Here is a 56,890-nt window from a genome sequence, read left to right as displayed (position 1 = left end):
TCGGCGTGCCCGCGGGTGCGACCAGGCGCAGCGGCGAGGGGTGGTCGGAGATCACGGAAGTTATTCGTCCGTGGCCCCACTGCAGACCGGTGCGGCGCCACAAGCTGTTGGGAAGCGGCTGCACGATCGCCACCGGCGACAGCGCCGCGAGCCGTTCCAGCTGCGCCGCCGCGCTCCCCCACCCCCAGGAATCGCCCAGGCAGGCGGTGAACACCATCACGACGCGGCACCCCGACGGATCGGCCAGCGCCGAGAGCGGACGGTCGGCGGAGCGGCGGGCGCCGGTGGCCAAACGCAGTGTCCCCGCGTTGTCCTCGTCGAGATACCACACGGTGACCTGGCGGAACCCGACCGAATCCACCAGTCGTCGCACCGCGGCGGCCAATCCGCTCCACGCCGCCATCGACGCGTGGCGGTCGAAGACCAGCGCCGCGTCCCGCCGACGCACCAGCTTCGGCGTCGTGACGGGCCACGCGACTCCGGTCCGGGCGGTGCGGTCCACGGACGCGTCCTCGTCGAAGACGCTCTCACGCGGGTCGGGCAACCGCTGCGCCAGCGGTCGCAGATCGCCGAGCAGGCTCGGGCCCGATTCCAGCGGCGAGGGTGCCGGCACCTCTATCTCGGTGCGGGCGGGCCAGGCGCCAGGACTTCCGGGCAGTGTCACCGCGCCGGAATCGCGCGGCAGCAGCGCATGGGCCGTCCCCGCGTCCGGGAGCGGGGGCGGCATCGCCTCGGGTTCGATCTCGGGCGGCGAATACTGCCGCGCGACAGCCGAATCCGGCTGATCGGTGATATGTTTCGCCAAATACAGCGCCTCGGCCACGGTGTCACCGTCGACATCCAGCCCGCGCAGCGCCTCGAGGAGTTCGGATAGGCTCTCCACCTCAGCCTCCGGTGTCCGTGGGCTGCATGAGCCGCTCGGCCAGTCGCTGCCGGTCCACCTGCGTGCCGTCGGCCCGCGTGGCCTGGGTCAACACGTGCAGGGCGATCAGCAGTCGGTCGGTCGGCAGCGTCCCCAGCTCGCTGCGTCGTCTGATAAAAGTGTCGATGATATCGCCGTATTCGTCTACCACCGATCCGCCGAGATGCGCGGCGACCACCCGTTCCAGCTGCGCGCGCTCGGGCCGCTCCAGCCGCAGCTGCAGGCAGCGCCGCAGGAACGCCGGGGGGAATTCCCGTTCGCCGTTACTGGTCATGACGATCACCGGAAAGGCGTTGCACTGCACGAAACCCTCACGCACGCCCACTCTTTCGCGGCCCTCGTGGGTGAAGACCTCGACCTCCGGCCGGTGCGCGCGGATCCGGCGCAACTCATCGATCTGATATTCGCCGTTCTCGAATACGTGCAGCAGATCGTTGGGGAGATCGACATCCGCCTTATCGATCTCATCGATCAGCAGCACCCGCGGTTTCGCATACGGCAGCAGCGCGGTTCCCAGCGGACCGAGCGTGATGTAGTCCGCCAATCCCGCCTCGTCGTCCACCTCTCGGACCCGGCGGATCTGCGCCTCCTCGAAGCGGCGCAGGGCATCGTAGGTGTAGAGGCCGTCGCGCAGGGCGCTGCGACTGGTGATGGGCCAGTGCAGGATCGGGCCCAGCTCCAGCTCGCGCGCGATCAGATACGCCAGCGAGGACTTGCCCAGCCCGGGCGCGCCGCTCACCAGCAGCGGCCTGCGGCACAGCAGCGCGGCGTTGATCACGTCGAGATCGGCCGATCGCAGCTGATGCGCGCCGATTCCGTCGCGCCCGAGCTTGCGGCTGATCTGGGTGGGCTGATCGGGCTGCTCCCGCGGGAACGGCAGCAGCGGATGCCCGGTGAACGTCCGCGCGATCATCGGTGGCGGCACGGCATCCCACGCGTCCGGGCGCGGCTCGCTCGTACCGCGGAATACATGCCAACTCGGTGCCGTCATGGCCACTCCCCTCCCGTCACGCCGGACCGGCCAGCGGAGGCGGACGCCGCCTGCTCTGGCCTGGTATGTCGACTATGTATACAACCTTGCGCCAGAACCGATCTCGTTCCTCGGATTCCTCCCGTGCCCGCTGCGCGCGCCAGATCTGGTCGTGCCAGTCGACCGGCGAGCGCCCGCCCAGGCGCCTGGTCAGCCGGGCACGGAAGGCGCTGCCCGCGCACTCCGCGCCGCAGCCCGGGTGCGCGGGGCAGCGCTCGTTGCGCCACAGCGTCACCGGCAGCGCGTTGGTCGCCGACGCGGTGAGCACGTGCGTCGTCGGCGGCTCGGTGACCCCGAGCGCATCGTGCGGGCCGTCCGCGGCGTCGTCGGGCGCGAACAGCTCCTGCAGGGTGGCCAGGCGCTCCGCGCGCGGGTCGTCGCACCGCAGCCACAGCAGGCCGTCGGATGCCCGCTGCCGCAGCCGATTCCACCGCTCCTCGAGTTCGACGAGCTGCTCGTCGCTCTTCTCCCAGGTACAGCTGCGCCGCAAGCGCATCGCGAATTTGCTGCCGAACGGCCGCTCGTCGGGCCGCAACCACTCGTACAGCGGTTCCTCGGTCAGATGCTCGTCCGGCAGCGCCACAACGATCTCCACCGCGTCGCGTGGGGCGTTGATATTGCTCAAATGCCGGTGCAGCGCGGACTTCAGGGCGTCCTTGGCATGCCCGTAGCCGGGGTATCGGCCCTCCTGCCCGAGCGGGATGATCTCCTGATCGCCGAACTTCCGCGCCACCTCGAACCGGTACGGCACCGGGGTGCGCTCGTCGGCGCGCGGGCCCTCCTCCGCCAGGATCACGCCGAACAGCCTGGTGACCGCCACCGAGGCCGGGCGCGGCGCCAGAAACAGCCGCTCGAACTCCGGGTAGTCGCGCGGCGGGATGATCTTCTTCGGGATCCGCCGCAGCCCCTCGGCGACCGCCGAATCGGACGGCAGGTGGTTCGGCGCCAGCGCGCAGAATCGGGCCAGGTCGAACTCCCTGTTCTGGCTCTCGGTGCCGACGTACTCGGCCACGTCACGCAGGGTGAGCAGGCGGGCGGGGGCGGGCGGGAAGGTATCTCGGAACAGTTCCCCGACCAGGCCGCTGGAGACCCCGCGCTCCGCCGCGATCGCGATCCGCGACAGCCAGCCGTGCACCTCGACCAGCCAGCGCCGCACCATCGCCTCCGGCCCGACCAGACGATCCGCCCAGGCCTGCTCGTCGCGATGATAGGCGTCGTGCGCGAGGACGATCTCCTCGTACAGTCCCGGCACGCGCAGTCGCCGCAGCCCCTCCAGGAGATAGGCGATCGCACCGCCCTGCGCGGCCCCGATGTTCTCGCTCGCCTTGACGAAACCGACCACCCCGCCGTGCCGGGACGACCACACCGGCCCGCCCGACATGCCCCGGATGACACCCCGGTCCCCGTCGATGGTGAAGAAGCGCGACGGCAGATGGGTGTCGCGGACGCGGTAGCCGTGATAGATCTCCACGACCCGCTCGACATAGCTCGGATTCAGTGCGCTGATGAGCAATTCGTCGCGCGGGGCCAGCGCGGGCTCGGCCATCAGCACACAGGGCGCGGTCACCAGGTCCGGGCGCTCGAGGCGGAGCACCGCGTGGTCGTCGAAATCCCACCGGCCGCCCTCGAGCGGCGGCGGGGAGGCGGCGACGACCTCGGCGGCGCACTCGCTGCCCTCGCCGAACGACAACCGGACGCGGCCGTTCGGTACACCGTCCGTGACATGCGCCGCCGTCACCGCGTAGCCCGGGGCCACGCGAAAGGCGGTACCGACCCGCTCGGCACCGTCGCGATCCGGCGCCACCGCCGCCGTGGCCCCTTTCAGCAATTCCTCGATATCCGCGTGCACCGGCACGGCATTATCACCCCTTCGCCCGCTCCCCGGCAGGCGGAGGGGCGCCCAGATCCCAGTCGAGCTTGACCTTCAGTGTGGCCTTGAGTCCGCCCGACGCCAGCACCGCCACGACGCGACCCGCGTCCACCGACAGCTCCAGCCCGAATTCCACCGATACCCGGTCCGCCCTCAGGCCCTCGACGCTCTGATGGACCGATGTCGCAACGCTTCTGATCGTGGGGGTCAGGTTCTCCAGCTTGAACCGGTCACGCAAGCCGACGTCCACGCCGCCCTGCTCGGGACCGTCCTCCTCGAGCCGGACGTACACGACCGTGCCGTCGGGCATCTCCACACGATCGACGTGTGCCATGCCTACCCCCCGTCCCGTCAGTGAACTGTGCGCCAACAGTACCGGCCAGGACACCGCGCGACACCGGAAACGCCCGGATCACCTAAACACCTTGAGCGGCAATATTTTTCGAGCAACTCCTGAGCTATTCCGAGGCGGCGGAAAGTAGCTCTCCGATAGCGCATTTCCCCCGGCGGCGACGGTGAACGAACCGGGCGAACCCGCGGAATATGCGTGCATTACCCATAGCCATCGGCAATGATCGAGATATGACCAGCGACGCCGCCTCGACCCCAGGCCCGGATCCGCACGCCGACAACTCCGCCGAGCCCCAGACCCCGCAGACTCCGACGACCCCATCGGCCACGCGCCCCACCACCACTCCCGCCCCGCGCAGGCGATCGCTCAAGACCCGCACCGGCTATACCTGGGTCGCCCTCGTCGCCGCGGCGGTGCTGGGTATCGTGCTGCTGATCTTCATCATCCAGAACCAGGACCAGGCGCAGGTCAACCTGTTCTTCTGGGAGTTCTCGCTGCCGCTCGGCATCACCATCCTGCTTTCGGTGATCGCCGGGGCGCTGGTGATGGGCCTGGTCGGCGGCTGGCGCATCCTGCAGCTGCGCCGGGCGGCGAAACGAAACTAGAGCAGTGCCGTGAACACCAGCCACGACACGAACGCCGACGGGAGCATGGAGTCCAGCCGGTCCATGATGCCGCCGTGGCCGGGCAACAGCGTGCCCATATCCTTGATGCCCAGCTCGCGCTTGATCTGTGATTCGACCAGATCGCCGCCGGTGGCCACCAGCACCACCGCGATGCCCGCGAGCACGCCGATCATCGAATTCGCCTGCAGCAGCAGCGTCACGGTGAGCAGGCCGCCGATGATGCAGAACACCATCGACCCCGCGAACCCCTCCCACGACTTCTTCGGGCTGATCGCGGGGACCATCGGATGCCTGCCGAACAGCACCCCCGCCACATAGCCGCCGACATCCGAGCAGACCACCAGAATCATGAAGGTCAGCACCCGCAGATTGCCGTCGTGCTGCAGCAGCTGCAGCACCGCGAACGCGGCCAGCAGCGGCACCCACGCCAGCACGAACACGGTGATCGCGGTGTCGCGCAGGAAGTTTCGCGGCGTCGCCGACAGGCCGTGATCGAACAGCCGCCAGCCCATGCACACCAGCGCCGTCCCCGCGAACGCCCCAGTCACGCCGTCGGCCCCGAACGGCCAGGCCAGCCACAGGATCGCCTGCCCGCCCAGGATCAGCGGGATGCGCGGCACCAGCACATCGGCCTCGCGCAGCCGCTTGGCCACCTCCCAGGTCGCGACCGCGATGGCCGCGGCGGCCACGCCGATGAGCACCTTCGGGACGAACAGCAGGATCGCGATGAGCGACAGCCCCAAGGCGAAGCCGACACCCAGCGCGGCCGGTAAGTTCCGACCGGCACGCGAAGACTTACCTTCCGGCTGTGCCGGTGTCACACCGGTCGCGTCGCTCGCCGGCGTCGCATCGCCGGCGGCGGCTTCTTCGGCCACCATTGTCCCGTCGCTCACTTGTCGTCCGCTCCGTCCGGCCCGGCGGGGAAACGCCCGAGGGCCTAGACCTCGAGCAGTTCCGATTCCTTGTGCTTGACCAGTTCGTCGATCTGGCCCACATACCTGTGGGTCACTTTGTCCAGTTCCTTCTCCGCGCGACCGACCTCGTCCTCGCCTGCCTCGCCGTCCTTCTGGATGCGCCCCAGCTCGTCCATCGCCTTGCGGCGCACGTTGCGAATGGCGATCTTGGCGTCCTCGCCCTTGCCCTTGGCCTGCTTGACCAGCTCGCGGCGCCGCTCCTCGGTGAGCTGCGGGACCACGACGCGGATGATGTGGCCGTCGTTGGTGGGGTTCACGCCCAGGTCCGAATTGCGGATCGCGGTCTCGATCGCCTGTAGCTGGGCCTGCTCGTAGGGCTTGATGACGACCATGCGCGGTTCGGGCACCGTGATGCCCGACATCTGGGTGATCGGCGTCGGCGCCCCGTAGTAGTCGACCACGACCCGGTTGAACATGCTCGGATTCGCGCGTCCGGTCCGGATGGCGCCGAGATCGTCCTTCGCCACCGAGACGGCCTTTTCCATCTTCTCCTCGGCGTCGAAGAGCGCTTCTTCAATCACGACCGTTTCCTCCACAGCGTTTCGTCGTATGTCGGTTCCGGTTCAGGACCGCACCAGGGTGCCGACCTTCTCCCCTGCCACCGCGCGGGCGATATTGCCCTTCACCAGTAGATTGAACACCAGAATCGGCATCTGGTTGTCCATACACAGGCTGAACGAGGTGGCGTCGGCGACCTTCAGCCCGCGTTCGAGCACTTCCTTGTGCGTGATTTCGGAGAACAGGGTGGCGTCGGGGTCCACGCGCGGATCGTCGGTGTACACCCCGTCCACCGCCTTCGCCATCAGGACCACCTCGGCGCCGATCTCCAGGGCGCGCTGGGCGGCGGTGGTGTCGGTGGAGAAGTACGGCATGCCCATACCGGCGCCGAAGATCACCACGCGGCCCTTCTCCAGATGCCGCTTGGCGCGCAGCGGCAGGTAGGGCTCGGCGACCTGGCCCATCGTGATCGCCGTCTGCACCCGGGTGTCCACGCCCTGCTTCTGCAGGAAGTCCTGCAGCGCAAGGCTGTTCATCACGGTGCCGAGCATGCCCATGTAGTCCGAACGGGCGCGCTCCATGCCGCGCTCCTCCAGTTCGGCGCCGCGGAAGAAGTTCCCGCCGCCGATGACCACCGCCACCTGCACGCCGGAGCCCACCAACTCGGCGATCTGCTCGGCGACCGTCTGCACCACATCGGGGTCCAGTCCGACGTTGCCACCGCCGAACATCTCCCCGCCCAGCTTGAGGAGCACTCGGCGATAACCCTTGCGGGCCGGTTCCGGGTCCGACATCGGTCTCCTTCAGCTCGGCAGACTGGTACACACGCGCGAAAAGACCATCCGGTGTCGAGAGGAACACAGGACGGTGACAAAAGCTCTGTCTATCCTGCCCTACTACCCCATCCGAACGTGAATCGACCCACGAATTCGCGACGGGTCGACGCATTTCGGACATCGGCACCGCCACGGCAAGAGCCCCCGCACGGTCGAACCTGTTGTGCGGGGGCTCTTTTCGCTGATCGGTCAGGCCTGGCCGACCTCGAACCGGGCGAAGCGGCTGACGGTCACGCCCGCGTCGTCCAGCAACTGCTTGACCGTCTTCTTGGAGTCGGTGACCGACGGCTGCTCCAGCAGCACGACGTCCTTGTAGAAGCCGTTGAGCCGACCCTCGACGATCTTCGGCAGGGCGCCCTCCGGCTTGCCCTCCTCGCGAGCGGTCGCCTCGGCGATGCCGCGCTCCTTCTCGACCAGATCGGCCGGGACCTCGTCGCGGGTGACGTAGCGCGCCTTCAGCGCGGCCACCTGCATCGCGGCGGCACGCGCGGCCTCGGCGGCGGCGTCGCCCTCGCCCTGGTACTCGACCAGCACGCCGACGGCGGGCGGCAGGTCCGAGGAGCGCTTGTGCAGATAGGTCGCGACCGGGCCCTCGAAGGACACGACGCGGCGCAGCTCCAGCTTCTCGCCGATCTTGGCGGCCAGCTCCTGCACGACCTGGTCGGCGGTCTTGCCGTTGACGTCGAGGGCCTTCAGCGCGTCCAGGTCGGCCGGGCGGGCCTTGGCGGCGGCCTCGGCGATATCCCCGGCGACGTTCTGGAACTCGTCGTTCTTGGCGACGAAGTCGGTCTCGGAGTTGATCTCGAACATGACGCCGTTCGACGCGGCGACCAGGCCCTCGGCCGTGGCGCGCTCGGCGCGCTTGCCGACGTCCTTGGCGCCCTTGATACGCAGCACCTCGACGGCCTTGTCGAAGTCGCCGTCGGTCTCCTCGAGCGCCTTCTTGCAGTCCATCATGCCGGAGCCGGTGAGCTCGCGGAGCCGCTTGACGTCAGCGGCGGTGTAGTTCGCCATCCTGGCGAGCCTCCTTGGAGTTAGGTGTGAGTCCGCTTAGCAACACCATGCCGACCGCTCCCGAACAGGAAGGGCCGGCACAGTGAACAACAACTGGCAACGCGGTAGAAGCGTCAAAGCACCGCTCAGAAGTCGGCCGGGGTCTTGGTGGCCGGGTCTTCCTTCAGCTCGGCCTCGGCCGCGGTCTCGACCGGAGCCTCGGCGGCGGGCGCCTCTTCGGTGGCAGGGTTGGCCTGGGCCAGCAGCTCCTGCTCCCACTCGGCGAGCGGCTCGCCGGCGCCGGCCTCCGGCTTGGCGTCGCCACCGGCGCGCGCGGCGCGGGCCTGCACGCCCTCGGCCACGGCGGAGGCCACGACCTTGGTCAGCAGCGCGGCCGAGCGGATGGCGTCGTCGTTGCCCGGGATCGGGTAGTCGACCAGGTCGGGGTCACAGTTGGTGTCCAGGATCGCGATGACCGGGATGTTCAGCTTGCGGGCCTCGCCGACGGCGATGTGCTCCTTGTTGGTGTCGACGACCCAGATGGCCGACGGCACCTTGGCCATGTCCCGGATGCCGCCGAGGGTGCGCTCCAGCTTGTTCTTCTCACGCGTCAGCATGAGGATTTCCTTCTTGGTGCGACCCTCGAAGCCACCGGTCTGCTCCATGGCCTCGAGCTCCTTCAGGCGCTGCAGGCGCTTGTGGACGGTCGAGAAGTTGGTGAGCATGCCGCCCAACCAGCGCTGGTTCACGTACGGCATGCCGACGCGGGTGGCCTCGGAGGCGATCGACTCCTGCGCCTGCTTCTTGGTGCCGACGAAGAGGACGGTGCCACCGTGGGCGACGGTCTCCTTGACGAACTCGTAGGCCTTGTCGATGTAGGTCAGCGTCTGCTGCAGGTCGATGATGTAGATGCCGTTGCGGTCGGTGAAGATGAACCGCTTCATCTTCGGGTTCCAACGGCGGGTCTGATGCCCGAAGTGCGCGCCGCTGTCCAGCAGCTGCTTCATGGTTACGACAGCCATAGCTCTCGTATCTCTCTTTCGTTTGCCGGTTGATGCAGGGATCGGCGATCCCCGCCCTGACGCCCGAGGCCGTCGGACCCGGGGTTTCGAGAACACTCGGGACCAGCCGACGACCGTGCAATGCGGGCGCGCGAAGTCGGCCCACACATGGTGAACCGCCCGGCCAGTCTACGCCGCCGCCCGGTCCGAACCTAATCGGCGATCAGGCGCCCACCTCTGTGCGCAGTACAAACGCGGCCGCAGACAGTTTCCCGGTGCCCCGACGAACGGCAGGACTATGCACCCGTTCCCGACTTCCCACCCGGAAATGCCAAGTGCCCAGTCCCGCCTCCCGATACCCGGCAAGACCAAGAGCCCGATCCCGACAGCCCGACACCCAGCCCAAGTCCCGTCTTTCCGACCCCGGCAGACCACGACCCAGCGCCGTCTCCCCGACGCCCGGTAAGACCGAGGGCCCAGTCCCGACTGCCCCATACCCGGCAAAACCATGGCACTGGCCATGACTGTCCAGCGGAGGCACGACACGAGGGCCGGTCACGACTACCGGTGCGCCGCAAGGAGATGCGGGTAGGCGCAGAACACGGCATTCGGCCAGCGGCGGGGTCGTGGGTCCGCAGCGGCCGGTTCGTGCGGTCCGACCCGCGCGGCAGCGTCTGCTTCGGACAGCTTGTACCGCGTGCCGGGTGGACGCGCTCTGTTCACAATCGCGTTGGTTGTCCACACTCGCCGACGACCGGCTTTCGATACGTTGCGCTGCGCGACAAGCTTTTCGGATGTGCCGGGTAATCGTGTTCGCAATCGCGTGGCTGCTGCTGCCGGTCGTGCTGCCTGCGCCCGATGCCGGTGCGGCACCTGCCGGGCGATTCGATTGGCCGCTGCAGCCACGGCCTCCCGTGCTGCGCCGGTTCGACAAACCGCCGCAGGACTGGCTGCCCGGGCATCGCGGGGTGGACCTGGGCGGCGCGGCCGGGCAAGTGGTGCTCGCGGCCGGTGACGGCGTGGTCGTCTTCGCGGGTGAAGTGGCGGACAAGCCGGTCGTCTCACTCGACCACGCGGGCGGGCTGCGCACCACCTACGAACCGGTGCTCGCCTCGGTCCCGTTGGGGCGCAAGGTAATTCGTGGCGACCCGATCGGCACACTGGAGTTCGGCCACGCGGGCTGCACCACCCCGTGCCTGCACTGGGGAGCCCGCCGCGCCCGCGACTACATAGACCCCCTCGGCCTGATCCGCACCACCCCGCTGCGCCTGAAACCCGTAGTACCGAGCCACTGACCAACCCTGCCCGACAACCGTTCTCGAACGCAGTCGGCTTCGGCGCAGCGCGGCGCAAAGCCCAAGGAGACGACGCCGGGCGACCAGCCATCTCAACACCCGGCGAAGCCAGCGCCTACCGTTCGGCCAGTTCACGCTTCCATTCCCGGGCCGCCACCTCGGTGCGACCCACGGCGCCGGTACCCGGAGACCGCGGCGCAAGCCTGCGGGGACGACGCCGGGCGACCTGGCAGCCGGTCTCAGCGTCCGGCGGGGACGGCGCCCTCACGTTCGGCCAGTTCACGCTTCCATTCGCGGAAGGTCTCCTCGGTGCGGCCGCGGCGCCAGTAGCCGGAGATCGAGGCTCGCTCCGCGGGCACGGCGCGCTCCTTGCGGATGTAGGGGCGCAGGGTGTGCATGACCGCCTGAGCCTCGCCGTGGATGAATACGTGCACCCGGCCGTCGCGCCAAGGTTCGGCGAGCACAGCCGCCACCAGGGCTTCGCCCGGTTCGGTACCGCCGCGGTGGACCCAGGTCAGGGTGACCCCGGTCGGCCGGTCGAAGTCGAGTTCGTCTGCGGGGCCTACGATTTCGACGAAGGCGCAGCCGACCGCATCGGCCGGGAGCGCGGCGCAGGCGGTCGCGATGGCGGGCAATGCGGCCTCGTCACCGGCCAGCAGATGCCAATCGGCGTCGGGGCTCGGCGAGTACCCGCCGCCGGGACCGAACAGGTCGATCGCGTCACCCGGCTGAGCGGCAGCCGCCCAGGGTCCGGCGACGCCCTCGTCACCGTGGTAGACGAAGTCGATGGCGATCTCCTCGGCCTCGGGGTCGACCGACCGCACCGTATAGGTGCGCATGGTGTCGCCGTCCGGGCCGGGGAACAGCAGTTTGACGTAGGAGTCGGTGTAGTCGCTGGGTTCGAAGCTCGAGAAGCCCGGGCCACCGAGATGGACGCGGATCAGGTGGTCGTTCAGGCGCTCGGTGCGGCGGACCACGAAGCTGTGACGGGTGCGGGCCAAAGGAAACACCTCCGTAATTAGGGTTACCTAACAGACGGTAGCACGAACTATCGGTGATAGCTCGCGATACATCCGCGCGTGCGCGTCACCTCGTGCGCCTTCCGCGCGGCCGCCCTGTCGAGCAGGATGACCCCATGTCCACCCCGTCCGGCACTCCCGCCTTCACCTATGCCGAAACCGGCGCGACGAACGGTGAATTCCCGCCCGGTTACCACCATTTTCGCCTGCGCCGCCGCATCGGGTCCGGCCGGGCGATATTCGACTCGGCGGGAACGCAGATCCTGGCGTACCGCATGCAGCACGGCACCGGCATCTTCCACTCGGCCAGCACACCGACGGCCGAGCCGGGCACGGCGCTGACCGTCCGCCTCGGCCCCGGCCCGTTCGCCATCACGGCCCCGTGCCGCGTCGTCTACGTGCTCGACGAGCCGAACCGCCGCGGCTTCGCCTACGGCACCCTCCCCGGCCATCCGGAGATCGGCGAGGAACTCTTCGCCGCCGAATACGACCCCGCCGACGACTCCGTCTACGGCGTGGTGGCATCCTTCTCCCGCCCCGCCACCTGGTACACGCGCCTCGGCGGCCCGGCCGTCCGCGCAATCCAGCGCTACATCGCCGGAAAATACATCGACGCCATCCGCCCGCGCTGACGCCCACCATCGCCCCCGCACAGTCTCTCCGGCGCGCTCTCGGTCGGGACCGCCGAGTGCTTCGTGCGGCCGGGGACTCATCGGTCAGGCGCGCGGGTGGGCCTGGTCGTGGACCTTCTTCAACCGTTCGATGGAGACGTGGGTGTAGAGCTGGGTGGTGGCCATGCTGGCGTGGCCGAGCAGTTCCTGCACTATGCGCAGGTCGGCGCCGCCCTCCAGCAGATGCGTGGCGGCGGTATGACGCAGGCCGTGCGGACCCATGTCCGGGGCACCGGGGGCGGCCGAAATCACTTCGTGCACAACCGTTCTGGCCTGGCGCTGGTCGAGGCGGCGGCCGCGGCGGCCGAGCAGCAGCGCGCGGCCGGAGTCGCCGGTCGCGAAGGTCGGACGGCCGGAGCACAACCAGTCTTCCAGCGCCCGGTCGGCGGGGACCCCGAACGGAACCGAACGCTCCTTGTTGCCCTTGCCGAGCACCCGCACCAGCCGCCGCTCCCGATCGACGTCGTCGATGTCCAGCCCGCACAGCTCGCTGACGCGAATCCCGGTGGCGTACAGCATCTCGACGATCAACCGGTCCCGCAACGCCATCGGATCCTGCTGCGCCGCACCGGATTCCGCCGCTTGCATCGCGGTGTTGGCCTGCTCCAGGCCCAGCACCGCGGGCAGCACCCGATGCGCCCTGGGCGATCCCAGCCGAGGCCCGGGGTCCACGGCCAGCCTGCCGGTATGAGTCAGCCACGCGGTGAACGTGCGCGCGGCCGATGCCCGCCTGGACATGGTGGTCCGCGCCGCGCCACCGCTCGCCTGCGCGGCCAGCCACGACCGCAGCAGCGGCAGATCCACCTCCGCCACACCGGAATCCGAGGACCGATCCAGCAGATGCCGCAGCAGGGACCGCGCATCCCCGAGGTAGGCCCGCACCGTATGCGCCGACCTGTTGCGCCCGAGCCGCAGATGCCGCCCGTACTCCACGAGCAGCGCATCCAAATCCTCGGGCAGATCGTCCACCCCACTACAGTCGCCCGACAGCGAGGCCGACGGCAAGCCGCCGCGCCGAACCCGCTCCGCGGTCACAAATCAGGAACACCTCGGTTCCTACCCTGAAACTTTCGGTACCAGCCGCTCTCGTCGAGACCGACCAGCCCGGCGAGTTCCAGCGCGGGCAGGCCCGCGCGCACGGCGGGGAGTGGCAGACCGGATTGGCGGGCGAGTTCGTGTGGGGTGCGCGAGCCGACCGCGGGCAAGGCCGCATAGATCGCCGCCAGGTCCTCGTCCAGGGCGTCGGCCGGGTCGGGGGCGGTGCCGCCGGGTAGTGACAGGCGCAGCGGTCCGATCTCGTCGACGACCTCCTCCGCCCGGCCGACCAGCAGCGCCTCGCCGTCCCGGATCATGCGATGGCAGCCCGCGGAGGACGCGGCGGTGATCGGACCGGGCACGGCCAACGCCGGACGGCCCAGGCGGCGCGCCCACTTCACGGTGTTGCGGGCTCCACTGCGCAGACCCGCTTCCACCACGAGCACGCCGTCGGCCAATGCCGCGATCAGCCGGTTCCGGGCCAGGAAGTGATGTTTGTGAGCCGTTGTGCCGGGCGGATATTCGCTGATCACCGCACCGACGTCGGCGATCTCGGCGAGTAGTCGCTCGTGCTGGGCGGGATAGGGCCGGTCGACCCCGCAGGCCAGCACGGCAATCGTGGCGCCGCCCGCCACCAGCGCCGCGCGGTGCGCCGCCCCGTCGATGCCGAAGGCGGCTCCCGAGACTATCGTCCAGCCGCGACCGGCGAGTTCCCCGGCGATATCGGCGGTCGCGTGCTCGCCGTAGCCGCTGCTGCAGCGCGCTCCGACCACGGCCACCGCCTGATCCGTGGCGTCCAGCAGCGACAGCGGCCCTCGCGCCCAGAGCACCAGCGGCACCGCGGCGCCCGCGTCCCGCGCCGGGTCGAGCTGGCTCAGCCCGAGCATCCGCCAGGCGGGCCACTCCGGGTCGTCCGGGGTCACCACCCGCCCGCCCAGCCGCGCGACCGACTCCAGATCTCGCGCGGCACGGTCGATCCCCCGCCGCGCCTCGGTGGGCCCGCGCAGCGATTCCGGCAGATCGCACTCCCATACGGCCCGCGCCGCCTCCACGACGCCCACCTGCTCGATCAGCGCCGACAACGCCGCGCAGGGACCTCCCACCACCCGCGACAGATACACCCAGGCCAGCCGCCGCTCATCGGCATCGACCACGGATTCGCTCGCGCCACCACAGCAGACATCCGGCGCTGCGTCCCTGTCGAGATCGACCTCACCCGCAGTCATCCGTCTCCCCCTCCGACAACCGGCGATGCACTCCCTCGAACGCCGCCGCCCCTGATGCCCACCGAATCGACAGCGCCCGGCGGGCCAACCGCATTCGACGAGCGCCGGACGCGGGAGCACGCTCGCCGCGCAAGTCCGACACTCGGTCTCGCCGTAGCGCCCTCGAAATCTGTACGTGCACACTCGAATAGGCGCTGGTCGCAGTGGCCGGGACTATCCGCTCCGCGCGACGGAAACTCGCGGTATCGCCGCGACCCCGTCTTGCCGATCCCGCTCACGATGCACCTCGCTGCCGGAAGTTCAGCGCCTGCAACACATCCTGTGTGGACGGCACATCCCCACCTCGCAGGTCGCATACCGTCCAGGCCACACGAATCGCCCGGTCGGCGCCGCGTGCCGACATCCGCCCCTGTCGCAGGGCGTTCTCCACCGGGGCCAGCGACTCGCGGGGCAACCGGAATCGTTGACGCAGCACGTGTCCGGGGACCTCGGCGTTGGCGGCCCAGCCGTGACCGGACCAGCGCCGCGCGGCCGCCTGGCGGGCCACCTCGACGCGGCCCCGCACCACCTCACTGCTCTCGGCCTCCGACGAGGCGAAGGCGCCCGCCGCCTGGCCGTGCATCTGAACCCAGATGTCGATCCGATCCATCAGTGGCCCCGATAATTTGCCGAGGTAGCGCCGCCGCGCCAGGGGCGCGCAGATGCAGTCCACGTCCCGGGCGGGCGCACACGGGCACGGATTGGCGGCCAGGATGAGTTGGAAGCGCGCCGGGAAGCGGGCGACGCCGTCGCGGCGGGCGATGCGCACCTCGCCTTCCTCCAACGGGGTGCGCAGCGCCTCCAGCACCTTGGTGCCGACCTCGGCGCACTCGTCGAGAAACAGCACACCGCGATGGGCCCGGCTGACCGCGCCCGGCCGGGCGGAACCGGATCCGCCGCCCACCATCGAACTCACCGACGACGAATGGTGCGGCGCGACGAACGGCGGGGCGGTGATCAGGGGATGGCCGCCGGACAGCGTGCCCGCCACCGAGTGGATCGCCGTCACCTCGAGCGCCTCGGTCTCGCTCAGCGGCGGCAGCAGGGTCGGAAGGCGCTGTGCGAGCATGGTTTTCCCGATTCCGGGCGGCCCGGTGAGCAGCAGGTGATGGCCGCCCGCCGCGGCCACCTCCAGCGCCCAGCGCGCCTCGTCCTGCCCCACCACCTCGTTGAGGTCGCCACCGGCGCGGCCCGGCGGCGGCAGTATTCCGTCCGGTTCGCGCAGGGCGCCGTCGCCGCGCAGCCAATCGATGAGTTGCCGCAGCGTCGCCGCGCCGAGCACCGTGATCCCGTCCACGAGACCTGCCTCGGCCAACGTGCATTCCGGCACCACCACGGTCGACCGGCCCGCACCCCGCGCCGCCAGCACCGCGGGCAGGATGCCGCGCACCCGCCGCACGCGCCCGTCCAGCGCCAGCTCGCCCAGCAGCACGGCCCCGGCGAGCCGCGTCGACGGTATCGCGTCTCCCGCATCCAGCACCGCCACCGCCAGCGCGAGGTCGTAGACGCTGCCTATCTTCGGGAGGGTCGCGGGCGAGAGCGCCAGAATCACCCGGCCGTCGGGCCACTTCTCGCCGGAATTGGTCACCGCCGCCCGCACGCGGTCCCGGGACTCCTGCAGCGTGGTGTCCGGCCGCCCGACCAGGTGAACCGACGGCAGCCCTTGCCCGATATCGGCCTCGATCTCCACCAGTTGCCCGTCCACGCCGGTCACGGCGACCGAATGGGCCCGACCCAACGCCATCAGAACACCGCCCGCAGATGTTCGATAACCGGCTCACGATCGCGGACCAGCAGCACCGACACCACGTCGAAGCGCACCCGCAGCCACGGCCCCGCCTGTTCGTTGAGCCACAGCAGCGCCAACCGCCGGATGCGCTGCTGTTTGCGGAAGGTCACCGCCTCCGCGGGAACGCCGAACCCCAGACCCGAGCGGGTCTTCACCTCGACGAACGCGGTGACCTCCGCATCGCGGGCGATCAGGTCCAACTCGCCGTAGCGGCAGCGCCAGTTCCGTTCGACGATCTCCATCCCGACCTCGCGCAGGAACCGCGCGGCCAGCTCTTCCCCTTGCGCCCCGAGCGCCAGATTATGTGCCACCCGTCCAGCGTCACCGAAACCCCCACCCGCTCAACGACTCCGACCAGGGCGAACAAGAAGTCTGTTGATAACCGCCGCCCTGTGCAGAACCTACTCGGGCAGCCGCAGGTCCGGCTTCTCCAACTCTTCGATGTTCACATCCTTGAACGTGATCACCCGCACGTGTTTGACGAAGCGGGCCGGGCGGTACATATCCCACACCCACGCGTCCGACATGCGCACTTCGAAATACACCTCACCGTCGGCATTCTGCGGCCGCAGTTCGACGGAATTGGCGAGATAGAAGCGGCGCTCGGTCTCCACCACGTACGAGAACTGACCGACGATGTCCTTGTACTCGCGGTACAGCGAGAGCTCCATCTCGGTTTCGTATTTCTCGAGGTCCTCTGCACTCATCTGGTGGAATGTCCTCCTTCTCGCCACAATGCGTGTGCCGACATCATCTCGCATGGGCGGTGCCGGTAGCCACTCGCCTCGATTCGGGCATGTCCGGGTCGGCGATCACGCCCTCCGGATCGATCAGCGCCTCGGGTTCGATCAGTGCCTCCGGATCTATCGCCGATTCCGCACCCAGCACCGCGGCGTCGACCGTCTCGTCCCCCTCGACGTAGCCGTTGAGCCGCACGTTCCGCCAAGACCGGCGGTGTTCGCTGCTCGGCCCGAGCTCGCGCAGGGCCGCCAGGTGCTCGGGGGTGTTGTAGCCCTTGTGCGCGGCGAAGCCGTAGCCGGGCATCCGCTTGTCCAGATCCACCATCATGCGGTCGCGGGTCACCTTGGCCAGGATGCTGGCCGCCGCGATGCAGGCCGCGGACGCGTCGCCCCCGATCACCGGCAGCGACGGCACCGGTATGCCGGGCACCCGGAAACCGTCGGTAAGCACGTAGCCGGGATCCGCGCCCAGCCCCGCCACCGCCCGGCGCATCCCCTCGATATTCGCGACGTGAATGCCGATGGCGTCGATCTCCCACGCCGGGATCACCACCACCTGCCAGGCCAGCGCGCGGCGCTTGATGATCGGGAACAGCCGCTCCCGCGCCGCCTCGGTGAGCTTCTTCGAATCGTCCAGGTCGGCCAGCGAATCGTAGGCCTTGGGCGCGAGCAGGCAGGCCGCGACGACCAGCGGGCCCGCGCAGCACCCGCGCCCGGCCTCGTCGACCCCCGCCACGGGCCCCAGCCCGCTGCGGATCAGCGCCGCCTCCAGGGTGCGCAGGCCGCTCGCCTTGCGCATCACCACCCGGGGCGGCCAATCGCCGCTGCGCACAGCGATGGGTCGAATCCCTTTGCCGCCCTTACCCTTGCGGACGGCGCGCTGCTGGTTCCGCGCCACTGCTCCCACCATTCGATTATCCGCGCGTTCGATTCCCGGCTGCCACTCGGGTCAGTTCGTCTGGGGATCCTGCGACCGGATCGGCCCGATCCGGTTGGGCGGCCAGATCTTGAACACCGCCTTGCCGCGGATATCGTCGACGGGCACGGTGCCGGAGTATTCGTCGTCGACGTGCGCGCGGGAATCGGCGGATTCGTTGCGGTTGTCGCCCATCACCCACACGTTGCCGTCGGGCACCTTGACCGGCCCGAACTCCCGCCCCACCGGGTTGATCCGCAGCGTGCCCTGCACGTTCGTCGCGTAGGGCAGGCCGGGCTGATACGGGAAGTTGTAGTGCGCGTACGGCTCGTCGAGGGGCTTGCCGTCGACCAGCACCCGGCCCTGGGCATCGCAGCACTGCACGGTCTGACCGCCGGTCGCGACCACCCGCTTCACCAGATCGTTCTCGTCCGGGGGCACCAGGCCGAAGAACGAGAAGAAGTTCTGGACGCCGCGGACGACGACGTTGCTGGAGCGGTTGGAGCGGTAGGCCTTGTTCCAGGAATTACTGGGGCCTACGAACACCACCACATCGCCCGGCGAGGGGTCGCCGAAGTAGTAGCTGAGCTTCTCGACGTAGATGCGGTCGCCGGTGCACCCGGCACAACCGTGCAGCGTCGGCTCCATCGACTGGGACGGGATCACGTACGGACGGCCGATGAACGTCACCACCAGCGCGGCGATCACCGCGGCGATGACGATCAGGATCGGCAACTCCTGCCAGAAGGGGCGCTGCTTCTTCTGATTCTTGGCCCGCCGCCGCCTCGGCGTGGTTCCCCCCGCGCGTTCGTCATCCGCTCCGGATACCCGCACCGAGTCGATTTCGTCTGCCACGCCGAACAGCGTAGCCCGGCATGCCGAGTGCCCGCGCGCGGCCGCCCCGGCGCGGGAAAGGAAAAACCCCCGGCCGACCGGCCGGGGGTTCTACGAGCAGAGCGGCTGCCTCAGCGCTTTTCCTTGATCTTGGCGGCCTTGCCGCGCAGATCGCGCAGGTAGTACAGCTTCGCCCGGCGGACATCGCCGCGTGTCACGACATCGATGTGGTCGATGGTGGGGCTGTGCACCGGGAAGGTGCGCTCGACGCCGACACCGAAGGACACCTTGCGGACCGTGAAGGTCTCGCGGATGCCGCCACCCTGGCGCCGGATCACGGCGCCCTTGAAGACCTGGATGCGCTCCTTGTTTCCTTCGATGACCTTCACGTGCACGTTGATCGTGTCGCCCGGTCGGAAGTCGGGGACATCGGTGCGCAGCGACTTTTCATCGACGAAGTCGAGGGTGTTCATTTCCGTCCTTTTGGAAGTTCGCGTGAACAGAGGAACCTGGCGGCCTGCCGCTCGACCGGTTCGTGCTCCGGATATTGGGCGGTGCGCCGGGCTGAGGCGCCCAGGGCAACCCGGCTATTGTGCCAGACCACGCACCCGGACGGTTAATCGGGTTGCGCGCGGCTCAGTCGGCAACCTTCCGGCCCACCCACACCGGATGCGGCGGCGCGGGGGCAGCCACCACGGTACGCGCCAATTCCTCTTCGGTCGCGCGCCGCACATGCGCGACGTCCGGGCTCCCGGCGATCAAATCCTGCACGAAGATCTTGGCCCGGATCACCGGACGCCGATAGCGGCGTTCACGCCGGATGGCTCGCTGCATGAGCTTCGACCGGCCCGCGTACCGCCAGCGCGCCCAGGGTGCGCCGGGGCGGCTCAGCCGCAGCGCTCCGACCACCAGCAGCGGCAGGAAGAACATCCCGAACAGGCCCGTCCAGATCTTGCCCTTGGCGATGACGATCGCCGCCAGAGCCAGATTCACGACCGCGAACAGCGCGCCCAGAAGCTGCCCCGGCCGACTGCCGTCGTAGCGGATGTCGTTGACCTCCAGCAGCCACAGCGGATGAAAGCCGAGCAACAGCAGCCCCGTCACCGCCAGCGCGACGAACACCGCGTCGACCGAGGTGCGGCCCTGCTCCTCCCAGTACACGTCGCGCAGGTAGTAGATGAGCGCGAACTCGTCGAGCACCAGGGCCGCGCCGACACCGAACGCGGAGGCCAGCACGCTCACCGTGCCGACGCCGCTGCCGTACGACGCGACCAGCCCGATCCCGGACAGCAGCACCAGCACCACGCCGAACACCATGTGATGGATGTGCACGTCACCGGCGCGCAGGTTGCCCGGCCACCACCGCACCTGCTTGCGGATCAGTCGGACGCTCAGGCGGATCAGCAGGAAGCCGACGATGAAACCGAGCAGGAAGCACAGCAGCGGCAGACGCCCCTGCCCGATGACCGAGTCATCGAGCCACCGTCTGATACCTGCCATGTCCCAGTCGTCTCCGGAGTCGCTGCGGGATCGGTCCCGTCCCTGGATCCGGACGCCGAGACGTGCCGAACCCGCTGCCACATTGTGCCGGAACTACGTGACGACCTGCCGAACCGGACGCGACACGATCGGACGGGCGGCCACCCGGCGCGGGTGACTACCGATCGGAAGCGCCCCTTCTACTTGCCGAACCCGGCGCGGCGCAGCGCGTCCGCCATCGCGCCCGTGGGCTCGGGAGCGTTGCGGCGCTGCTGGTTTCGGCCCTGGTTACCGCGGCCTTGGTTACCGCGATTCTGGCCACCGCTCTGATTCCCGCGGTTCTGGCCACCACCCTGGTTACCGCTCTTCTGGCCGCCACCCTGGTTGCCGCGGTTCTGGCCGCCGCGGCCCTGCTGCCCCTGTGGGCGCTGGCCGCCCTTCTCCGGCTTGCCGGGCTCGTCGTCCAGCCGCAGGCTCAGGCCGATGCGCTGACGCGCCACGTCGACCTCGAGCACCTTGACCTTCACCACGTCGCCCGACTTCACTACCTCGCGCGGATCGCGGACGAAGGTATGCGACATCGCCGAGACGTGCACCAAGCCGTCCTGATGAACGCCGACGTCGACGAACGCGCCGAACGCGGCCACATTGGTGACCACGCCCTCGAGCACCATGCCGGGCTGCAGGTCGGCGACCTTCTCGACACCCGCGGCGAACTCCGCCGTCTTGAACTCGGGGCGCGGGTCGCGGCCGGGTTTCTCCAACTCGGCGATGATATCGGTGACGGTCGGAAGGCCGAAGGTGTCGTCGGTGAAATCGGCCGGGCGCAACGACTTCAGCACGCCGCTGTTGCCGATCACCTCCAGCACTCCGCGACCTGTGCTGTCGACGATGCGGCGCACCACCGGATAGGCCTCCGGGTGCACGGCGGAATTGTCCAGCGGGTCTTCTCCGTCGCGGATGCGCAGGAAGCCCGCGCACTGCTCGAAGGCCTTGGGCCCCAGCCGCGGGACCTCACGCAGCCCGCTGCGGTTGCGGAACGGGCCGTTCTGATCACGGTGCGCCACAATGGATTCCGCGACCGAGGCGGTGATGCCCGACACCCGCGACAGCAGCGGCACCGAGGCGGTGTTGACGTCGACACCGACCGCGTTCACCGCGTCCTCGACCACCGCGCCCAGCGAGCGGGCCAGCAGGGTCTCCGACACGTCGTGCTGGTACTGGCCGACGCCGATCGACTTGGGGTCGATCTTCACCAGTTCGGCCAGCGGATCCTGCAGGCGGCGGGCGATGGAGACCGCGCCGCGCAGCGACACGTCCAGCTCGGGCAGTTCCTGGGAGGCGTAGGCCGACGCCGAATACACCGAGGCGCCCGCCTCCGACACCACGATCTTGGTGGGCTTGTTCTCCGGGATCCGCGAGATCAGTTCGGCGGCAAGGGCATCGGTCTCGCGCGAGGCCGTGCCGTTGCCGATCGCGATCAGGTCGACGCCGAAGCGGGCGACGAGCGCACCGAGCACGGCGAGGGACTTCTCGGTCTGGCCCTGCGGCTTGTGCGGGTAGATGGTCTCGGTGGCCACGACCTTGCCGGTGCCGTCGACGACGGCCACCTTGACGCCTGTGCGGTAGCCCGGATCCAGCCCCATCGTGGTCCGAGTGCCCGCCGGCGCGGCCAGCAGCAGGTCGCGCAGGTTGGCGGCGAAGACGTCGACGGCATCCTTCTCCGCGGACTGCCGCAGCCGCATCCGGACATCGATGCCCAGGCTCACCAGCAGCTTGGTGCGCCAGGCCCAGCGCACCGTGTCCAGCAGCCAGGAGTCGGCCGGGCGGCCCTGCTCGGCGATGCCGAACTGCCGCGCGATGCGGCCCTCGTAGATCGTGCGCTCGCCCTCGGCGGGCTCCTCGGTATCGGGCTCGAGGTGCAGGGACAGCACCTCCTCCTTCTCCCCGCGCAGCAGCGCCAGGATCCGGTGCGAGGGCAGCTTCGTGAACGGCTCGCTGAAATCGAAGTAGTCGGAGAACTTGGCGCCCGCCTCCTCCTTACCGGCACGAACCCGGGAGGTGACCTGCCCGCGGGACCACATCAGCTCGCGCAGCTCGCCCACCAGGTCGGCGTCCTCGGCGAAGCGTTCCACCAGGATGGCGCGGGCGCCGTCGAGCTGTTCGGCGTCGTACTGCGCGGGGTCGGTGGTGGGGTCGCCCAGCAGCGCGTCCGCGACCGGCTCGTGCCCGGCCTCGCGGGCGATCTGCGCCTTGGTGCGGCGCTTGGGCTTGTATGGCAGGTAGATGTCCTCGAGACGGGCCTTGGTCTCGGCCAGCATGATCTGCCGCTGCAGCGCCTCGTCCAATTTGCCCTGACCGCGAATGGATTCCAGGATCGATGCCCGGCGCTCGTCCAGCTCGCGCAGGTAGTGCAGCCGCTCCTCCAACTGCCGCAGTTGCGCATCGTCGAGCGCGCCGGTGACCTCCTTGCGGTAGCGCGCGATGAACGGCACCGTGGACCCGCCGTCGAGCAGCTCGACGGCGGCGCGCACCTGCTCGTCGCGCACGCTCAGCTCATCGGCGATGCGACTGCTGACGCTGGCTAGGCGGACGGTCCCGACGACCGGCGGATCGGCCGAGACGGAACCGGCGGCGTCGGTGCTGGGTGCTGCGCTGACGGATTCTGGGGCTGTCGTCACGCCCGCAGACACTACCGTCGCACTCCGACAGCGAGCCAGAGTGCCGCACCGCGAGTACCTTCGACCACATCCTGTTCCGCTCGCCGCACCCGCCTCAGCAGCGACAACGGGTGCGAATCGGGACCAGCGCGGATCATGCCGAGCGGGCCGACGCGGCAGGACGATCCGCACGATGCGGTCCCGGGTCAGCGCCGAATCGCACGGCGCCGGACCGGCTTCGCCAGCGGCGGACAGAGGCCGAGAACGACGGGGCAGCACGCCGGGACGAGGGCGAGTAGCAGGCGGGACGGTCGTGAACCGAGGGCTACTCGTTGTCCGGTAGTAGGTCGGGGCGGCGGGTACGGGTGCGGGACAGGGATTGGGAGTGGCGCCAGGCGTCTATGCGGGCGTGGTTGCCGGACAGGAGGATTTCGGGCACGTCGAGGCCGCGCCAGCTGACCGGGCGGGTGTAGCTGGGGCCCTCGAGCAGCCCGTCGGAGAACGAATCCTGTTGGTGGGACTGCTGATTGCCGAGAACGCCGGGGATGAGGCGGACCACGGCCTCGGTGATCACGAGCACGGCCGCCTCGCCGCCGATCAGCACGTAGTCGCCGATGCTGACCTCCTCGACGCGCACCCGCCGGGCAGCGTCATCGAATACGCGTTGATCGATACCCTCGTAGCGGCCGCAGGCGAACACGAGATGCCGCTCTCCGGACCACCGTTGGGCAGTGGCCTGGGTGAACGGCACGCCCGCCGGGGTCGGCACCACGAGCAGCGCATCGTCGGGACACACCTCGTCGAGCGCGTCGCCCCACACGGTCGGCTTCATGACCATGCCGGGCCCGCCGCCGTAGGGAGCGTCGTCGACGGCTTGGTGCACATCGTGGGTCCACCGGCGCAGGTTGTGCACGCCGAGTTCCACGATTCCCTTGTCGATCGCTCTGCCCAGCAAGGCGGTTCGCATGGGCTCTAGATACTCGGGAAAAATCGTGACGACATCGAGGCGAAGCGCGGCACGCGGCGCGGCGGGTTCGTCGACGCTACGCATCGCTCACTCCTCGTCGAGCAGACCCTCGGGCGGATCGACGACGATCACGCCCTCGGCGATCGAGACGGTCGGCACGATCGCGGTGACGAACGGGATGAGGATCTCGCGCCCGGCGGCGCCCCCGGCGCCCTCGGCCGCGCGCACCGAAAGCAGCTCTCCCGCAGCGGAATGCAGCACCTCGGCGACCTCGCCGATGACGGTGCCGTCGGCGAGCCGCACGGTGAGCCCCTCGAGCTCGTGGTCGTAGAACTCGTCCGGATCCTCCGACGGCGGCAGATCGGCGCTGTCGACCACGAAGAGCGTGCCGCGCAACGCATCCGCTGCCTCGCGATCCGAAATACCTTGCAGGCGTACGAGAAGTCGGCCCGAGTGTTCCCGGACCGACTCCACCGTGTACTCCTGCGTCACCTTCGCCCGAGGCATGCGCCCGCGCAGTACCGCACCGGCCGCGAACCTCAGCTCGGGCTCATCGGTGCGGACCTCGACCACGAGTTCACCGCGCACCCCGTGCGATTTGACGATCCGCCCGACGACCAGTTCCATCTACTGGTCGGTGTCGACCACGTCGACCCGGATCCCCCGGCCGCCGATACCGGCGACGAGGGTGCGCAGCGCGGTCGCGGTGCGACCACCGCGACCGATTACCTTGCCCAGATCGTCCGGGTGCACGTGCACCTCGACGGTGCGCCCGCGGCGGCTGGTGATCAGCTCGACGCTGACGTCATCGGGATTGGCGACGATGCCGCGCACCAGGTGCTCGACAGCATCGGCGACGACTGCGCTCATTACTCGGCGGCCTCGGCCTTCTCAGCGGACTCGGCGTCGTCGGCCTTCTTCGACGCCTTCTTCTTCGGCGTGGTGGCCTCGGCGACCGGCTCGCTGTCGGCGGCGGCCAGCGCGGCGTTGAACAGATCCAGCTTCGACGGCTTGGCCGCCTTGGTCTTCAGGGTGCCCTCGGCGCCCGGCAGGCCCTTGAACTTCTGCCAGTCGCCGGTGACCTCGAGGATGCGCTTGACCGGCTCGGTCGGCTGCGCGCCCACGCCCAGCCAGTACTGCACGCGCTCGGAGTTCACCTCGATCAGCGAGGGCTCCTCCTTGGGGTGGTACTTGCCGACGCTCTCGATCGCGCGGCCGTCGCGGCGGGTGCGCGCGTCGGCGACGACGATGCGGTACTGCGGGTTGCGGATCTTCCCGAGCCGGGTGAGCTTGATCTTGACAGCCATGGCTGTTGCCTTTCGGTGGTGGCCGCCGTGAGACGGCCGGTTGGTCACGGCGCAATTCAGCGACCCGCACGGATGCGGGCCCGGTTTTGCGTAGAGTGTGTGACCGCCGCGCGGTACGTAACCGGAGACGGGCTGACACTGTCCCGACGCGGAGTCGCAGGACTCCGACGAGGACGGTCGTCCATTCTGCCAGAGCTGTGCGCCACCGGTGAAATCGCCCCGGAATCAGCGCCGGTCCATCACACCGGTATCCGGCCGGATCGAAGTCCCGACCGACCGGAACCGGGCCTCGACCGCGGAGCCGCCGGACCGCCCGGCCGTTCGATGCGCCGCTGCGCAGGAGCCGGCACCGTCTACCTCGCCGCGGCATACACCTCTTGGCGGTACTCGGTCTCGCCGAAACGATAGCCCCGGAATTTCGCTGGCATGCCGTCCGGCAACTCGACAATCCACGGATACGGGATCCGGGCACCGGCATAAGCCCGCGATCTTGGTATCTCGTTCGGCATGGCTATTTGCCGGGCGACCGCACCTCGGCAGCGAGCAGGACGTGCGGCAAGTGCCCGTTGGACGCTACCGATGCCCGGTGACCGGGTCGCGGCGGTTGTGGACGCGGCCGCGCAGCACCACGAAGGTCGGGGCGGCGAGCACGTGCGGGCCGGATCGCGGGTCTTCTTCGTACACGACGAAATCGGCGGGGGCGCCGGGGGCTATGCCGGGGCGGCCCAGCCATTCGCGGGCCTTCCAGGAGGCCGCGCCGAGCGCCTCGTCGGGGGTCAGGCCCGCGCCGGACAGGGCGTGGATCTCGTCGGCGATGCGGCCGTGGCGGATCGAGCCGCCCGCGTCGGTGCCGGTGTAGATCGGGACGCCCGCGGCGTGGGCGTCGGCGACGGTGTTGCGGACGCGGCGATGCAGGTCGCGCATGTGGGCCGCGTAGGTTGGGAACTTCGTTGCGCTGTCGGCGATTTCGGGGAACGTGTCGATGTTGACCAGCGTCGGCACGAGGGCGGTGCCGTGGTGCGCCATCATCTCGATGGTCTCGTCGGTCAGCCCGGTGCCGTGTTCGATGCAGTCGATTCCGGCGCCGAGCAGGCCGGGCAGGGCGTCCTCGCCGAAGACGTGCGCGGTGACGCGGGCGCCCTCGCGATGGGCGGCGTCGATCGCCTCCTTCAGCACGGCATCGCTCCACAGGGGCGCCAGGTCCCCCACCGACCGGTCGATCCAGTCGCCGACGATCTTCACCCAGCCGTCGCCGAGCCGGGCCTGTTCGGCGACGATCTCGGGCAGGTCGCGCTCGTCGTCGAGTTCGATGCCCAGCTCGCGGATGTAGCGCTTGGGCCGGGCGATGTGCCGCCCGGCGCGGATGATCCTCGGCAGGTCCTCGCGCTCGTCGATGAACCGGGTATCGATGGGTGAACCGGCATCGCGCAGCAGCAGCGCCCCGGCGTCGCGCTCGATCTCGGCCTGCGCGACCGCCCCCTCGCGATCCTCGTGTCCCCCGCCGTACCGAATCCCGACATGGCAGTGCGCATCGACCAGACCGGGCACGATCCACCCACTGCCGCACAGGGTTTCGGCATCGCGCACGGCTTCGAAGGAGATCACCCCGTCGCACACCCACAGATCGCGCACCTCGTCGCCGGGCAGAACCACTCCCCGCAGATGCAGTCGCATATCGCCTCCCGTTCTCACGGTTCCCCGTACACCCGGCACCATTTTCCCGGCACGCCCCACACCACGTTCCCCGTACACCCGGCACTATGTTCCCGGCACGCCCCACACCACTTTCCCGGCATGTTTTTGGCCGGGATCTGTTCCCCCGTGTGAGATTCCGGCCAAATGCACGCCGGAATCAGGTGGTGGATCATCCGTGACGGGACTAGTTCTTGGGGAAGTTCAGCTTCGAGAGGTCGATGCCCTCGAGGCCGGGCGGGAGTTCGTCGGCCCCGGAGGGCATGTTCGAGAGGTCCGGCATGCCCGCGGGCATGCCGCCCGGCAGCCCCGGCATGCCAGGGAACCCGCCGCGCATCTTCGGCGGCGTCGGCCCGCGTCCGCCCTTCTTGCCCTTCTTCCCCTTCTTGCCCTTGGCATTTCGGCGGCCGCCGCCGGGCATGCCCATCTGGCGGCCCATCTGCGCCATCATCTTGCGGGCCTCGAAGAAGCGGTCGACCAGTTGGTTGACGTCGGTGACGGTGACGCCCGAGCCGTTGGCGATGCGCAGGCGGCGGGAGGCGTTGATGATCTTGGGATTGGCCCGCTCGGCCGGTGTCATGCCGCGAATGATGGCCTGCACCCGGTCCAGCTGTTTGTCGTCGACCTGGGCCAGCGCGTCCTTCATCTGACCGGCGCCGGGCAGCATGCCCAGCAGGTTGCCGATCGGGCCCATCTTGCGGATGGCCATCATCTGCTCGAGGAAATCCTCGAGGGTCAGCTCGCCGGAGCCGATCTTGCGCGCGGCCTCCTCGGCCTGCTGCTGGTCGTAGACCTGCTCGGCCTGCTCGATCAGCGTGAGCAGGTCGCCCATGCCGAGGATGCGGCTGGACATGCGGTCCGGGTGGAAGACGTCGAAGTCCTCGAGCTTCTCACCGGTGGAGGCGAACAGGATCGGCTCGCCGGTCACCTCGCGCACCGACAGCGCGGCGCCGCCGCGGGCGTCGCCGTCCAGCTTGGTGAGCACCACGCCGGTGAAGCCCACACCGTCGCGGAACGCCTCGGCCGTGGTGACGGCGTCCTGGCCGACCATGGCGTCGAGCACGAACAGGGTCTCGTCCGGCTGCACCGCGTCGCGGATGCCCGCGGCCTGGCGCATCAGCTCCTCATCGATACCCAGCCGACCGGCGGTGTCGACGATGACCACGTCGTAGTGCTTCTGCCGCGCCTCCTCGACGCCGGCGCGCGCCACGTCGATGGGATCGGAAGCGGTGATGCCCAGCGGATTCTCACCGCCGCCGATCGAGGTGCCCGGGTGCGGCGCGAAGACCTGCGCGCCCGCGCGCTCGCCCACCACCTGCAGCTGTGTGACGGCGCCCGGCCGCTGCAGGTCACAGGCCACCAGCAGCGGCGTATGCCCTTGCCCCTTCAGCCATTTCGCGAGCTTGCCCGCCAGCGTCGTCTTACCGGAACCCTGCAGACCGGCGAGCATGACCACCGTCGGCGGGGTCTTGGCGAATCGCAGCCGCCGCGTCTCGCCGCCGAGAATCCCGACCAGTTCCTCGTTGACGATCTTGACGACCTGCTGCGCCGGATTCAGCGCCGCCGAGACCTCCGCGCCCTTGGCACGTTCCTTGATCTTGGCGATGAACTGCCGGACCACGGGCAGCGCGACGTCGGCCTCGAGGAGGGCCAGGCGGATCTCGCGCGCGGTCGCGTCGATATCGGCCGGTGACAGACGCCCCTTACCACGCAGATCACTGAGGGCACCGGTCAACCGGTCGGACAGGGATTCGAACACCGATCGCGCTCCTGGTATCTCGACGGACGTCACTCGACATACCAGGGTATCGGGATCCGGAATCACAAAGCTCGTCGCCCCGCACGCCGGAATTACGGGGGATTACTCCAGCGAGCGCCGCCGCGGCCGCGGGGCCTGCCGGATGTCGTGCTCCTCCGACGCCACCATATACAGCGCCTCGCGCGCGGTGAGTCCCAGCTCCAGCGCCATATTGTCGAGCATCGCCCATTCGGCCGCGCTGGGGTCGTGATCGGTGACGGTGGACGCGATAGTCATGGCCGTCACCGCCTGCTGCCCGGTGAGCGTACGGCCCGGTAGCCAGGACACCACCCAGCGGTCTCCGCCGACGCAGCGCGCGATGTGCCGGGTCATATCGCTGGTCATCATCGACGCGGATACGACTTCAATAGCCACCGACCTGCTCCCCTCATGCTTCACAACAGCCAAAGACAGGTACTGCGACAGCCCAGAGCGATGAACCCTCAAACGGTTCCGATACTAGAGTGGCTTGCATCACACCCGACACAGGTTGTCGCGATTCGCACGCAACAATCTGGTTAACCAGCAAACACCCGGTTTGCCAGCAAATTCACTCACGGGGCGAGCGATCAGTAAATCGCGCCGGACTCGGCGCCGGTGTCCGTTTCGGCCGGTTTCTTCGGTTCCGGTCGGGGAACCACCGCGAGCACCGCGGCCTCGATCTCGGCACGCCGCGCGGCCGTATCCGCATCGCCGAGATCGACGCAGAACACGTCCACCACGGCCGAGCCCATGGTGACCACTTTCGCCCACAGCACGTCGACCCCCGCGCCCGCCAGCGCGGCGGCCAACCTGCTGAGCAGGCCGATCCGGTCCTCGGCGCGCAGCTGCAGCAGCACCTGGCCGGGCGCACCGGATTCCGTCCAGATCAGCCGCGGACGAGACCGCGCGTACGGGCTCGACCGCGCACCGGCGTCGCGCTCCTTCTTCGCCAGCACCGCCGCCAGGTTCAGATCGCCCTTGACCGCACGAATCAGCTCCTGGCGCAGCAGCCCGGCATCCGGCGGATCGCCGAACATCGGCGTCACCACGAACCGGTCGATCGCCGCGGCCCCGGAACCGGCCAGGTCCGCCGACAGCACCCGCAGCGAATGCAGCGCCAGCACCCCGGCGGCGTCGGACAGCAGGCCCGGCGTATCGGGCGCGATAACGGTCACGACGTGGGTATAGCGCCCCTCGCCGGGCGCCAGCTCGACATGCACGCCACCCGCCTTCGCCTTCTCCAGCAGTTCGTCGGAGATCGGATCCTGTTGCGGCAGCGGCTCACCGGCCACCATCAGGCGGCAGCGGCGCACCAGCTCGCCGATCAGCGAGGCCTTCCAGTCGCCCCAGACGCCCGGGCCGGTGGCCAGCGAGTCCGCCTCGGCGAGCGTGTGCAGCAACTCCAGCAGTTGCGGGTCGCCGTCGAGCGCGTCGACGACCATCCGCACGGTCTTCGGATCGTCGAGGTCTCGCCGGGTCGCCGTATCGGGCAGCAGCAGATGGTGGCGGACGATCGCCGACAGCGCGCGCCCGTCCGCGGGCCACAGTCCCATCCTGCGGCCGATCTGCGTGGCCAGTTCGGCGCCGACCACGCTGTGGTCCTCGGGGCGGCCCTTGCCGATGTCGTGCAGCAGCGCACCCAGCAGCAGCAGGTCGGGACGCGACACCCGGGTGCTCAGGCCGCTGGCGTAGGCGACCGTCTCCACCAGGTGCCGATCCACCGTCCAGGTGTGCTGCGGATCGCGCGGCGGCAGATCGCGCACCGCGCCCCATTCCGGAAACAGCCTGCCCCACAGCCCCGTTCGGTCCAGCGCCTCCACCGCGTCCACCGTGCCCCGGCCCGCGCCGAGCAGCACGAGCAGATCGTTGAGCGCCTCCCGCGGCCACGGCTCGCGCAGTTCCGGCGCGTCCTCGGAGAGCCGGTTGAGCGTCGTCGCGGCCATCGGCAGACCCGTCTGCGCCGAGGCCGCGGCCACCCGCAGGATCAGGCCCGGATCCTTCTGCGGGCGGGCATCGCGCGCGAGCACCACCTCACCGGCGTGTTCGACCACCCCCTCATCGAGTGGTCGGCGCACCGGCACGCGGCGCAGCCGGGCCAGGCCACGCCGCGGCAGCGCGTTGCCCGCGGTCCGCAATCCGACGTCGACCGAATAGCCGACCGTGCGCGCCGCGTCGCTGAGCGTGCGCGCGAGGTCGAACCGGTCGCCGATGCGCAGGGCGGCGCCGATCTCGTCGGCGTCCTGGGCGCGCAGCTGATCGCGGGAGCGGCGGGCGACGCGATGCAGCTCCGTGCGCACATCCAGCAGTCGGCGATGCGCGTGTTTCAGGCCGCCGCCGGGCACGTCCGGGCAGAGCCCCGGCATGGCGTCGGTCAGCTGGGCGATGGCGAGGGCGTCCAGCAGCTGAATATCGCGCAGCCCGCCGCGGCCGTTCTTGAGGTCGGGTTCGGCGCGGTGGGCGATCTCGCCACCGCGCTTCCACCGGGCCTGCGCCTGCTCCACCAGTTCGCCGAAGCGGGAGCGGATTCCGGTGCGCCACTCGCGGCGCACCCCGCCGATCAGCAGGTTGCTCAGCTCCTCGTCACCCACGATGTGGCGGGCCTCGAGCATGCCGAGCGCGGCGGTGAGATCGTCGGAGGCCACGCGCAGCGCCTGCGGGACCGTGCGCACGCTGTGGTCGAGTTTGATGTGGGCATCCCAGAGCGGATACCAGAGCCGGTCGGCGACCTCGGCCACCCGCCCGAGGTCCACGTCGTCGTGCAGCAGCACCAGGTCCAGATCGGAGTAGGGCAGCATCTCCCGGCGGCCCAACCCGCCGACCGCGATCACCGCCAGGCCGCTGTCGCGGGTGATGCCCAGCTCGGCCCCCTTGCCGGTGAGCCACAGGTCGTGCAGGTCGACCAGGGCTTGGCGCAGCGATTCGGCGTCCAGACGCGGATGGCGGGTGTCGCCGCCGTCGAGCAGTTGCTCGCGAGCCCGCACCAGATCCGTTGCGCCGCCCGAAACTTCGTCTCTCGCCTGGAAACCCACAACCACCACCCATTCCGTGTCCTGCGCACCCGGCGTGCGGGACGTGCATCCGTCCGGTCCCGGGGGAACCGGTCCGCATGCGGGCGGCCCCGCCCCGGCTGCCGTCCGGCCGGTGCGGGGCCGCCGCGCGTTACTGCGTGCTGCGGCGGGAGCCGTATGCCCGCCGACGTCGATGTCGGCGGGAGCGGGCCCGCCCTGGCAGCGCTGACTGCCCAGCCCGATACTCCCGCCGGATCATCGTGTTCTTACAGAGCGTCGGCGCCGCGCTCGCCGGTGCGGACCCGGATCACCGAGTCGACCGGGCTCACCCAGACCTTGCCGTCGCCGATCTTGCCGGTGCGGGCCGCCTCGACGATCACTTCGACGACCTTCTCGACGGAGGCATCGTCCACGACGACCTCGACACGAACCTTCGGCACGAAGTCGACGGAGTACTCGGCGCCGCGGTAGACCTCGGTGTGGCCCTTCTGCCGCCCATAGCCCTGCACCTCGCTGACGGTCATGCCCAGCACGCCTGCCTGCTCCAACCCGCTCTTGACGTCCTCGAGCGTGAACGGTTTGACGATTGCAGTGATCAGTTTCATTGCGTCATGCCTCCTTGACGGCGGTACGTGCCGTGCCACCCACAGCAGCGAAATCGTATGCCGTTTCCGCGTGCTCCGACTCGTCCATCCCCTGGAATTCGGCTTCTTCGTCGGCGCGCAGGCCGATGGTGAACTTGATCGCCAGCGCGATGATCGCCGTCACCACGCCGGAGAAGATCAGCACCGCGAAGGCGCCGACGGCCTGCTTGCCCAACTGGTCGAAGCCGCCGCCGTAGAACAGGCCCTCGACCGCGGCGGGCGCCTCCGAGGTGGCCACCAGGCCCACCATCAGGGTGCCGACCAGGCCGCCGACCAAGTGCACGCCGACCACGTCGAGCGAGTCGTCGAAGCCGAACTTGAACTTCAGACCGACGGCCAGGGCGCACAGCGCGCCCGCGACGACGCCGATGGCGAGCGCGCCGACGACGTTCACCGAGGAGCACGAGGGGGTGATCGCGACCAGACCGGCCACGATGCCCGACGCCGCGCCCAGCGAGGTGGGCTTGCCGTCACGGAACTTCTCCACCAGCAGCCAGGCGAGCATGGCGGCCGCGGTGCCGATGGTGGTGGTGACGAAGGTGGCGCCCGCGATGCCGTTCGCGGCGGTGGCCGAACCGGCGTTGAAGCCGTACCAGCCGAACCACAGCAGTCCGGCGCCGAGCATCACGAACGGCAGGTTGTGCGGGCGCATCGGGGTCTTGGGCCAGCCCTTGCGCTTGCCGAGGACGATCGCCAGCACCAGGCCCGCGATACCGGCGTTGATGTGCACCGCCGTGCCGCCCGCGAAGTCGATCGCCTTCAGCTTGTTGGCGATCCAGCCTCCGGACTCACCGGTGATGCCGTCGAAGGAGAACACCCAGTGCGACACCGGGAAGTAGACGACCGTGGCCCACACGCCCGCGAACAGCAGCCAGGAGCCGAACTTCAGGCGGTCGGCGACCGCACCCGAGATGAGAGCGACGGTGATGATCGCGAACATCAGCTGGAACGCCACGAACACCGACAGGGGGATGGTCCCCGCCAGCGGCACGGCGGCAGGGGCGGCCGGATCGGTGGTGGCCAGATAGCTGCCACCGAAGACCGACTTCAGGCCGAAGTACTGCGTCGGGTCGCCGAACAGGCTGCCCTTGTCGTCGCCGAAGGCCATCGAGAAGCCGTATAGCGACCATAGGACTGTGATCAGGCCCATCGCGCTGATACTCATCATGATCATGTTGAGCACGTTCTTGCCGCGCACCATGCCGCCATAGAAAAACGCCAGGCCTGGCGTCATGAGCAGCACGAGTGCCGAGCTGGCCAGCATCCATGCGGTGTCCCCGGTGTTGGGTTCACCGATTACGGGAAACGCCACCTTGTTCCTCCTCATCTCGGGCCCGTCCGAATACGGCAAACGAGCCTGACAAGAAGGTTCCTCAGTCGGTGTTTCCGCCGTGGCGCGGCGATGTTTCCGCTGGGTGAACGGATGAACGTACATTGTTGCCATCACGTTTCGTGATGTTCGCCACGGCCAGGACCTCGTTGCGATGACCTCTCGCCCGCCCGTCAATCCATTCCCAACGAGCTGAAGGCTCGTGTCGGAAACGAGGCTCGTGCCCGGATATGAGGTGCGGGTTCAGCCGAGGAGGGCGTCGACGAAGGCGCCAGGTTCGAACGGGGCCAGGTCGTCGGCGCCCTCGCCGAGGCCGACCAGCTTCACCGGCACACCCAGCTCGTGCTGCACTTGGAAGACGATGCCGCCCTTGGCCGTTCCGTCGAGCTTGGTCAGCACCACGCCGGTGATGTCGACGACCTCCGCGAACACCCGCGCCTGGGTGAGTCCGTTCTGGCCGACCGTCGCGTCGAGTACCAGCAGCACCTCGTCGACCGCGGCCTTCTTCTCCACCACCCGCTTGACCTTGCCCAGTTCGTCCATCAGGCCGGTCTTGGTGTGCAGGCGACCGGCGGTGTCCACCAGCACCGCGTCCACGCCGTGGGTGATGCCGGCGCTGACCGCGTCGAAGGCGACCGACGCCGGGTCGGCGCCCTCGCGGCCGCGCACGGTCTCGGCGCCGACCCGCTCGCCCCAGGTCTGCAACTGGTCGGCGGCGGCGGCGCGGAAGGTGTCGGCGGCGCCGAGCAGGACCCGGCGGCCGTCGGCGACCAGCACCCGCGCCAGCTTGCCGGTGGTCGTGGTCTTACCGGTGCCGTTCACGCCGACCACCAGCAGGATCGACGGGTGGTCGTCGTGCGGGAGCGCCCGGATAGAACGATTCAGCTCCGGGCGCAGGGCCTCGACGAGGACGTCGCGCAACACTTGGCGGGCCTGCTCGTCGGTGCGGACGCTGCGCGAGGCCATCTCCTCGCGCAGCCGCCGCACGATCGTGGCGGTACTGGCCGTACCGAGATCGGCCATGACCAGGGTGTCCTCGATCTCCTCCCAGGAGTCCTCATCGAGGTCGCCGCCGCCGAGCAGGCCGAGCAGGCTCTTGCCGACCGCGTTCTGGGAGCGCGACAGTCGCCCGCGCAGCTTGGTCAGCCGACCGGCGGTGGGCTCGATCTCCTCGATCTCGGGTGCGGGCGCGGCGGTGTCACCCGCGACGCCGTCCGTGGTCGGATCGCCGGCTGCTCCGTCGGCGATCTCCTCTCCGACGACCTCCTCCTCGAGCGCCGCCTCGGCGGTGGGCTCCGGCAACCGGACGTCGGTGATGGTGCGGCGCGCAGAATCGCGCGGGATGGCGGCATCGTCGCCGATGTGCGGCTGGCCCTCATCGTCGGTCCGTTCCAGCGGGACCGGCGCTGGTTCTTCCGTCTCCGCAACGCCCGCTCCGGCGCCGCCCTGACTGAAGCTGAATCCCCCGGCCGCCTTGTACCCGCCCGACTTGTCGGTCAGCTCCTTCTCGGGAGCGGACGGGGTCAGCGTCACCCGGCGGCGTTTGTACAGGACAAATCCGGAAACGAACGCCACCAGCAGCACGGCGGCGATCGCGGCGATCAGAATCCAAGCTTGCGCAGTCACGCCCCCATCCTTTCAGAACGCCGGGTGACACCCTTGGGGCGGCGGGGGCGCGTCGCGCGGCTACACCGGATCGATTCGGGGCAAGGCCGTGTTCGTGCCCGAGACCCGGTTCGGCTGAGGCTCACCCGAGCCGCGTGTAGTTTGCGGCCTCCGAGGCGTCGGCGTCCGTCGTGAGGAACGCGGCCAGCATCTCCTCGGCGAGTGCGGGGGAGGTCAGGCGCAGGCCCAGAGCCAGCACGTTGGCGTCGTTCCACTTGCGGGCGCCCTCGGCGGTGCCCCGATCGGTGCACAGCGCGGCCCGCACACCGGCGACCTTGTTCGCCGCGATCGAGACGCCCGTGCCGGTCCAGCAGCACACCACCCCGCGGTCGGCGGCTCCCCGCGCGACCGCCTCGCCCACCCCGCTGCCGACCTCGGGCCAGGCGATGTCCTCGCCGACCACCACCAGCTCGTGCCCCTGGGCGGTGAGCCAATCCTTCATATAGCGCGTCAGATCCGTGGATTCGTCGGTACCGAAGGCGATCCGCATACTTCGAGAGTACGGTTGCCACACGCCCTTAACACACCGCGAGGTTATTGAGTGCTAGGACACGCCGCTCGGGACGATCGATGACCCCATCAGCTACCGACCGGTCTGCCCGTCCTCGCACCACGCGGCGGAAGGCGCGGCGAATCCGACAGCTAGACAATAGGATCGGCGGCGTGACCGATCGAAATGTGCTTGGGGGACCGCTGGAGGAGTGTGGCACCGATCCTCTCACCGGCTTCTACCGGGACGGGTGCTGCAGCACCGGCCCGGAGGATCTGGGCAGCCACACGGTGTGCACTGTCGTGACCCAGGACTTCCTGGAGCACCAGAAGTCGATCGGCAACGACCTGATCACCGCGCGCCCGGAGAACAACTTCCCCGGCCTGCAGCCCGGCGACCGCTGGTGTGTCGTCGCGGTGCGCTGGCTGCACGCCCATGAGGACGGCGTCGCGGCGCCGGTCGTGCTGGCCGCCACGCATGAGAACGCGCTCGAGGTCGTCCCGATGGACACGCTGCGCAAGTACGCCGTCGACGTCCCCGATGACGTCAGCGATCTCCTCTGAACCACCCATAGCGGCAATGCCGCCGAATACGTACCCAGCGCCGGTGCCGCGAAAGCGACACCGGCGCCTCGTTTGTGGTGCCGCGTACCGACCGCGATCAGGGATACAACCGGCCCAGGTAATCGTGGTAGAGCACGACGAAACCCTCGTCGTCGACATCGATGTCGGCCTGGTACTCCCCCGAACTGAACCGCACGGTGCGCCCACCACGGGGTTCGTACCTTTGCCCGGACCGAGCGGCGGACAGTTCGGGGACGGTGACGAACTGCATCGTGTAGTCGCGTGGCGCGGCGCCCTCGGCCAGCAGCCGGTCCCGGACGACGGGCAGCGTGTTGAAGAATGCCGAATGCTGGAGGTCGAAATAGTCGGCGCCATCCAGCCGGTGGCGGACCGGGCCGTCTCCGATGTCGACGGTCAGCTCCGACCCGTCGAGTTCCCAACGCAATTCGTACACCAGGCCCAGCTGCGTGCCGCGCGCCCGGTCCAGGCTCTCGACGTGGACGATCTCCATCCGCGGCTCATCGAGCCCTTGCCACACGAAAGTTCGCACGCGAGGAGCATAGCGACGCACCGGGCTTCGGCGCACCGGTGTTGTTCCGGCACCTGCTGCCCGGCGTCGGTGGGCCCGCTGGACGCCGGTCGTCGGATTCACGTCGTGGTGCGCGATGCGGAATCGGCCGCCGCGCAGGGCGTCCGGGCCGTGTTCGCCATTCCGCCCGCTCCGTTCGGCGCGTGCGACCGGACAACGAGACCTCGTTGTCTCCGATATCGCCTCATTGGGCTCGTGAATACACCAGCCCGGTCGCGAGCGTAAGACCCTGCCGTACAACGTCAGAATCAGGCTGGCGTCGAATCCCGGTCAACCACCTGACGGGGTCGGTGTGCAGTCCGGCTGGAACGGATAGCACGTACGGCGGGACGTGGTGGGTGGCTGGGCGGGGTCTATCGCCGGATCGGAGACACGGACCGTGGGGGCGGTCGGCGAGGACGGGGCCTTGGAGCCCACGAAGATGAGCGCGACGAGCACAATCAGGCTGAACACGACCAGTCCACCCAGCACCAGCACCGGCGCGATCCCGGCCACCGCCATGAGGGGTATCCGTCGCACACGCCCGCGCGGCGGGCGCATGGGCCGGACATCCCCGTACCGCCTCATCGCGCCGTAGTCCATCGTGGGACGCCCGCCCAGCCGCGACCCGCGCCCACTGGGCACCCGCCTGCTGTGCGCCCGAACGTACCTGGCACCCCGCATATGATCCCGCACCCGCCGCGCCATACCGCGAGTATCGCAGCCGACACCCACGACCACGCGAATACATTGCACTACGCCCGGTTTCGCACCAGGCATCCCCCGACGAGGAGGGCGGCCACGCCTCCTGCCCGTAATCCCGGTCCCACGGCGATCATCAGGTACCGCTCCAACCCCGCCGCGGCCATCGCACGAGCCGCGCCCACAACGCTGTCGCCATACCGCACACTTACCCCGTCGTCATAAGAGCCGAGTTGATGCGATGCAGTGATCGCTGTCCGAAACGCAGAGCGGAGAAGAACGATGAGTACGCAGCTCACCATCTACAGCGTGAGTCTCGAGAACGTGCAACTGTGGGTTCGGCAGCCGGGCCCCGGGATGCTGGAGGAGAGCCGACGGCGTGCGATCGCCATGGACGTGCAGAGCGAGGGAAGCGGAGCCCCATCCGTGGCGGAAGCCGTCGACGACATTTTCGGTGACCGCGCCAAGAACTCGGATGCCGGCGACGCCTACGCACGCGTCTGGCAGGACGTGATCGAGTACGGCGAGTCGACCCGCTTCGACCTCGGGCCGCTGCGGCGGGGAGCGCGGTTCCTCGAAGATGCGAGTGAGGAGCTCGAGGCCGCCGGAGTCCCCCGGGGACTTACGCCATCGGGCTTCGTCTACGACAACCCCTTCGCTGGTACGCCCCAGGCCAAGAACGCGCCGTTCGTCGGACATGTGGCGGCCCACCGGGTGCGGGAGTTGCGCGAGGTCTACGGCGGGCTCACCGTCGGGTCGGAGACGGCCGGTCTGGTCGACGTCCTGCTGGCCGCCGCGGACGAGACCCTCCGCTTCAACGCGTTCGCCCTGAACTTCCCCGACGGACCGCTGCCGCCACAGGACCTGGTCACCTTCTACGGCTGAGCGGCGGTCATCACTACTGCTCAGGTATGGGAAGGGCGTTTCGGCCGACGCCCGCTGTCAGTGCAGAACGCCGTAGGTGGCCGCGATGGTGAAACCGTGCTGGCCGCCGCGGACTTCGCACGTCACCGTGCCCTGGAAACCGACGCCGCACGTCGTGACGTCCCATTCGATCTTGTGGCCCTCCGGCAGCACCTTCGCTTCCGGCTGTGTGTGCCTGGGTTGATCGGAGGTCACGTATTCGGCGGCCGAACCGGTCCCGGATACCCGGGTCGCGTTCGCTCCGGATGGCGCATCGATCGGCACCGCATCACATCCCGCGCCGCCGGAATTCAACGCGATCGAGCAGAACCGGCCATCCGGCGTCCGGAACCAAACCTCCCCTCGACCTGGGGATCCGGGAATCTGGTACTCGGCCGGGTCGACCGGTGTGTACCGGCCGAGGTCGTCGGACTGCGCCGCGGCGGGCGCCCCCGTCATGAACAGTGCCGATACCGCCGCGAGCAACCCCGATCCAATAAGTCCCAAACGTCCGATCACGATCGTTCTCCTGTCCCTTCGGCCGAGCATACGGACGCAACATCGCTCCGGAACCCGGGCGTTATCCCATCAGAGGCGGGACCCGATTCCTGCCTTGGTGCATAAAAGCGATGCCCGCGGCGAGTTCGCGCTCCACTATGGCACATGCCTGATCGTCGCCCGCCTCGATCCGTTCCTTCAGCCACTCGTGCAGGCGCGAGTGCTCTTCCCCGGCGAGCCCTCCCACGCCTGCGCGGAGACGGCGGCCGCCCACGAGCCGACGAGGTGAACTCAGCGACGGGTATCCAGCCAGGCCCGGACCTCGTGCATCAACGCGACCGGCGCGTCGTAGTGCATGAGGTGGTTGGCGCCCGGCACCAGCCGCAGGGTGGAGCCCGGGATGAGGTCGTGCAGGCGGTGGGCGCGGTCGGCGGGGATCCAACCGTCGGCTTCACCCCAGACGATGTGGACCGGAATCTCCATGTCTCCCAGGCGATCCTCGTTCTCGCGCAGGAACTTCTCGTCGTACTGGGCGATTTGGCGGTAGAAGGCCGGTTGGCCTTCCGCGCCGGTCCACGGCTGCACGAGCGCGTCGAGGATCGGCTCCGGAAGCTCTGTGGCGCTTGCGTTCTGGACGTAGGCACGCACGAGCGCCCGATGGATGTAGTCGGGCAGCTGCCCGAGCAGGTCGGGATTCTCCTGCACGTATCGGAAGAACGGCGAACCGCTCGGCGGGATCGCGACCACGTCCACCAGCATCAGCGACGCATAGGCCGCCTGCTCGACCAGATGCGCGCGCAGCGACACGGCACCACCGAAGTCGTGCGCGATCACGTGCGGCGCCGTCAGCCCCCAGTGCTCCAGCAGCGCGGCGAAAGCCGCTGCCTGAGAACCGAAGTCGACCGCGTGGTCAGACTCCTTGGAGGACCGGCCGTACCCTGGCATATCCCACAGGTACACGGTGAAGTCCCGTGCCAAGGCCTCGGCGAACGGCTGCCACAGCACCGAGGAGAACGGCGTGCCGTGACAGAAGACGACATCGGGACCGCTCCCCGCCCTGGCGCAGGCGATACGCCGCCCCTGCCATTCGACGGTCTCGTCAAGATCCATACCAGCAGGATAGCCGCGATCCCTGCGGTCAGCTGGGCGCGCCGACCAGGTTCTCGCCGCGCATGCGCTGGCTGATCACCTGGGTGATGCCGTCGCCACGCATGCTGACGCCGTAGAGCGCGTCGGCGATCTCCATGGTCGGCTTCTGGTGGGTGATGACGATCAGCTGGGACTTCTCGCGCAGCTGCTCGAACAGGCCGATCAGGCGGCGCAGGTTGGTGTCGTCCAGCGCGGCCTCGACCTCGTCCATCACGTAGAACGGCGAGGGGCGGGCGCGGAAGATCGCCACCAGCAGGGCGACCGCGGTCAGCGACTTCTCGCCGCCGGACAGCAGCGACAGCCGCTTGACCTTCTTGCCCGGCGGGCGGGCCTCCACCTCGATGCCGGTCGTCAGCATGTCCGACGGGTCGGTCAGCACCAACCTGCCCTCGCCGCCGGGGAACAGTTTCGCGAAGACGCCGACGAATTCCTCCCGCACGTCCTCCCACGCCTCGGTGAACACCTGCAGGATCCGGCCGTCCACCTCCGACACCACGTCCAGCAGGTCCTGGCGCGCCTTCTTGACGTCCTCGAGTTGCGTGGACAGGAAGTTGTAGCGCTCCTCGAGGGCCGCGAACTCTTCCAGCGCAAGGGGATTCACCTTGCCGAGCGTGGTGAGGTCCTTCTCGGCGCGTTTGGCGCGGCGCTGCTGGGTGGCGCGGTCGAAGGGCATCGGCTGCGGCGGACTCACCGCCTCGCCGCGCTCCTTGGCCTGCTCGTACTCCTGCAGTTCGAGCGGCGTCGGCGGCATCGGCACGTCGGGGCCGTACTCGGTGATCAGATCGTCGAGGGCCAGGCCGAATTGCTCGGAGATGGTCTCCTCCAACTGCTCGATGCGCAGCGCCGCCTCGGCCCGCGCCACCTCGTCGCGGTGCACGGCGTCGGTGAGCTGCGTCAGCTGGATGGTCAGTGCCCGCGTCCGCTCCTTGGTCCGGTCCACCTGCGCGGCGCAGTCGGTGCGGCGGCGGACCAGCTGGTCGCGACGCGAACTGGCTTCGGCCACAACGGTTTCCAGCTCGGCGGCGACCCGCTCGGCGGATTCGGCGACGACCGCGGCGACCTCGGCGGCGCGGCGACGCGCGGCCTGGGCCCGCTCCGCGCGGGCGCGCGACTCGCGTTCGGCGCGGGCGGCCCGGCGCAGCGAATCCGCCTTGCCGCGAACCGATTCCGCACGCTCCTCGGCCGTGCGCACGGCCAGGCGGGCCTCCACCTCCATGGCACGGGCCTCGGCGAGCGCGGCGGCGGCCTCCTCGCGCTCCTCCCCCGCGGTCTCGGTGCCCGCACCGTCGTCCGAATCCAGTTCGGACTGTTCGGATTCCACGTGCCGCAGCCGATTCTCGAGTTCCGCCATCTTCCCCAGGTTCTCCTCCCGCGCGGTTTCGGCGTCGGCCCGCTGTGCCTGCAGGCGTTCGCATTCGGTCCGGGCGGTGCGGGCGGTCTCGCCGAGGCGGCCGAGCCGGTCGTAGATCGACACCAGCGCCTGATCGGACTCGTGCAGGGCGAGCAGCGCCTGGTCGGCGGCGGCCTTGCGGTCGGTCTGCTCGGCCTCCGCCCCCGACAGCGCGGCCTCGAACTCCTCGGCCTGGCGTTGCCAGGACGCCAATTCGGCCTTCGCGGCATCGATATCGGCCTGGATCTCGAGCTGGCTGGGCGCCCGGTCGGAGCCGCCGAGCAGCCAGCCGGTGCCCGTGAGGTCGCCGTCGCGAGTGACGATGCGCAGATCAGGTTGCGCCGCGAGCACCTCGGCGGCCGCGGACATGTCGTCGACGACCACGGTCCCGGCGGTCAGCGCGGCGACGGCGCCGCGCATGGCGTCGGGAGCGTCGACCACCTCCGAGAGTCGTCGCGCGGAGCCGGGCAGCGGTCCACGGTCGCCGTCGCCGACCGACCCGGCCGCGCCGCCGTAGACCACCGCGGCGCGTCCCCCGTCGGCCTCCTTCAGCGCGCGCAGCGCGGCATGCGCGGTGCCACCGGCCGCCGCGGCGACCGCGTCGGCCAGCGGGCCGAGCGCGGCGGCGACCGCGGCCTCGAAACCGTTGTGCACCTGCAGCATTGCCGACAGCGGGCCTAACATGCCCTCGGGCCGATGCTCCAGCAGCCAGGCGCCGCCGTCGCGACGGGCCAGGCCCATGGTCAGCGCCTCGATCCGGGCGGTCAGCGAGGCGACCTTCTTGCTGGCCTCCCGATCGGATTCGCGCAGTTCGGCGACCCGTCGCTCGGCCTGTTCCAGCGCCTCGGCGGCATGCTCGTAGGCGGTGTCCAGGCTCTCCTCGCCGGCGTCGAGTTCGCTCAGTTCGCTTTGTACGGATTCGAATTCGGCCTCGGCGCCCTCGCCGCGCCGACGGGCCTCCGACAGCGCCTCCGACAGGCGCGCGATCTCGGTGTCCGCGGATTGTGCGCGGTGCCGCAGCGTGTCGACCTGTCCGGACAGCCGGGCCAAGCCCTCCCGGCGGTCGGCGATCGCGCGCACGGCGGCCAGGTGCGCCTGTTCGGCGGCCTTGGCGGCCTGTTCGCGCTCGTGCAGCTGCTCGCGGGCGGACTCGAGCGTCTCGGCGGCGACCTCCACCGCCGCCTGGAGTTCGGCCTCCTCGGCCTCCACCCGGGCCGCCTCGGCCTCGAGCTGCTCGGGATCGCGCCCGGTGCCGGTGGGTTGCTCGATGGTGAGGTTGCGGGCGCGGTCGCGGGCGATGCGAATGGTGGCGTTGACGCGTTCCACCAGCGCCGAGAGCTGGAACCAGGTCTGCGCGGCGGCCTCGGCGCTGGGCGTCAGCCGGGAGAGCTCGAATTCCTGTTGCGCCAGCGCCGCATTGGCGGCGTCGAGCTCGGCCTGCACATTGATCTGCTGTTCGCGGGCATACGATTCCTTGCTCTGCTGGCTCTCCAGCTCGCGGCGCCGGGTAACCAGATCGTCGGCCGCCAGACGTAGCCGGGCGTCGCGCAGTTCGGACTGCACGGTCGCCGCGCGCCGCGCCACCTCGGCCTGGCGGCCCAGTGGCTTGAGCTGGCGGCGCAGCTCGGTGGTGAGGTCGGTCAGGCGCGCCAGGTTGGCCTGCATGGCCTCCAGCTTGCGGACCGCCTTCTCCTTGCGCTTGCGGTGCTTGAGCACGCCCGCGGCCTCTTCGATGAACGCGCGGCGGTCCTCGGGACGCGATTCCAGGATGGCCGACAGCTGGCCCTGCCCGACGATGACGTGCATTTCCCGGCCGATACCGGAGTCCGACAGCAGTTCCTGCACGTCCATCAGGCGGCAGGAGTTCCCGTTGATCTCGTACTCGCCCGCGCCGTCGCGGAACATGCGCCGGGTGATCGACACCTCGGAGTAGTCGATGGGCAGCGCCCCGTCGGAGTTGTCGATGGTCAACGTGACCTCGGCGCGGCCCAGCGGCGCGCGCCCGGCGGTACCGGCGAAGATGACGTCCTGCATCTTGCCGCCGCGCAGTGCCTTGGCGCCCTGCTCACCCATCACCCAGGTGAGCGCGTCGACGACGTTCGACTTGCCCGAGCCGTTCGGCCCCACCACGCAGGTGATGCCCGGCTCGAACCGCAGGGTCGTCGCGGACGCGAAGGACTTGAACCCCTTCAGCGTCAGACTCTTCAGGTGCACAGCACGCCAATCTACCCGCTACCCGCAGATAGCCCCGCGTACGCCAGCCCCCGAATGTTCTCCACCCGGTTGCCCACCCCCCACGCCCGCTACCGGTCGAGGGACAGGGGGCGGCAACCGCGGGACTCCCAGCCGGTGAGGACGCGGAAGACCAGGACGGCGCCCCACGGGCCGATCACCCATATCGGCCAGGGATAGGTGAATTCGCCCGCGCCCAGCGAGATCATGGCCCAGATCGCCAGGCACAGCAGGCCGACGCCCAGCCAGGCGCTGCCTTCGATGCGCTGCCAGATCGGGAAGCGGTTCGACGTCGCCGACGTTTTCTGTTGCGCGGCACGCTGTTTGGGCAACTTGGGCAGGTCCGACAGCACCAGCTTCAGATCGTCCCGCGTGGTGGTGGCGTAGACCTGCGCGATGCGCTGATCGTATTCGGCGAGGTCGAGGCGCCCCTCGCTCAGGTGCCGGGCCAGCAGCTCGGCCACCTGCTGGCGCTCGGCGTCGGAGGCGCGGGTACCGGTCGCGATGTCCATGGTCTGTGGTCCTATCGAGAGTTCTACATTCCAAAGTGGAATATAGGACCCATGATCCAAACTCCATAGTGGAATGTCAAGAGCTGGGCACTCTGAGGACGGCCGTCCACCCACATCGCGAACGCCGGGTCGTTCCGACCCGTCCGCCGTCCCGGCGAACGCGGGGATCCGCCTCGATAAGTTAACGACCATTTGCGCTCATGTGTGAACAAATGAGAAGGTAGAACTCCATATATCGCACAAGGAGTTCTTCGTGGATCTGGACTGGTCGCCCGCCGATCTCGTGTTTCGCGACGAGGTTCGGCGTTTTCTGGACGAGCACCTCACCCCCGAGCTTCGGCGCGCCGGGCAGCTCGCCACCAGCGTCTACCCGGATCACGAGGCCAGCATGCGGTGGCAGGAGATCCTGCACGCCCGCGGCTGGGCCGCGCCCGCATGGCCGGTGGAGCACGGCGGCTGCGACTGGAGCCTGACCCAGCACTACATCTTCGACCGGGAGTCGACGCTGGCGGGCGCCCCGGCGCTGTCGCCCATGGGCATCCGGATGGTGGCGCACGCGATCGTCGCGTTCGGCACCGAGGAGCAGAAGTCCTATTTCCTGCCACGCATCCTCACCGGCGAGGTGTTCTTCTGCCAGGGCTACTCCGAGCCCGAGGCGGGTTCGGACCTGGCGTCGCTGACCATGGCCGCCGTCGACGACGGCGACGACCTGGTGTGCACCGGCTCCAAGATCTGGACCACCCACGCCACCGAGGCCAATTGGATCTTCTGCCTGGTGCGCACCTCCAAGCTGGAGCGCAAACAGCAGGGAATCACGTTCGTGCTCATCGATATGAACACCCCCGGCATCGAGGTCCGTCCGCTGGTGATGACCTCGGGCGAGCAGGTGCAGAACCAGGTCTTCTTCGACCAGGTGCGGGTGCCGAAGGCCAATGTGCTCGGCCGCATCGACGACGGCTGGACCGTGGCCAAGTACCTGCTCAATTTCGAACGCGGCGGCGCCCTCGCGCCCATGCTGCAGGTACTGGCGGAATCGCTTGCCGAACAGGCGGTCTCGCAGCCGGGGCCGAACGGCGGTGCGCTGCTGGACGATCCGGCGTTCGCGGCCAAGCTCGCCGACGCCCGGATCCGCGCCGACGTGCTGGAGATCCTGGAATTCCGCACCGTGGCCGCGATATCGCAGGGCAGGAACCCGGGTCCGGCGGCCTCGACGCTGAAGATCCTCGGCACCGAACTGAGCCAGCGGCTCACCGAACTCGCGCTGGAGGCGGCGGGCCCGCGCGGCCGCGCCTACCAGCCGCATGCCGCCATGCCCGGCGGCCCGGTGGTCGACTTCACGCCCCCCGCGGACGACTACGTCAGCGGCGACGAGTGGCAGGCGGTCGCGCCGCTGCGCTACTTCAACGACCGGGCCGGTTCGATCTACGCCGGTAGCAACGAAATTCAGCGCAACATCATCACCAAGGCAACCCTGGGACTGTAGAGATGGACTTCGAATTCACCGCCGAACAGCAACTGCTCCGCGATACGGTCACCGAGTTCCTGGCTGCCCGCTACGACCTCGAGAAGAGCCGCGCCGCGGCCCGCACCGGGCCGGGCTGGCAACCGGAGATCTGGCGCGCCTTCGCCGAGGAGGTCGGCATCCTCGGCGCCAGCCTGCCCGAGAGCGCGGGCGGTTTCGGCGGCGGCGCCGTCGAGACGATGCTCATCGCCGAGACGCTGGGCGGGGCGCTGGTCGTCGAGCCGTATGTGGACACCGTGGTGCTGGGTGGCGGGCTGTTGCGCCGGGCGGGCGGCCAACGGGCCGGAGAACTGTTGCGCGGCATCGTCTCCGGTGACGTGGTCACGGCTCTGGCTGCGCTGGAGGCGGATTCGGGCTACGACGTGCGCAAGGTGTCCACCACCGCACGGCGCGACGGGGATTCGTGGGTCCTCGACGGCGCGAAGGTGATGGTGACGAGCGCACCGCTGGCCACGCACCTACTGGTCACCGCCCGGACGCCGGGCGCCGAGGGCGTGTCGCTGTTCGTGGTGGCCGCCGATGCTCCCGGCCTCACCCAGCATCCCTACCGCACCATCGACGAACGCCGCGCCGCCGATCTCGCACTCGAGGGTGTGCGGGCCGACGCGCTGCTGGGAACCGAAGGGGGCGCGGATGATTCGCTCGCCACCGCCGTGGACGAGGCCATCGCCGCGATCTCGGCCGAGGCGGTCGGCGGCATGCGCAAGGTGCTCGCCGACACGGTCGCCTACGCCAAGCAGCGCCAGCAGTTCGGTGTCCCGATCGCTTCGTTCCAGGTGTTGCAGCACCGCATGGTAGATATGCACCTGGAACTCGAACAGGCCATCGCCGCAACCTGTCTCGTCACCCTGAAGCTCGACGCCGATCCGGCCGAACGGGCCCGCGCCGCTGCCGCCGCCAAGGCGACCGTCGGCCGTGCCGCGCGCTTCATCGGCCAGCACGCGGTCCAGCTGCACGGCGCCATGGGTATGACCGAGGAGCTGTCCATCGGCCACTTCTTCAAGCGCCTCACCGCGATCCAGCACGAGTGGGGCTCACCCGACCACCACACGGCCCGCTACGCGGCCCTCACCCGCCCGCGGTAGCCCGCATCACCTCCGATTACCGGCACGCTCCATCACCTGTGCCCGTGGCGAGGGAAGGGCAGTCCAGAGGGCTGGGTCGGGCGCGTTCGCTCGGCGGCCGCATTCCGAATCCGCGCCGCGCACAACCGAACCCAGCGTGCGCGGCGCGGTGTCTCTACCGGACGGGCTCGAAGTCCCGGCTGGCGATGTACGTCGGCCGGGCCGCCCCGGCCGAGTACGGTTCCTGCAGGGTGTTCTCCACGCTGTTGAACACCACGAAGATGTTCGAGCGCGGGAACGGCGTGATGTTGTTGGACGATCCGTGCATGATGTTCGAATCGAACAGCAACGCCGACCCCTGCGGTCCGGTGAACTGCGCGATGCCGTGCTTGTTGGCCATGGCAGCGATATCAGCGTGCGCGGGCACACCGATCTGCTGCTCCTTCAACGACTCTCGGTAATGCTCGGACGGTGTCTCGCCCTGACACGGCACGAACGTGTTCTGCGAGCCGGGCATCACCATGAGGCTGCCGTTGAACGAATAATTCTCGGTCAGTGCGATCGACAGGCTGACCGCACGCGGGGCGGGCATACCGTCCTCCGCGTGCCAGGTCTCGAAGTCCGAATGCCAGTAGAACCCGGCACCCTCGAAGCCCGGCATGTAGTTGACCCGGCTCTGGTGGATGTACACCTCGGAGCCGAGAACCTGCCGGGCCAGCCCGACCACACGTTCGTCCCGGATCAGTTCCGCGACCGCCCGGCTGATCTTGTGCACCTCGAAGATCGACCGCACCCGGTTCGATGTCTTCTCGATGATCACGCGCTCATCCAGGCGCAGTTCGGGATTGGAGGCCAGCCGCTCGATCTCGATCGAGAAATCGGCCACCTCCTCCGGCGAGAGTAGCTGATCGATGATCGCGTACCCGTCGGCGTCGAAGTTCGCCAGTTCCGGCGAGGTGATCCGCCCCCACACGGTCGGATCGTTGCGTTCGATCGGCGGCACCTCGGTCAGCGTGCGGGTGCGGTAGCGATCGATTCGACTGTCGGCCAACGTCATCGCGGTGTTGTCCTCCTACCTACTCGGTAACGGCGACCAACGGGTAGACGCCGTTCTCGTCATGCACCTCCTGGCCTGTTACCGGCGGGTTGAACACACACAGCATCCGCATCTGGGTGCGGGTTTCGATTCGATGGCGCTCATGCCCGTCCAGCAGATACATCGAGCCAGGCCCCAATTCGTAGCTGACACCGTGGTCGAGATCGGTGAGGGTGCCTTCGCCCTCGACCAGCCACACCGCTTCGACGTGGTTGGCGTAGTGGAACTCGTGTGTGGTGTCTGCCTGAATCGTGGTCTCGTGGAAGGAGAAACCGACTCCGTCGCCACCGAGAATGATCCGTTTGCTGCGCCAACCGGCGTCGGAAACATCTCGGTCGGTGCCGGTGATTTCGGCGGTGGTCCGCACGATCATGGGTCAGTTTCCTCCTCGTGCCATGCCGACCGCGTCGCCCAGGATGCTCAGGCCGTGGTCGAGCTCGTCTTCGGTAATGGTGAGCGGCGGCAGCAGCTTCACCACCTCATCCTCCGCGCCAGAGGTCTCGACAAGCAACCCCTGTTCGAAGGCGATTCGGCTGACCTTGTTCGCCTCCGACGGCTCGTCGAACACCAGTCCGTGGACCATGCCCCGGCCGCGCGTGGATACACCCTCATACGTATCAGACAAAGCACTGAAAGATCGATGGATTCGCGCACCGTTCGCCGCGGTCGCCTCCTCGAGACGGCCGTCGGACCAGAAGTGCTCCAGCGCCGCGGTCGCGGTCACGAACGCCGGGTTGTTGCCGCGGAAGGTGCCGTTGTGCTCGCCGGGCGCCCACTGGTCCAGCTCACGGCGCATCAGCACCAGCGCCAGCGGCATGCCGTAGCCACCGATCGACTTCGATAGGGTGACGATGTCGGGGGTGATCCCGGCGATCTCGAAGGAGAAGAACGGGCCGGTGCGGCCGCACCCCATCTGCACGTCGTCGACGATCAGCAGGATGCCGCGCGCGGCGGTCAGCTCGGACAGGCGCTTGAGGAACTCCGCCCGCGCCACGTTGACCCCGCCCTCGCCCTGCACGGTCTCCACGATCACCGCGGCGGGCTTGTCGACGCCCGACGAGCCGTCGTCGAGCATCTTCTCCATCCAGGCCAGCTCGTCGGCGCCGTCGAGGTAGCCGTCGTAGGGCATCGGATTCACGTGCACCAGCGGCACGCCCGCGCCCGCCCGCTTGGCGGCGTTGCCGGTGACCGACAGCGCGCCCAGCGTCATGCCGTGGAAGGCGTTGGTGAAGTTGAGGATCGTGGTGCGACCGGTGATCTTGCGCGCCAGCTTCAGCGCGGCCTCGACCGCATTGGCGCCGGTCGGCCCGGGGAACTGCACCTTGTAGTCCAGTCCGCGCGGATCCAGCAGCACGCTGTTGATGGTCTCCAGCAGCCGCTGCTTGGCGACGGTGGACATGTCCAGGCCGTGGGTGATCCCGTCGCGCGCGATGTAGTCGATCAGCGCCTGCTTCAGCACGGGATTGTTGTGGCCGTAGTTCAGCGCCCCGGCACCGGCGAAGAAATCCAGGAAATCGCGGCCGCTGGCATCGCGGATCCAGGAGCCCTGAGCTGTGTCGAACAGCGTGGGCCAGGACCGGCAGTAGCCGCGCACATTCGATTCGAGCGATTCGAAAACGGTCATCTCAGCGGTCGTCGTCATCGATGATCCTTTCGTGTGGTTTGCGCCGCGGAATGCAATGGCGCGATCCGGTACAGGTCCTCCGATTCATGACCGTCCGGAAAGTCTTCGGGTTTGAAGAGCGACTCTCGCGTCAGCTCGGCGCCCCGGCGTCGCGCCAGCGCGGCGAACATCGCCAGCGAGGCCGCGTTATCCGGGGAAACGGTGGTCTCCAGTGTTGTAACTCCTTGCCCTGCAACATTGTCGACCAGGCCTTCGAGCATCGCCACCCCGACTCCGCGGCCGCGGAACGCGTGGTCGACGGCCACCTGCCAGACGAACACCGTGTCCGGTGCCTCAGGCCGGAGAAATCCGGTGACGAATCCCGCGATTTCCGAGCCGATTTCGGCAACCACACTGGTTGCCGCGAAATCTCTGCACCACAGCAGATACGCATAGCTCGTATTCGCGTCCAGTACCTGGGAATCGACGGCGATCTGCCACAACGTCGCCCCATCGCTGACCTGTGGCGTGCGAATCACCACTGGCACAGACGTTTCCTTTCGACTTTCGGGTCGGTCGGGAGAAGGGGATCCGAATGGCGCACTCCGCGTTCGGGTCTGCATCACTCTTTAAGGGTTGCGAATGAACTTTGAGGCCACCCGGTCGACTACTTTACGGTCGTGTTACAGAAATATGTTCGGTGAATTGCGTCACGGCGGGTAGCCGGACGACGAACCTCGCACCCCCTCCCGGACTGTCCGTACATTCGACCATTCCCCCATGTGCCGCAACGGTTTCGGCGACGAGCGCCAGGCCGATTCCGGTGCCCGTTCCGCCGCGTCTGCCGCGACGCACCGTCACGAAACGTTCAAATATGCGCTCCCTATCGGCCGCCGCGACGCCCGGACCGGAGTCATCGATTGTGATCCACACCTCAGTCCCCCGATGGTCCACTCCGACGCCGACCACGCCACCGCCGTGCTTCTCGGCGTTGTCGAGCAGATTCACCAGGGCCCGCTCGAGTTCCAACTTGCGGCCGGTCACGGTGCCGTCGGCGGCGACGGTCAGCAGCTCCGGCGGATAGCGCAGTTCGTCGAGAGTGTGGGTGAGCAGTTCGCGCACCGACAGCGGCTCGGCATCGGCGCCGTGCATCCGCGCCTCCGCTCGCGCCAGCGCCAGCAAATCGTCGAGCAACCGGCGCAGATGCTCCAATTCGGCCCGGACCAGCACCAGCGCCTGCCGCGAGCGTTGCGGCAGTTCGTCCTCGTAGCGCGACATCACCCCGACGCTCGTGGTGAGCGTCGTCAAAGGGGTCCGCAATTCGTGACTCACGTCACCGACGAGTCGCCGCTCTCGATCGATGCGGCGCTGCAGCGAGTCGACCATGGTGTTGAACGCGTCGACCGTCGGCGCGAGATCGGGGTCGTCGGTATCCGGCAGCCGGGTGCCGAGCTCACCCGAGGCTATGCGCGCCGCGGTGCCCGTGACCCGTTGCAACGGGTCCAGCAAACGCCGCGTGAACCACAGGCCGAACACCGCGCCGATCGCGGTGCCCGCCACAGCGCAGACCGCCAGCGTCTCCCAGAAGCCGCGCCCCAGCGCCGACACCGTCGCCGCCAGCACCGCCGACACCAGGCCCGCGGTCACCGCGAACGCGAAAATGGCTCGGCCGCGCAGGCTTTGGCGGCCGGGCAGCCGAGAGTGGCCGCGCTGCTCAGCGTTGAACATCGAGTCGATAGCCGAGTCCCCGCACGGTGACGACGATGCACGGCTCCGACGGATCTCTCTCGATCTTGGTGCGCAGCCGTCGCACATGCACATCCACGATCCGCTCGTCGCCGAAAAAGCCACGATCCCAGACCCTTTCGAGCAGCACGCTGCGCGAGAGCACCCGGCCCGGCGTCTCGGCGAGCTCGCACAGCAGGCGAAACTCCGTCAGCGTCAGGTGCAGTTCCTCCTCGCCGCGGCGCACGGTGCCGCCCTCGACCGACAACAGCAGCGGGTTCTCCTCGTCGGCGTCGAGCACCACCTCCTGCGGTGCGGGCGGCTCGGCGAACTGCTGGGCGCGGCGGCGCAGCGCCCGCATACGCGCGGTGATCTCCTTGATCTCGAAGGGCTTCGTCACGAAATCGTCGGCGCCGGCCTCCAACGCGGCGACCACATCGTGAGTATCGTCACGGGCGCTGACCACTATGATCGGCACGTCGTGATCACGGCGGATCTCCCGGATGCAGGTGAAGCCATCCATCTCCCCGAGCATCAGATCCACGATCATCACATCGGGCGCACCGTTGTCGCGCAGATGTTCGAGCGCGTCCTCGGCTTCCTCGGCCTCTTCTACGTCGTAACCTTCATCCTCCATGGCCAGCCGAAGCGCGCTCCGTACCCGGTCGTCGTCTTCTACGATCATCAGGTTCGCGCTCATAATCTTCTTCCCTAGCAGAAACTCGGCCGTTTGCCCCAGTGCCTTGACAACACGGTTACGGAGGGCAGAGAACGGTAGCTGGAGTACCCGCTCAATCAGTTCGTAAACATGGGGCAACACCTCGGTGTGCCTCATCCCCCAGTGTCCCCGTAAACTACGCGCCAAGACAGTTTGGCCATGGTGCGCTGCGGGGGCCCGCTCAGCAGGCGCACGGCGAGCGCAGGAGACACCATGTCAGGTCGCCGCTGCCGATTCGGTGTCGCTTTGGGTGTTATCGCCCTGGTGACGATGCTGATGGCCGCGTGCTCATCCTCGTCGGGTTCGGGATCGAAACCGGCCCCGGCGAGTTCCGGACCGGCGGCACCGGTCATCTCGGTGACCCCCGGGGACGGCAGCGAGGACGTCGACCCCCTGGGGAAGATCGAGGTCTCCGCCTCCGACGGCATCCTCTCATCGGTCACCATGACCAATGACCAGGGCAAACCGGTGGAGGGCATCCTCACACCGGACAAGACGGCCTGGAAGCCGACGGGCCCGCTCGGGTATGGGCGCACCTACACCGTCACCGCGCAGGGCGTGACCATCGCCGGGCCCAGCGGCCCGGCGAAAGCCAGCTTCTCGACGCTGACGCCACGCAATCAGACCAAGGCATACCTGACCACCACCGGCGGCCAGACGTTGGCCGAGGGCGGCACCTACGGCGTCGGAACCGTCATCGTGGCCAAGTTCGACGAACCCATCGCGGACAAGGCGGCGGCCGAGAAGCGGCTGAGCGTCACCACCGATCCCCCGGTGCAGGGCGCGTGGTACTGGCTCGACGACGCGCGGGCGCACTGGCGGCCCCAGCAGTACTGGGCGCCGGGCACCAAGGTGAACGTGTCGGCGAACATCTTCGGCGCCGAACTGGGCGGCGGGATGTACGGGCAGGAAGACACCAAGACCAACTTCACCATCGGCCCGTCACACGTGTCGATCGCCGATGACAACAACAAGCAGGTGCAGGTCTTCGAGAACGGCAAGCTGATCCGCACCATGCCCACCTCGATGGGCCGCGGCGGCAGTCAGCAGGTCGGCGGCAAGACCATCTACTTCAACACCCCGGCGGGGATCTACACCGTGATGGACAAGGGCAACCCGGTGATCATGGACTCCTCCACCTACGGCCTGCCGGTCAACGACCGCTTGGGCTACAAGGAGACCATCGGCTGGGCCACTCGCATCAGCGGTGACGGAATCTACCTGCACCAGCTCGATGACACGGTCTGGGCGCAGGGCAGTCAGAACCTCTCGCACGGCTGCCTGAACCTCAATGCCGAGAACGCGAAATGGTTCTTCAACTTCTCGCTGCCCGGGGACGTCGTGGAGGTCCGCAACACCACCGGCCCGCCGCTGCCCACCTGGAACAACGGCGACTGGCTGGTGCCGTGGGACCAGTGGCTGGCGGGCGGCGCGCGGGACTGATGCCGGATGGCCAGGCGGAGAAGACTCGACGAGCACCCCACCGTCCTGCGGATCCGGGAGCGCTCCGGCGGGGTCGTCCGGCCGACTGAGCCATTGGACGCGGGGTGGTTACGCGGGCTGGCGCTGGAGTCCGGCGCCGACGATGTCGGCTTCGTCGAGATCGAGCGGGCCGAGCTGGCCGACGAACGCGCCGCGGTCGACGCCGCGCTGCCGGGCGCCTCACCCAGGTGGCGGAGTTGGCCATCACCCTGAAACAGGGCGACGGGAATGAGAGAGTGCCCTCGCGCCGCCTCCTGACGGCAAGGCCGACTCGTCTGGAAGACGATGGCGACCTTGGGTTTGGGGTCAACTCTTCACGGGGTACTGCTTGTCCAGGGCGAGGTTGAGTTCTAGGACGTTCACTCGGGGCTCGCCGAGGAAACCTAGGTCTCGGCCGTTGGTGTGGGCTTCGACCGCGGTGCGGACCTCGGACTCGGAGATGTCGCGGGCCTTGGCTACACGGGGGATCTGGAGGGCCGCGTAGGACGGGGAGATGTGCGGGTCCAGGCCGGAGGCGGAGGTTACGACCGCGTCGGAGGGCACCGGGGTGTCGCGGGAGGCGTCGCCCTCGATCGGGACGATGAGGCCCGCCGAGTAGTCCTCGCCGATCTGTGCGCACTCCACCTGCACGCCCTTGTAGGTATCGAGAAACGGTGTGGCGGGGCAGGCCTCGTTCATACTGACCACCTTGGTGGGGTGCTCCACACCCCCGCGGGCATCGCGCGGGCCGAGCACCGACAGCACCGCCCCGACACCGCTGGACGCGCAGAACGGCCGACCGCCGTCCACGCCCTCGCGCTCGCCGATCTCCTTACTGCGCGCGCACACCTGAGTGAGCAGACTCCGCTTGGCAGCGTCCGGATCGTCGGCGAGGGTGTCGACGATGCTCTCCGGACCGAGATTGGTGAAGCTGGTCGAGGTCGGGTCGTAGCCGTCGCCCTTGCCCGACGACGACGGGCGGCTCTGGAAGTACTGCGCCAGGGCGGCGCCGTTGCCGTCGGTGAACGCCTGCCCGATCAGCGACGAGCCGACGACCCGGCCGTCCCGCTCGAGGAGCGACCCGCCCGCCTTGTCGTTCAGGCCGGGCAGCTGAGCGACCAGGAAAACCGCTACGGGATAGACGATTCCGGTGATCACGGTGAGCACCAGCAGCGCACGCAACGCCGCGAGGTGCTGCCGGATCCAGGTTGACATACGCATATCAGGACATCCCAGGGAGGAATCGGACGACAAGGTCGATGATCTTGATGCCGATGAACGGCGCGATGATGCCGCCGACACCGTAGATCGCCAGGTTGCGGCTCAGCAGCTTCGACGCACTCGACGGCGTGTACTTCACGCCGCGCAGCGCCAACGGAATCAACGCCACGATCACCAGGGCGTTGAACACCACCGCGGACAGGATCGCCGACTGCGGGCTGTGCAGCCGCATGATGTTGAGCACGTCCAGGCCGGGGAACAGCGCCACGAACAGCGCGGGAATGATCGCGAAGTACTTGGCGATGTCGTTGGCGATCGAGAATGTGGTCAACGCGCCGCGCGTGATCAGCAGTTGCTTGCCGATCTCCACGATCTCGATCAGCTTGGTCGGATCCGAATCCAGATCGACCATGTTCCCGGCCTCCTTGGCCGCCGAGGTGCCGGTGTTCATCGCGACACCGACGTCGGCCTGCGCCAGGGCGGGGGCGTCATTGGTGCCGTCGCCGGTCATGGCGACCAGGCGGCCGCCGTCCTGCTCGGTCTTGATCAGCGCCAGCTTGTCCTCGGGCGTGGCCTCGGCGAGGAAGTCGTCGACGCCCGCTTCGTCGGCAATCGCCTTGGCGGTCAACGGATTGTCGCCGGTGATCATGACCGTGCGAATACCCATGCGGCGCATCTCGTCGAAACGCTCACGCATGCCCTGCTTGACGACATCCTTGAGGTGAATCACGCCGAGCAGCCGGGCATTCCCGTCCTTGATCTCCCCGACCACCAGCGGGGTGCCGCCGGAGGCCGAGATGCCGTCGACGGTCACACCGACATCGTTCGGAACGGAGCCGCCATTGCCGCGCACCCACTCGGTGACCGCGCTGGCCGCACCCTTGCGCAGCTGGTGACCGTCGTGCAGGTCCACCCCCGACATGCGGGTCTGGGCGGTGAATTCCACCCAGTGCGCGCCGGTCAACTCGCCCGGCGTGCGCTCGCGCTTGTTGTAGGCCTGCTTGGCGTACACCACGATCGAACGACCCTCGGGAGTCTCGTCGGCCAGGCTGGAAAGCTGTGCGGCATCGGCGATCTCGTCCTCGGTGACGCCGGGCATCGGCACGAAATCCGAGGCCTGGCGGTTGCCTAGGGTGATGGTGCCGGTCTTGTCCAGCAGCAGCGTGTTCACATCGCCCGCGGCCTCCACCGCGCGGCCCGACATGGCCAGCACATTGCGCTGCACCAGCCGGTCCATGCCCGCGATACCGATCGCTGACAGCAGCGCGCCGATGGTCGTCGGGATCAGGCAGACCAGCAGCGACACCATGACGATTCCGGTGACGCCGTTGACATCCAGCGCGAGCGTGTCCGCGACGCCGGGATTGTTCGACTTTGAGAAGATCGCCATCGGCTGCAACGTCACCACCGCGAACACGAAGATGATCGTGAGCGCCGCGAGCAGGATGTTGAGCGCGATCTCGTTCGGTGTCTTCTGCCGCGCCGCGCCCTCGACGAGCGCGATCATCTTGTCGATGAACGAGCCGCCGGGCTCCTGGGTGATCTTGACGACGATCCGGTCCGACAGCACCGTGGTGCCGCCGGTGACGGCCGAGCGGTCGCCGCCGGATTCGCGGATCACCGGCGCGGACTCACCGGTGATGGCCGATTCGTCCACGGAGGCAATGCCTTCCACGACATCGCCGTCACCGGGGATGACCTGACCGGCCTCCACCACGACGTGATCGCCGCGCTGCAGCTCCGGCGCCCCGACCCGCTCCTCGGTGGTCCGTTCCTGGCCGGGATGCCATTCCACCAGCCGCCGCGCGACGGTGTCGGTCTTAGCCCTGCGCAGGGTGTCGGCCTGCGCCTTGCCGCGCCCCTCGGCGACAGCCTCGGCCAGATTGGCGAAAAGCACTGTGAGCCAGAGCCATACGACGATCGCCCAGGCGAAGAACGTGGGCTCGGCGACGGCCAGGATCGTCGACCACACGGCGCCGATCTCGACGATCAGCATCACCGGATTGCGCCACAGCGTGCGCGGATCCAGCTTCCGGAAGGACTCCGGCAGCGACTTCACCAGCATCCGCGGGTTGAACAACCCGCTTCCCGCGCCGCCCTTGGAATGCGCTGTCGATTCGGGTCTCTTCTCGGTCTCGAGGGTGGGGGTGGTCATGAGTGGATTCCTTCGGCGAGCGGCCCGAGCGCCAGCGCGGGCAGGAACGTGAGCGCGACCAGGATCAGCGTCACGCCGACTACCATGCCGACGAACTGCGGGCGGTGCGTCGGCAGCGTG

Annotated in this window: 56 protein-coding genes (2 of these 56 only partly in view); 9 read left to right on the top strand and 47 right to left on the bottom strand. The window is 68.8% G+C overall.

From position 1 onward, the window contains the following. The 4 genes in view from ACYVLQ_RS17560 to ACYVLQ_RS17545 are tightly spaced (at most 16 nt apart) and all read right to left on the bottom strand, a layout consistent with a single transcriptional unit that may run on beyond the window. Positions 1-883, bottom strand: the start of a protein-coding gene (locus tag ACYVLQ_RS17560) for an SAV_2336 N-terminal domain-related protein (protein ID WP_460698540.1). The gene continues 1,523 nt to the left of window position 1, outside the view; 883 of the gene's 2,406 nt are visible here — the first part of the coding sequence; it begins with the start codon at positions 881-883; its stop codon lies beyond the left edge, outside the window. A gap of 1 nt (position 884) precedes the next feature. Further along, positions 885-1,913 carry an AAA family ATPase gene (locus tag ACYVLQ_RS17555; RefSeq protein WP_460698539.1) on the bottom strand — a complete coding sequence of 343 codons (1,029 nt, stop codon included), beginning with the start codon at positions 1,911-1,913 and terminating at the stop codon, positions 885-887. A gap of 16 nt (positions 1,914-1,929) precedes the next feature. Then, entirely contained in the window at positions 1,930-3,807 is a 1,878-nt protein-coding gene (locus ACYVLQ_RS17550; RefSeq protein WP_460698538.1) for a S1 family peptidase, read from the bottom strand. 7 nt (positions 3,808-3,814) lie between these two features. Continuing rightward, a complete protein-coding gene (locus tag ACYVLQ_RS17545; protein ID WP_460698537.1) occupies positions 3,815-4,156 on the bottom strand; it encodes a CU044_2847 family protein in 342 nt (113 codons plus the stop codon). Positions 4,157-4,404: 248 nt separating this feature from the next. Between ACYVLQ_RS17545 and ACYVLQ_RS17540 the strand changes: the two genes are divergently transcribed. After that, complete coding sequence (locus ACYVLQ_RS17540) at positions 4,405-4,779, top strand: LapA family protein (RefSeq protein WP_460698536.1); 375 nt, start codon at positions 4,405-4,407, stop codon at positions 4,777-4,779. On the opposite strand, the gene ACYVLQ_RS17535 is transcribed toward ACYVLQ_RS17540, so the two are convergent. From ACYVLQ_RS17535 to rpsB, 5 genes are all read right to left on the bottom strand, one after another. Continuing rightward, positions 4,776-5,678: a phosphatidate cytidylyltransferase gene (locus tag ACYVLQ_RS17535; protein ID WP_460698583.1), complete on the bottom strand. Its 903-nt coding sequence runs from the start codon at positions 5,676-5,678 to the stop codon at positions 4,776-4,778. The two genes, ACYVLQ_RS17540 and ACYVLQ_RS17535, sit on opposite strands and share 4 nt — an antisense overlap. A gap of 59 nt (positions 5,679-5,737) precedes the next feature. After that, positions 5,738-6,295, bottom strand: coding sequence for a ribosome recycling factor (gene frr, locus ACYVLQ_RS17530; RefSeq protein WP_068013905.1), 558 nt, complete (start codon positions 6,293-6,295; stop codon positions 5,738-5,740). Positions 6,296-6,337: 42 nt separating this feature from the next. Further along, positions 6,338-7,066, bottom strand: coding sequence for a UMP kinase (gene pyrH / locus ACYVLQ_RS17525; RefSeq protein WP_460698535.1), 729 nt, complete (start codon positions 7,064-7,066; stop codon positions 6,338-6,340). A gap of 231 nt (positions 7,067-7,297) precedes the next feature. Next, entirely contained in the window at positions 7,298-8,122 is an 825-nt protein-coding gene (tsf, locus tag ACYVLQ_RS17520; RefSeq protein WP_460698534.1) for a translation elongation factor Ts, read from the bottom strand. 125 nt (positions 8,123-8,247) lie between these two features. Then, positions 8,248-9,123, bottom strand: coding sequence for a 30S ribosomal protein S2 (gene rpsB / locus ACYVLQ_RS17515; RefSeq protein ID WP_460698533.1), 876 nt, complete (start codon positions 9,121-9,123; stop codon positions 8,248-8,250). A 773-nt stretch (positions 9,124-9,896) separates the two neighbouring features. Here rpsB and ACYVLQ_RS17510 point away from each other — a divergent pair. Further along, positions 9,897-10,397, top strand: coding sequence for a M23 family metallopeptidase (locus tag ACYVLQ_RS17510; protein ID WP_460698532.1), 501 nt, complete (start codon positions 9,897-9,899; stop codon positions 10,395-10,397). A gap of 239 nt (positions 10,398-10,636) precedes the next feature. Here the strand turns inward: ACYVLQ_RS17510 and ACYVLQ_RS17505 are convergent, their stop codons facing one another. Beyond that, positions 10,637-11,398, bottom strand: coding sequence for a siderophore-interacting protein (locus ACYVLQ_RS17505; protein WP_460698531.1), 762 nt, complete (start codon positions 11,396-11,398; stop codon positions 10,637-10,639). Between the two features lie 134 nt (positions 11,399-11,532). Here ACYVLQ_RS17505 and ACYVLQ_RS17500 point away from each other — a divergent pair, with 134 nt between their 5' ends. Then, complete coding sequence (locus ACYVLQ_RS17500) at positions 11,533-12,048, top strand: DUF1990 family protein (protein WP_460698530.1); 516 nt, start codon at positions 11,533-11,535, stop codon at positions 12,046-12,048. An 84-nt stretch (positions 12,049-12,132) separates the two neighbouring features. On the opposite strand, the gene ACYVLQ_RS17495 is transcribed toward ACYVLQ_RS17500, so the two are convergent. The 22 genes from ACYVLQ_RS17495 to ACYVLQ_RS17390 form a co-directional block, all read right to left on the bottom strand. Next, a complete protein-coding gene (locus tag ACYVLQ_RS17495; protein WP_460698529.1) occupies positions 12,133-13,056 on the bottom strand; it encodes a tyrosine recombinase XerC in 924 nt (307 codons plus the stop codon). 62 nt (positions 13,057-13,118) lie between these two features. After that, positions 13,119-14,348 carry a DNA-processing protein DprA gene (gene dprA / locus ACYVLQ_RS17490; protein WP_460698528.1) on the bottom strand — a complete coding sequence of 410 codons (1,230 nt, stop codon included), beginning with the start codon at positions 14,346-14,348 and terminating at the stop codon, positions 13,119-13,121. A gap of 274 nt (positions 14,349-14,622) precedes the next feature. After that, on the bottom strand, positions 14,623-16,131 hold the full coding sequence (locus ACYVLQ_RS17485; protein WP_460698527.1) for a YifB family Mg chelatase-like AAA ATPase: 1,509 nt from the start codon (positions 16,129-16,131) through the stop codon (positions 14,623-14,625). Continuing rightward, positions 16,131-16,487 carry a YraN family protein gene (locus tag ACYVLQ_RS17480; RefSeq protein ID WP_460698526.1) on the bottom strand — a complete coding sequence of 119 codons (357 nt, stop codon included), beginning with the start codon at positions 16,485-16,487 and terminating at the stop codon, positions 16,131-16,133. Before ACYVLQ_RS17480 ends, ACYVLQ_RS17485 begins: the two co-directional genes overlap by 1 nt. A gap of 90 nt (positions 16,488-16,577) precedes the next feature. Further along, the gene (locus ACYVLQ_RS17475; protein ID WP_011210678.1) at positions 16,578-16,883 is read right to left on the bottom strand and encodes a DUF2469 domain-containing protein; all 306 of its coding nucleotides are present in this window, start codon (positions 16,881-16,883) and stop codon (positions 16,578-16,580) included. A 43-nt stretch (positions 16,884-16,926) separates the two neighbouring features. Then, positions 16,927-17,715, bottom strand: a complete 789-nt coding sequence (locus ACYVLQ_RS17470; RefSeq protein WP_460698582.1) for a ribonuclease HII — start codon at positions 17,713-17,715, stop codon at positions 16,927-16,929. A 150-nt stretch (positions 17,716-17,865) separates the two neighbouring features. Next, positions 17,866-18,687 (bottom strand): signal peptidase I, encoded by an 822-nt coding sequence (lepB, locus tag ACYVLQ_RS17465; RefSeq protein ID WP_460698525.1) that lies wholly within the window; start codon positions 18,685-18,687, stop codon positions 17,866-17,868. A 110-nt stretch (positions 18,688-18,797) separates the two neighbouring features. Then, positions 18,798-19,139 carry a 50S ribosomal protein L19 gene (gene rplS, locus ACYVLQ_RS17460; RefSeq protein WP_280264455.1) on the bottom strand — a complete coding sequence of 114 codons (342 nt, stop codon included), beginning with the start codon at positions 19,137-19,139 and terminating at the stop codon, positions 18,798-18,800. 163 nt (positions 19,140-19,302) lie between these two features. Then, a complete protein-coding gene (locus ACYVLQ_RS17455) occupies positions 19,303-20,157 on the bottom strand; it encodes a hypothetical protein (RefSeq protein WP_460698581.1) in 855 nt (284 codons plus the stop codon). Positions 20,158-20,345: 188 nt separating this feature from the next. After that, complete coding sequence (locus tag ACYVLQ_RS17450) at positions 20,346-22,826, bottom strand: Tex family protein (protein WP_460698524.1); 2,481 nt, start codon at positions 22,824-22,826, stop codon at positions 20,346-20,348. 304 nt (positions 22,827-23,130) lie between these two features. Continuing rightward, positions 23,131-23,856 (bottom strand): tRNA (guanosine(37)-N1)-methyltransferase TrmD, encoded by a 726-nt coding sequence (trmD, locus tag ACYVLQ_RS17445; RefSeq protein ID WP_460698523.1) that lies wholly within the window; start codon positions 23,854-23,856, stop codon positions 23,131-23,133. A gap of 3 nt (positions 23,857-23,859) precedes the next feature. Continuing rightward, positions 23,860-24,399, bottom strand: a complete 540-nt coding sequence (rimM, locus tag ACYVLQ_RS17440; RefSeq protein WP_460698522.1) for a ribosome maturation factor RimM — start codon at positions 24,397-24,399, stop codon at positions 23,860-23,862. Beyond that, the gene (locus ACYVLQ_RS17435) at positions 24,400-24,642 is read right to left on the bottom strand and encodes an RNA-binding protein (protein ID WP_068013624.1); all 243 of its coding nucleotides are present in this window, start codon (positions 24,640-24,642) and stop codon (positions 24,400-24,402) included. It abuts the gene before it with no gap. Next, the gene (rpsP, locus tag ACYVLQ_RS17430; RefSeq protein WP_460698521.1) at positions 24,642-25,079 is read right to left on the bottom strand and encodes a 30S ribosomal protein S16; all 438 of its coding nucleotides are present in this window, start codon (positions 25,077-25,079) and stop codon (positions 24,642-24,644) included. The genes ACYVLQ_RS17435 and rpsP overlap by 1 nt, the downstream gene beginning before the upstream one ends. Positions 25,080-25,652: 573 nt before the next feature. After that, positions 25,653-26,753: an amidohydrolase family protein gene (locus ACYVLQ_RS17425; RefSeq protein WP_460698520.1), complete on the bottom strand. Its 1,101-nt coding sequence runs from the start codon at positions 26,751-26,753 to the stop codon at positions 25,653-25,655. 205 nt (positions 26,754-26,958) lie between these two features. After that, the gene (ffh, locus tag ACYVLQ_RS17420; protein ID WP_460698519.1) at positions 26,959-28,530 is read right to left on the bottom strand and encodes a signal recognition particle protein; all 1,572 of its coding nucleotides are present in this window, start codon (positions 28,528-28,530) and stop codon (positions 26,959-26,961) included. A 102-nt stretch (positions 28,531-28,632) separates the two neighbouring features. After that, the gene (locus tag ACYVLQ_RS17415) at positions 28,633-28,944 is read right to left on the bottom strand and encodes a hypothetical protein (RefSeq protein WP_246011414.1); all 312 of its coding nucleotides are present in this window, start codon (positions 28,942-28,944) and stop codon (positions 28,633-28,635) included. A gap of 194 nt (positions 28,945-29,138) precedes the next feature. After that, positions 29,139-31,589, bottom strand: coding sequence for a [protein-PII] uridylyltransferase (locus tag ACYVLQ_RS17410; protein ID WP_460698518.1), 2,451 nt, complete (start codon positions 31,587-31,589; stop codon positions 29,139-29,141). 236 nt (positions 31,590-31,825) lie between these two features. Beyond that, on the bottom strand, positions 31,826-32,164 hold the full coding sequence (locus ACYVLQ_RS17405) for a P-II family nitrogen regulator (protein WP_429414103.1): 339 nt from the start codon (positions 32,162-32,164) through the stop codon (positions 31,826-31,828). Between the two features lie 4 nt (positions 32,165-32,168). After that, positions 32,169-33,515, bottom strand: a complete 1,347-nt coding sequence (locus ACYVLQ_RS17400) for an ammonium transporter (protein ID WP_460698517.1) — start codon at positions 33,513-33,515, stop codon at positions 32,169-32,171. Positions 33,516-33,776: 261 nt separating this feature from the next. Then, positions 33,777-35,159 (bottom strand): signal recognition particle-docking protein FtsY, encoded by a 1,383-nt coding sequence (gene ftsY / locus ACYVLQ_RS17395; protein WP_460698516.1) that lies wholly within the window; start codon positions 35,157-35,159, stop codon positions 33,777-33,779. Between the two features lie 121 nt (positions 35,160-35,280). Next, positions 35,281-35,688, bottom strand: a complete 408-nt coding sequence (locus ACYVLQ_RS17390; RefSeq protein ID WP_460698515.1) for an RpiB/LacA/LacB family sugar-phosphate isomerase — start codon at positions 35,686-35,688, stop codon at positions 35,281-35,283. A 173-nt stretch (positions 35,689-35,861) separates the two neighbouring features. On the opposite strand from ACYVLQ_RS17390, the gene ACYVLQ_RS17385 reads away from it, so the two are divergent. Beyond that, a complete protein-coding gene (locus ACYVLQ_RS17385; RefSeq protein ID WP_460698514.1) occupies positions 35,862-36,251 on the top strand; it encodes a DUF2237 family protein in 390 nt (129 codons plus the stop codon). 97 nt (positions 36,252-36,348) lie between these two features. Here the strand turns inward: ACYVLQ_RS17385 and ACYVLQ_RS17380 are convergent, their stop codons facing one another. Beyond that, the gene (locus ACYVLQ_RS17380; RefSeq protein WP_460698513.1) at positions 36,349-36,801 is read right to left on the bottom strand and encodes a putative glycolipid-binding domain-containing protein; all 453 of its coding nucleotides are present in this window, start codon (positions 36,799-36,801) and stop codon (positions 36,349-36,351) included. Between the two features lie 309 nt (positions 36,802-37,110). Beyond that, positions 37,111-37,341, bottom strand: a complete 231-nt coding sequence (locus tag ACYVLQ_RS17375) for a hypothetical protein (protein WP_460698512.1) — start codon at positions 37,339-37,341, stop codon at positions 37,111-37,113. Between the two features lie 462 nt (positions 37,342-37,803). On the opposite strand from ACYVLQ_RS17375, the gene ACYVLQ_RS17370 reads away from it, so the two are divergent. Beyond that, the gene (locus ACYVLQ_RS17370) at positions 37,804-38,406 is read left to right on the top strand and encodes a DUF7691 family protein (RefSeq protein ID WP_460698511.1); all 603 of its coding nucleotides are present in this window, start codon (positions 37,804-37,806) and stop codon (positions 38,404-38,406) included. A gap of 57 nt (positions 38,407-38,463) precedes the next feature. Here ACYVLQ_RS17370 and ACYVLQ_RS17365 read toward each other — a convergent pair whose 3' ends face one another. From ACYVLQ_RS17365 to ACYVLQ_RS17350, 4 genes are all read right to left on the bottom strand, one after another. Further along, positions 38,464-38,943: a hypothetical protein gene (locus ACYVLQ_RS17365; RefSeq protein ID WP_460698510.1), complete on the bottom strand. Its 480-nt coding sequence runs from the start codon at positions 38,941-38,943 to the stop codon at positions 38,464-38,466. Between the two features lie 270 nt (positions 38,944-39,213). Then, positions 39,214-40,032, bottom strand: coding sequence for an alpha/beta fold hydrolase (locus ACYVLQ_RS17360; RefSeq protein WP_460698509.1), 819 nt, complete (start codon positions 40,030-40,032; stop codon positions 39,214-39,216). A gap of 28 nt (positions 40,033-40,060) precedes the next feature. Continuing rightward, the gene (gene smc, locus ACYVLQ_RS17355; RefSeq protein WP_460698508.1) at positions 40,061-43,675 is read right to left on the bottom strand and encodes a chromosome segregation protein SMC; all 3,615 of its coding nucleotides are present in this window, start codon (positions 43,673-43,675) and stop codon (positions 40,061-40,063) included. 89 nt (positions 43,676-43,764) lie between these two features. Further along, entirely contained in the window at positions 43,765-44,205 is a 441-nt protein-coding gene (locus tag ACYVLQ_RS17350; RefSeq protein WP_460698507.1) for a DUF1707 SHOCT-like domain-containing protein, read from the bottom strand. A gap of 253 nt (positions 44,206-44,458) precedes the next feature. On the opposite strand from ACYVLQ_RS17350, the gene ACYVLQ_RS17345 reads away from it, so the two are divergent. Together ACYVLQ_RS17345 and ACYVLQ_RS17340 are read left to right on the top strand one after the other, a co-directional pair. Continuing rightward, on the top strand, positions 44,459-45,688 hold the full coding sequence (locus tag ACYVLQ_RS17345; RefSeq protein ID WP_460698506.1) for an acyl-CoA dehydrogenase family protein: 1,230 nt from the start codon (positions 44,459-44,461) through the stop codon (positions 45,686-45,688). Between the two features lie 2 nt (positions 45,689-45,690). Next, positions 45,691-46,812, top strand: a complete 1,122-nt coding sequence (locus tag ACYVLQ_RS17340) for an acyl-CoA dehydrogenase family protein (protein ID WP_460698505.1) — start codon at positions 45,691-45,693, stop codon at positions 46,810-46,812. 154 nt (positions 46,813-46,966) lie between these two features. Here the strand turns inward: ACYVLQ_RS17340 and thpD are convergent, their stop codons facing one another. The 6 genes from thpD to ACYVLQ_RS17310 are packed head-to-tail and all read right to left on the bottom strand — an operon-like array spanning position 46,967 to position 51,915. Continuing rightward, a complete protein-coding gene (gene thpD, locus ACYVLQ_RS17335; RefSeq protein WP_460698504.1) occupies positions 46,967-47,848 on the bottom strand; it encodes an ectoine hydroxylase in 882 nt (293 codons plus the stop codon). 19 nt (positions 47,849-47,867) lie between these two features. Then, entirely contained in the window at positions 47,868-48,260 is a 393-nt protein-coding gene (locus ACYVLQ_RS17330; RefSeq protein ID WP_460698503.1) for an ectoine synthase, read from the bottom strand. 3 nt (positions 48,261-48,263) lie between these two features. After that, positions 48,264-49,529 carry a diaminobutyrate--2-oxoglutarate transaminase gene (ectB, locus tag ACYVLQ_RS17325; protein WP_460698502.1) on the bottom strand — a complete coding sequence of 422 codons (1,266 nt, stop codon included), beginning with the start codon at positions 49,527-49,529 and terminating at the stop codon, positions 48,264-48,266. After that, entirely contained in the window at positions 49,526-50,113 is a 588-nt protein-coding gene (gene ectA / locus ACYVLQ_RS17320) for a diaminobutyrate acetyltransferase (protein WP_460698580.1), read from the bottom strand. Before ectA ends, ectB begins: the two co-directional genes overlap by 4 nt. Before the next feature lie 49 nt (positions 50,114-50,162). Beyond that, positions 50,163-51,218, bottom strand: a complete 1,056-nt coding sequence (locus ACYVLQ_RS17315) for a HAMP domain-containing sensor histidine kinase (protein ID WP_460698501.1) — start codon at positions 51,216-51,218, stop codon at positions 50,163-50,165. After that, the gene (locus ACYVLQ_RS17310; protein ID WP_068013687.1) at positions 51,205-51,915 is read right to left on the bottom strand and encodes a response regulator transcription factor; all 711 of its coding nucleotides are present in this window, start codon (positions 51,913-51,915) and stop codon (positions 51,205-51,207) included. Before ACYVLQ_RS17310 ends, ACYVLQ_RS17315 begins: the two co-directional genes overlap by 14 nt. 231 nt (positions 51,916-52,146) lie before the next feature. Here ACYVLQ_RS17310 and ACYVLQ_RS17305 point away from each other — a divergent pair, with 231 nt between their 5' ends. Further along, positions 52,147-53,376, top strand: a complete 1,230-nt coding sequence (locus ACYVLQ_RS17305; protein ID WP_460698500.1) for a L,D-transpeptidase — start codon at positions 52,147-52,149, stop codon at positions 53,374-53,376. Between the two features lie 6 nt (positions 53,377-53,382). Beyond that, a complete protein-coding gene (locus ACYVLQ_RS17300; RefSeq protein ID WP_460698499.1) occupies positions 53,383-53,628 on the top strand; it encodes a hypothetical protein in 246 nt (81 codons plus the stop codon). A gap of 93 nt (positions 53,629-53,721) precedes the next feature. Here the strand turns inward: ACYVLQ_RS17300 and ACYVLQ_RS17295 are convergent, their stop codons facing one another. The 3 genes in view from ACYVLQ_RS17295 to kdpA are tightly spaced (at most 1 nt apart) and all read right to left on the bottom strand, a layout consistent with a single transcriptional unit that may run on beyond the window. Then, on the bottom strand, positions 53,722-54,615 hold the full coding sequence (locus ACYVLQ_RS17295) for a potassium-transporting ATPase subunit C (protein ID WP_460698498.1): 894 nt from the start codon (positions 54,613-54,615) through the stop codon (positions 53,722-53,724). A gap of 1 nt (position 54,616) precedes the next feature. Beyond that, complete coding sequence (gene kdpB, locus ACYVLQ_RS17290; RefSeq protein ID WP_460698497.1) at positions 54,617-56,770, bottom strand: potassium-transporting ATPase subunit KdpB; 2,154 nt, start codon at positions 56,768-56,770, stop codon at positions 54,617-54,619. Further along, positions 56,767-56,890, bottom strand: the end of a protein-coding gene (gene kdpA / locus ACYVLQ_RS17285; protein WP_460698496.1) for a potassium-transporting ATPase subunit KdpA. Its footprint extends 1,553 nt past the window's final position; the window shows 124 of its 1,677 coding nt (coding positions 1,554-1,677); its start codon lies beyond the right edge, outside the window; it ends in the stop codon at positions 56,767-56,769. The genes kdpB and kdpA overlap by 4 nt, the downstream gene beginning before the upstream one ends.

The sequence above is a fragment of the Nocardia thraciensis genome, from assembly GCF_054782435.1.
This window is presented reverse-complemented; position numbering and strand designations above follow the sequence as displayed.

What these genes read in the sequence shown, in the direction of transcription:
- ACYVLQ_RS17305 (WP_460698500.1), top strand. Translation starts at nt 52,147, where the DNA reads ATGTCAGGTCGCCGCTGCCGATTCGGTGTCGCTTTGGGTGTTATCGCC.
- rimM (WP_460698522.1), bottom strand. Translation starts at nt 24,399, where the DNA reads ATGGAACTGGTCGTCGGGCGGATCGTCAAATCGCACGGGGTGCGCGGT.
- ACYVLQ_RS17360 (WP_460698509.1), bottom strand. Translation starts at nt 40,032, where the DNA reads ATGGATCTTGACGAGACCGTCGAATGGCAGGGGCGGCGTATCGCCTGC.
- ACYVLQ_RS17555 (WP_460698539.1), bottom strand. Translation starts at nt 1,913, where the DNA reads ATGACGGCACCGAGTTGGCATGTATTCCGCGGTACGAGCGAGCCGCGC.
- ectA (WP_460698580.1), bottom strand. Translation starts at nt 50,113, where the DNA reads ATGCAGACCCGAACGCGGAGTGCGCCATTCGGATCCCCTTCTCCCGAC.
- ACYVLQ_RS17425 (WP_460698520.1), bottom strand. Translation starts at nt 26,753, where the DNA reads ATGCGACTGCATCTGCGGGGAGTGGTTCTGCCCGGCGACGAGGTGCGC.
- ACYVLQ_RS17475 (WP_011210678.1), bottom strand. Translation starts at nt 16,883, where the DNA reads ATGAGTGCAGAGGACCTCGAGAAATACGAAACCGAGATGGAGCTCTCG.
- ACYVLQ_RS17435 (WP_068013624.1), bottom strand. Translation starts at nt 24,642, where the DNA reads ATGAGCGCAGTCGTCGCCGATGCTGTCGAGCACCTGGTGCGCGGCATC.
- pyrH (WP_460698535.1), bottom strand. Translation starts at nt 7,066, where the DNA reads ATGTCGGACCCGGAACCGGCCCGCAAGGGTTATCGCCGAGTGCTCCTC.
- ACYVLQ_RS17540 (WP_460698536.1), top strand. Translation starts at nt 4,405, where the DNA reads ATGACCAGCGACGCCGCCTCGACCCCAGGCCCGGATCCGCACGCCGAC.
- ACYVLQ_RS17350 (WP_460698507.1), bottom strand. Translation starts at nt 44,205, where the DNA reads ATGGACATCGCGACCGGTACCCGCGCCTCCGACGCCGAGCGCCAGCAG.
- ACYVLQ_RS17330 (WP_460698503.1), bottom strand. Translation starts at nt 48,260, where the DNA reads ATGATCGTGCGGACCACCGCCGAAATCACCGGCACCGACCGAGATGTT.
- ACYVLQ_RS17370 (WP_460698511.1), top strand. Translation starts at nt 37,804, where the DNA reads ATGAGTACGCAGCTCACCATCTACAGCGTGAGTCTCGAGAACGTGCAA.
- ACYVLQ_RS17295 (WP_460698498.1), bottom strand. Translation starts at nt 54,615, where the DNA reads ATGCGTATGTCAACCTGGATCCGGCAGCACCTCGCGGCGTTGCGTGCG.
- ACYVLQ_RS17510 (WP_460698532.1), top strand. Translation starts at nt 9,897, where the DNA reads ATGTGCCGGGTAATCGTGTTCGCAATCGCGTGGCTGCTGCTGCCGGTC.
- ACYVLQ_RS17500 (WP_460698530.1), top strand. Translation starts at nt 11,533, where the DNA reads ATGTCCACCCCGTCCGGCACTCCCGCCTTCACCTATGCCGAAACCGGC.
- ACYVLQ_RS17375 (WP_460698512.1), bottom strand. Translation starts at nt 37,341, where the DNA reads ATGGCGGTGGCCGGGATCGCGCCGGTGCTGGTGCTGGGTGGACTGGTC.
- thpD (WP_460698504.1), bottom strand. Translation starts at nt 47,848, where the DNA reads ATGACGTTGGCCGACAGTCGAATCGATCGCTACCGCACCCGCACGCTG.
- tsf (WP_460698534.1), bottom strand. Translation starts at nt 8,122, where the DNA reads ATGGCGAACTACACCGCCGCTGACGTCAAGCGGCTCCGCGAGCTCACC.
- ectB (WP_460698502.1), bottom strand. Translation starts at nt 49,529, where the DNA reads ATGACGACGACCGCTGAGATGACCGTTTTCGAATCGCTCGAATCGAAT.
- trmD (WP_460698523.1), bottom strand. Translation starts at nt 23,856, where the DNA reads ATGCGTAGCGTCGACGAACCCGCCGCGCCGCGTGCCGCGCTTCGCCTC.
- kdpB (WP_460698497.1), bottom strand. Translation starts at nt 56,770, where the DNA reads ATGACCACCCCCACCCTCGAGACCGAGAAGAGACCCGAATCGACAGCG.
- ACYVLQ_RS17470 (WP_460698582.1), bottom strand. Translation starts at nt 17,715, where the DNA reads ATGCGCAAGGCGAGCGGCCTGCGCACCCTGGAGGCGGCGCTGATCCGC.
- rpsB (WP_460698533.1), bottom strand. Translation starts at nt 9,123, where the DNA reads ATGGCTGTCGTAACCATGAAGCAGCTGCTGGACAGCGGCGCGCACTTC.
- ACYVLQ_RS17485 (WP_460698527.1), bottom strand. Translation starts at nt 16,131, where the DNA reads ATGGCGTTGGGTCGGGCCCATTCGGTCGCCGTGACCGGCGTGGACGGG.
- ACYVLQ_RS17340 (WP_460698505.1), top strand. Translation starts at nt 45,691, where the DNA reads ATGGACTTCGAATTCACCGCCGAACAGCAACTGCTCCGCGATACGGTC.
- ACYVLQ_RS17315 (WP_460698501.1), bottom strand. Translation starts at nt 51,218, where the DNA reads ATGTTCAACGCTGAGCAGCGCGGCCACTCTCGGCTGCCCGGCCGCCAA.
- ACYVLQ_RS17545 (WP_460698537.1), bottom strand. Translation starts at nt 4,156, where the DNA reads ATGGCACACGTCGATCGTGTGGAGATGCCCGACGGCACGGTCGTGTAC.
- ACYVLQ_RS17300 (WP_460698499.1), top strand. Translation starts at nt 53,383, where the DNA reads ATGGCCAGGCGGAGAAGACTCGACGAGCACCCCACCGTCCTGCGGATC.
- ACYVLQ_RS17535 (WP_460698583.1), bottom strand. Translation starts at nt 5,678, where the DNA reads ATGGTGGCCGAAGAAGCCGCCGCCGGCGATGCGACGCCGGCGAGCGAC.
- rpsP (WP_460698521.1), bottom strand. Translation starts at nt 25,079, where the DNA reads ATGGCTGTCAAGATCAAGCTCACCCGGCTCGGGAAGATCCGCAACCCG.
- dprA (WP_460698528.1), bottom strand. Translation starts at nt 14,348, where the DNA reads ATGACTGCGGGTGAGGTCGATCTCGACAGGGACGCAGCGCCGGATGTC.
- rplS (WP_280264455.1), bottom strand. Translation starts at nt 19,139, where the DNA reads ATGAACACCCTCGACTTCGTCGATGAAAAGTCGCTGCGCACCGATGTC.
- ACYVLQ_RS17310 (WP_068013687.1), bottom strand. Translation starts at nt 51,915, where the DNA reads ATGAGCGCGAACCTGATGATCGTAGAAGACGACGACCGGGTACGGAGC.
- ACYVLQ_RS17390 (WP_460698515.1), bottom strand. Translation starts at nt 35,688, where the DNA reads ATGCGGATCGCCTTCGGTACCGACGAATCCACGGATCTGACGCGCTAT.
- ACYVLQ_RS17405 (WP_429414103.1), bottom strand. Translation starts at nt 32,164, where the DNA reads ATGAAACTGATCACTGCAATCGTCAAACCGTTCACGCTCGAGGACGTC.